This is a genomic window from Candidatus Poribacteria bacterium (assembly GCA_026706025.1).
Taxonomy (GTDB): domain Bacteria; phylum Poribacteria; class WGA-4E; order WGA-4E; family WGA-3G; genus WGA-3G.
The window spans coordinates 1-57,671 of sequence record JAPOZO010000056.1 but is presented as its reverse complement, the minus strand read 5'-3'; the positions used below and the strand labels follow the sequence as shown (position 1 = coordinate 57,671).

Sequence of the window (57,671 nt, the reverse complement as noted above, 5' to 3'; positions counted from 1 at the left end):
AACCGCTCCTACCGATACTCCAAGAAACTTGCTAATCTCTTCGTATGTCATTCCCCCGAAGTAATAAAGTGTGATGACGGTCCGATCGCTCTCTTTTAATTTCGCGAGGAGTTTCTTGACGACTTCGCGTTGTGTTTCCACCGTCATTCGCTCGTTTTCTTCGATGACATATCCAGAATACGTCGCTTTTTCTAACTGCGCGCTGTTTGTCTCTTCCAACGATTGTGTCCACAGACGTTTCTTACGGAGCCACGTGTTGCAATGGTTCGCCGTTATCACATACAGCCAACTCGCAAAGGATTGTGGTTCTTTCAGCGTAGAGAGTCGCTGATACGCTTTTAGGAACGTCTCTTGTGTGATATCCTCGGCGATGTGGAAATCTCCGATCTTCCGCCACGCAAGCGCGTGCACCGGCTTTTGGTATTTTCTCACAAGCACAGAGAACGCAGTATCATCGCCTTCAAGCACGCGTTGGATAAGTTGAACATCATCGTTTTTCATCGGATACCTCTGGATAGGGAATGTTCAGTATTTCACATCAACACATAGTGACGCTATTTGAGATGAAAAAGTCACAGAATTCTCAAAAAAAATTGGAGTGAGTTTATGATAAGAGGGTTGAGATTCTAATTTCTTGACAACGAGAGGTAAGGAGGGTTTGTCGTCAGACACTTCAAGCTGAGATTTCCTTGGAAACCGATGCCAATGCGATTTCTAAAAAAGTAACTGCCTGTTGCCGAGAAACAGAAGGGAAACCTTCGAGAAAATAGTCAAGGCTCTCGCCGGCTTTGAGATGATCAATGAGACTTTTGATGGGCACACGTGTGCCTGCAAATACAGGCACGCCGCCGTGAATATCTGGGTCTTGGGTTATGATTTGTTCTCTGGTCATCTTTAAGTTGCTCGTTGTCAGGGGTCGCGGTTTCCAGAACACTGATGTAGATGCCTCTATTTTACCACAAATTCCGGTGACAGTCAATTTTTTATTTTGTTGAATTATGCGATTTTAGGTTGTTCCTACGGAGGATATACTTCAACCCAAAAAGAGAAGGCGAGGCACAGTTGCCTCGCCAAACAAATCATCGTGCTTCTCGGATTCAGCGGTATTCCACTATTCTCTGGAAATGCTAATGCCGTTTTGTTTCATGAGATCGTGAAATTCACCGCCTGACTTGAATGCCGAGTCATCATTGGTGAGTCGATTGTAACGATGACACAAATCAAAGATAGTCCTCATGAGTGTCCTTGATTCCTCATGGACTTGATCCCTTAGCAGAGAAAGATCCGGGTCTTTGGCGTAAAATTCGGCGAGTTCCTCAACCAATTTGAACATGTCAAGACGGAGATTCAGCGTTCGAGGAATTTCTTGACGTAAAAATGCGACTTTTTCCGCTTTTGGCGCATCCGGTTCTGGCTTTAAACCCAAAACAGGTGTATCGGAGGGTAGGTCTAAACGGAGTAACGCAGCAACATCCGTGTTTAACCGACATTGCTTCGTGTGGACTACAGTTTTTAAAATGACTTGATCCTTGCCTTGCGGATCCGGATCTGTCAGTGGGGTATAGTACCGTTCAATTTTCTGAGGGAACCAGACATCTGGCAGGTATTCGTGATGCTCTATTTTCCGTGTTTCTATATAGATATCACCGACTTTGAAGTGCTCCGATACCGGTTTCTTAGCGATAAATGCTCTTTCCAACTGAACCAGCCGGAAACCTTTGTCGTGAGAAATCCAGAGTTTAAGGGACTGCTTAGGTAAATTCAGTCGGATCACAGAAGTTTCTTCGCCGTTCAGCAATTCGCTGCCGAGCAGTTTACTTTCATGCTTTTCAAGGAGTTGCCAGAGTTGCCAGAGGGGTTCGGTGAGATAGGCACTTCCACCTTCGCTGGGATAAGTGAGCCAATATCTCGGATCGAGGTCAGAAAGAATATTCCGCTGATACCAAACCCCATATTCGAGATGATGGAGGTCATAGACCTTGAGGGTCGTCTCTGCTTCCCATAAGATAAAATAGGATTTACCTGTCTGGTTCTCAATAAGCGTGTAACTATCCGGCTGTTCACTCGCGGCGATGCGTACATCGTCAGCAAGTTTAATGCCTTGTTGCGTGAGCGCCTGTCGAATTGTCTTGATGACCGTACGCTCTGCGTCAGGTGTAACCTCAAGGCTAAAGAGCAGTTTTCTGTATTTATAGATTTCCCACTGCTGTTCTCCGTCGTAAATTTTCACGAGCGGCAACAGCGTTTTTATCAGGGGCACATCCTTATCTAACGTCGGAAAATCCCTTTTTTGTTCCACCCGGATTTTCTTGCCCTCAAATGTCAATGCATATTGCGTTTTCGCGATCCCTGAATCCCTATGGTGCTCAATGACGAAGTCACCACTTGCTGAGACGATAGCACTATCATAGTGCTTCATCTTAGTGATGACCATTTGTAAATCATGTGGCGCGGGATCATAGACTTGCTCATCAGATTCATATTGCGTCAGAATATCCGGTTTAGGTTTAGGGTTTAGCACATTCTCTACGAAACTCGGTTGACCTTCTCCGTAATCGAAAATAGGTGTATCAGGCGGTAAACGCAGACTGAGGAACGCTGTAACATCGGTGTTTATCCGACACTGCTTCGTGAGAAGGACATTTTTGTAAAGGAAATCTGCTTCATCTTGTTGCTCCGGTGATGCCTTTGGAACAGTAATCGACTCAATTCTCTTAGGAAACCAGACATCCGGTAGATATTCGTGATGTTCAATTTTTCGGGTCGAAATATAGGTTACACCTGCTTTGTAGGAACTCCATTCCGTCGGATTCTCCACGGCAAACGCTCGTTCTGACTTAACCAGTCGAAAACCTTTGTCATGAGAAATCCAGAGTTTATAGGACTCAGCAGGCATTTTAAAATCTTCCGTGGACCAAGCAGGGATATTTAGACGAATTACGGATGTCTTTTCACCGTTCAGGACCTCACTCCCAATAATTTCACTCTCATGTTTCTCAAGCAAGTGCCAAAGCGGTTCGGATAGGTAGGAATTGTTTGAACCGAGGCTTGGGAAGGTGAGCCAAAATCTCGGATCATAGTTAGAAGGCACCAACCACTGAGGGCGAACACTATATTCGAGATGATAATCATAAACCAACAGCGTCGTCTCTCCCTCCAACCAGAAAGAGTAGATTGTCCCCGTCTCCTTCTCAACAAGTGTGAAACTCTCTGGCTCGTCGCCATCAACGATGCGGACATCCTCTGCGAGGTCAATACCGTTATGCTTGAATGCCTGCCGAATCGGTTCAAGCTCAGTTTTCTCCGTGTTGGGTGGAATTTCAAATTCAAAGATCATCCTTTTATTTTTTGCGCCCTCCCAGGAGCGTTCTCCATCCCAATACCCTATGATCGGCCATCCCTCTTCCTGCTCCATTTGGACTTTTTCACCATCAAACATCAGCGTATATTCATTTTTTCCAATTCCTGAATCTTGATGACGTTCCATAACGAAATCGCCGGTTACGGAGGTGACAGCATTATCGTAGTACTTCATCTTGGTGATAATTGTTTCCAAGTCAAGCGAAGCAGCGTCATCAACTTGGTTACCAATGCCATTGTTCTTATCTTGGGCGTTGGCATTTCCGAGTTGCGTCCGGCTATCTGGCTCGGCTTCGAGGTTTAGCACCACGGGTGCATCAATCAACTCAACCTTCATCTCTGACGCAGCGTCGAAACTGTAGGGCTTTTGGAAACGCGATAAGGATTGATGGTTTGCGATACCCAGCATCAAAAGGACGACTGCTAATGCAGAGACACCTATTGCCCACGGTATAAATGGCTTACCGCCAGATGGCGCAGTGGGTTTCAGACGCGCGATCTCGCGCATGATATTTTCTGCGAAATTTGGTGTGATTTGGAAATTCTCTAAAGCCTCTCGAATCATAGGTTCCTCCCTCTTTAAACGTTGCTGGGCGCGGCGCAAACGGCTCCTCACCGTATTTGCCGATACGCCTAAGAACGCGCCGATCTCCGAACTGGACATCTCACCGAAGTAATGCAGCGTGATGACCGTGCGTTCACTCTCTTGGAGTTTGGCGAGCAATTTTTTGACGACTTCGCGTTGTGCTTCTGCCGTTACGCGTTCGTTTTCCGCAACGACATATCCAGAATACGTCGTTTCTTGTAGTCGTGTATCATCAACCGGTTCTGTCCATAAACGCTTTTTACGCAGCCATGTACTACAGTTGTTTGCAGCAATCACATAGAGCCAACTCGCAAAACTCTGCGGTTTCTTTAGCCTTGCCAATTCCTGATACGCCTTTAGGAATGTATCCTGCGTAATTTCTTCGGCGATGTGGAAATCACCAATCTTCCGCCACACAAGCGCGTGAATCGGTTTTTGATATTTCTTCACAAGCTCCGTAAAGGCAGCATCGTCACCATTGAGAACGCGGTGGATAAGATCAACATCCGTGGTTTTCATGTATTCCCTCCGATCGTGCTATAGTGACGCTTTTTACGGGGCAAACTGGTGCATAATTCTGCAAAAGATAGGAGTGGTTCGTGTAGAAAGGGTTAAGATTCCGTTCTGATGATAACGAGGGATAAGGAGAACCTGTAGTCGTTGGATTTGTTTCTACTTCTTTCTCTTAGCAGAATTATAGCATAAATCTATCTAAAAGGATACAGATTCGGGGACAGCAAATCTTCAGGGGAGATTTGATTGGCGGTAAGTTCAGTAGACTCCGTCTGTGTAGAAATCTGAATACCGTCTGGGAATGACAGCAAATGCGGAGATTTAACGTGAGAGGTGCGAGGTTAATTAGACGTTTGAGTGGACCAAGGATAAGGAGGCAAGCACCTGCAATCCGCAGATGATTACCTCCTCCGCAACCTGTTTACCATTATTCGCTTTCGGATGAATCCACGAGGACTTCATTCCAATCCCACAAGAGAATTGTGCCATCTGCCCCTGTGCTGACGAGTGTTTTACCATCAGGTGAAAATGCCAACATCTTCACTTCTTCTGTATGTCCATTGAGTGTAGTAAGTTTGTTTCCTTTTATCAAATCCCATAACTCAATGTCGCCATATCTAAGTCCAGCAACAAATACAGTACTATCTGGCGAAAACACTAACGTTCTGGCACCACGGTGGTACCTCTCTTTAAGATGAATTTCTTTATTACTTCCCAACAAATAAATACCTTCATCCTTTGCCACAGCAAGCAGCGTACTATTTGGAGAGAACACCAAGGATCTGATAGGTGCTACAGTATTGCTAAAACCATCAAGCTCTATAGAGGAAGTTACCGCAACCCCGGTTTCCGCATTCCACATCTCAACATCTCCCTCCTGAGTGCCAGTAACGAGTTTTTTCCCGTCTGGTGAGAATGCCAAAGCACTCGCGGGCGGAAGAGCGGTATCAACTAAAATCCCTGTTTCTGTATTCCACAAACTAATTTTACCGTGACTACTAAAGGCTACTATTTTTCCATCAGGCGAAAAAGTCAGATTTGAAGGGACTTCAATATCTGTAAGGGTCGCCAATTCGCTCCCCGTGCTGACATCAGTCAAACGAATCAAAGAATCTGGACGCGAACTGGCGAGACCGAAACCTGCCCCGAAGATTATGCTCCCCTCGGCACCAACACTGGCGAGTTTCGTGCCATCCGGCGAAAACGCCAAAGTCCAGAACAAATCTCGATGACCCGCCGTATGAACAATAGACTTATGCGGCGTTTTCAGATTCCAAAAGATAATTTCCCCATTAAATGCCACGCCCACAAGCGTGGAACTACCCTGAAAGAAAGCCGCTGCTCTCATCGATGCCATGTGTCCTGTGATATAGAGCGGTAGCGAAGCTCCTGTTTCTGTATTCCAAAATCGGAGAGTGCCATCCGCCCCTCCGCTTACAAGCATGCTATTATCAGGTGAAAACGTTAGCGCATTAATACTACTGGTATTGCCAGCCAACGTCGCGAGTAGTTCACCCGTGGCAGTATCCCACAACAACACCGTCTTATCGACACTCCCACTGGCAAGCATTTTTCCATCCGGCGAAAACGCTAACACATTTGTCCATCCGGTATGTTTTTGAAGGATAATTCCGTCGTCGGCGTTGGTGAGGTCCCATAAGCGCACCGTCTTATCCTTGCTTCCACTGGCGAGGCGAGTACCATCGGGTGAAAATGCTAACGCTAAGACTCTTTTATCATCCGACATATCCGCTGGCATTGCATGTCCATCGAGCGTCGATAACACTTTACCCGTTTTTGGATCCCACAACTGTATTTTCCCATCATCCCATCCAATCGCAATTTTATCGTATGTGAGTGCGAAGACATCAGGATAAGGTATCCCCGTGCCAAATTTTGCTTCGGTCTTCTTCACAGAGCCCTGCCCACTTTCAACATCTAACCAGACAAGTCTGTCTCCAGTCCAAACTAAACCGACAAGTGTTTGACTGTCTTCAGAAAACTTCAATGCTGATCCGACAAAAGGGCCACCAATGAGCGGGACCTTACGATCTGCGGCCATTTCCCACAACTGGAGTTCCTGCCCGCGAAACATGCCGCCACCATTCGCAAGGAAACGACCATCCGGCGAAAAAGCAAGGGATTGGCACATCCCGGCAAGTAGGGACTTCTCTTCACCTGTTTCTACATCGTACAGCCATATACCGATGTTACTCCCGACAGCAAGTTGTGTGCCATCCGGTGAAAACTGGATCGCGTTAATACCGCCTTTCCCGAAACGCGCTTTCGCCTCTTTCGGTAGTTCCCATTGAGAATAGTCTTTAATTGTTTCATCTGATTCTGCGTCTGCAACCGATGCCGAAACCTCATTAGGCTGTCGATTAGCGGCATTGTTCTTGCTTGGCGTGTTGACATTCCCCAACTGCGTCCGAACATCCGGTTTGGATTCAAGATTTAGTACCACTGGTGCTTCAATGAGTTCCACTGTCATTTCTGAAGTCGCATCGAAACTGTAGGGCTTTTGGAAACGCGACAAGTATCGGTTGCCTACACCCAACATCAAAAATACGACCGCTAACGTAGAAACGCCTATTGCCCACGGCACAAACGGTTTACCACCAGATGGTGCAGCGGGTTTTAGACGCGATACTTCGCGCATGATATTTTCTGTGAGATTCGGTGTAATTTGGAAATGGTCAAGTGCTTCTCTTATCATCGGTTCCTCCTCTTTTAAACGGTGCCGCGCACGCCTCAAACGACTTTTAATAGTACTCGCCGATACGCCCAAAAATCGACTAATCTCTTCAACTTTCATCTCACCAAGGTAGTAGAGTGTCATCACTGTGCGTTCACTCTCTTGTAACTTCGCAAGCAGCTTTTTGACAACTTCGCGCTGTGCTTCAACTGCGGTTCTACTCCGTTCTTCGGTGACGTGTCGGGAATAAGCGTCTTCCTGTATCATCGCTGTCTCTGTGTCCTCCAACGGTTGCGTCTGTATCCGTTTTTTGCGGAGCCACGTGGCGCATAGGTTTGCTGTAATCACATAGAGCCATCCAGAAAATTGGTTCGGATCTTTCAGCGTTGAAAGTCTCTGATACACTTTCAGAAAAGCGTCTTGGGTGATGTCCTCAGCGATGTGGAAATCCCCAATTTTTCGCCAAGCCAATGCGTGAATCGGCTTTTGATATTTATTCACAAGTTCAGCAAAAGCGGCTTCATCACCAGCGAGAACGCGTCGAATAATTGCAACATCTTCGTTTTTCATCAGGCACCTCCAGAAAGCGATAGTTGAATTACTAACCCATCGAATTATAGTGACGCAAGATAGGTGCAAAATGGTTGCTTAATTGAAAAAAAAGAGAAATTTTTGTGGAAAAGAGAGGAAGATAAAGGTAGGAAAGGACGGCATTTGGCACCGCCCGGAGAAAATAAACGCATTCATACTTAGTGCATCAATGTTCTTCTCTTAATATCACCCCATGTGGTGGATACTTTATCTTTCGGTGAAACCGCGAAGATGTCCTGCATTGCCGTCTTGATTTCATCTTGGATCAGGGCGCGTCGCCATAAGCCTACTTCGTCAATCGAACCGTTCCTGAAGGTATATCGCGGATGTCCTACCGCGCATCCAATATGTAACTCTGAGTCATTAGTCCCCATGAATCCAAAGATCTCCACGGTCTCAGAACGGATTATACCATCCAGATAGATTCTCATGGTCCTACCATCGTAAGTCTCGGCGATGTGATGCCAGTTTTTATTTTTCATGGGACCCGTGGTGATGAATTTCCAACTCCCCTGAACGGTCCCCAAGATCATGCCGATTTTTGGGCCCCAGAATGGAATATGCGCTTCAAAGAACCCCATGCTGTAGGACAGCTTCGTATCAATCCGGTCCTGACTGCCTCTATCAAGCCACGATCCCCAAGCGATTTCCCAATCCTCATGATACACCCAAGCCATCATCGTTATCTCGTCTTCGATTTTTAGCAGATCGTCAACAGGAACACGGACGCAATCATCGCCTTCCGGCTCAGCAGCAATATGAATTCCATTCCCATATTTGCCTTTAATAAAATCTACATTTGCGATGACATCGGCATCGAGATTATTGCCGGAAGCGTCAAGAACCTTCTTGTCTCTTACGTTGTCAAAAGTAAGATAGACAACAAGTCCCTCATTCAACCCAGCAGAAACTTGACTCACCGTAAATAGCAGAAAAATTAAAGGAAATAGTATCCGTTTCATTTTCACTCTCCAGACGGAGGCAGATATTGATGAGGAACGATCTCAACAATCTCATCTCCAGAGTTAGCCTTGAAAAAGGCGACAATATCATCAATCATCTCACTCCTGATTTGATGCCCGGTATTTTCATAGGTAACAAACTGTGCTGGAATCTCAAGTGCCTTGTATATTGATTGACTGACCTCCCATCGATCCGGCATCATCTTAGCCCCAATCAGCCTTTTGACTAACTTGGCATCTACTTCATCGTAACCATCTCGAAACGGAATCGTGTCATTGTCATCAAGAGCTCCCATATAGATGTACTGAGAAACCTGCTGATATGCTACTTCGTCAAAATCAATGCCAGTGATTGTTTTTATGTCAGCAATTCCGACTGGGTAACGCATTGTAGCATCGTTCCAGCGATCCGTTGGGAAGGTTGGAATAGCGTTGATTCCACCAGTTGCGACAGCGCGGACAACCGTTGGATGTAAAATCGCAAACCGATTGGTAAACGTTCCAGAAGCCGAAAACCCATTCATGAAAACCTTTTTATTCATTTTCACGTCGTTGTGCCGTAGCAGTCGTTGTGCATGATCTATCATTTTGATGAGTTGCCGGTCAATTCTCCTGAGTCCACCCTCTTTTAGCAGGAGTGTATCCCTATCCAAAGCATGTGTGTAGAGTTGCCATTGGTCCCCGCCGGGCCGCGGAAAAACAGGGACAAGCAATGGGATTTTCAGTTTTCTTGCGATGACAGTCGCATGAGATGCCTCTGTGAATGCTTTCACTTTCCTATCAAGTCTTTTAAAATTGTCGCCATACCCTGTATTGCACGGCTCTACCAGGAGATGGATCGGTTTGTTAGCATCTATCCGGTGTGGAATAAACAGATAATATGGAAAAGCAAAGCCATCTGTAAGGTCCGTTGAGACGCGGCAAAGCAGCTCACTTGAGAGATCAAGTTCTTCAATATTTGTTACAGGAACGGGTGTCATATCCACAAAAGTACGTGTAACTGGTTCTGGACCTTTGGTTGTGAAGAGAAGCGTGTGTTCATCTAACGGATTGCCTGTTATATCTTTGATATTTCCATCAACGCCCAATATGAGCCGGTAAATTTTTGAAGCCGCGAGGTGTTGTTTAAATGAAATAACGAGGGTTGTGTTGCCATCCTCCCACCGGATATCATCAACCGGGACCCCAGCAAACGTCACATCGATACCTCTCATTCTTTCACTGAAAGCAATTCGGATCTCCTTTAGATCCGTCGAAACTTTCTCAGATAAGTTGGGAATAGTCTTCTCCACTTTTGGAGGTGTTGTATCTTGCTGCCTTGAAACGGCACTTGAATTGACAACATAACACGTTTCGATGGCCGCTTTGTCCTGATAACTGCTTTGCCATTTGTAGCTCCATGTGTTGTCAATCTGCAAAGGGAGGTACTCCGTGGCGTTGGCTGGGACCTTGTATTCCAGCAATTCGGCTTCCGTTACAATGCCATTGGTATGTTCAAAGCGCATTTTTACGATTCCAACGCCCTTGGCGAACCACAAATAGCGCGTGCCATTTGCCAATGCACTCTCCAGTTCGGAGTCGGTTTCAACACCTGTGAAAACAGTTTTATGCCTAAGACACTCACGGAAGGTCCCTGCGGAAACTTCTACTTGCTCATAGTTTTCCAAACTTGTTTTCGCTCTTATGTACCATCGACCGAAGCGACCTACTTGCGTCCAAGTATTTCCTATACTTAAGGGGAACTCGAGAAGGACTATCCCCTTGTGGTTAACATAAGAGAACAGCATATACCGCGGCGATGGATCAACGCCACCACTTCTTCCACTCCCTCGACCACTAGTAGAATAAGTTGTGGATGTCAAAGCCTTATCGGTGTTCCTAAGATTGAAAGTTCCTTCTGCCAAATGCCCTCCACCTTCCGCTGTAGTATTGACAATCAAGGTAATATCGCGCTCGGGTTCATCGGCAACAGTTACTTCTTCTGTTTCAACTACCGGTGCAGCTGCAAATAGGACTGGATGATCGTCAGGTTGTTGTCCGGTACCTTCGTTTTTACTAAGCGCATCAGAACTTCCGAATTGTGTCCGAACATCCGGTTTGGATTCAAGGTTTAGCACAATTGGTGCCTCAATAAATTCAACCGTCATCTCAGATGCAGCATCAAAACTATACGGCTTTTGGAAGCGGGATAAGTATTGCGTACCGACACCCAACATCAAGAAGATAACTGCTAACGTAGAAACACCAACTGCCCGCGGAATTAACGGTTTGCTACCAGACGGTGTAGCGGGTTTTAGACGCGAAATCTCACGCATGATATTCTCTGTGAGATTTGGTGTGATTTGGAAGTTTTCTAAAGCCTCTCGTATCATGGGTTCCTCCCTCTTTAAACGTTGCTGCGCCCGGCGCAAACGACTCCGAACCGTATTTGCGGATATTCCTAAAAATTCTCCTATCTCTGCACTCGACATCTCGCCGAAGTAACGTAACGTTACAATTGTGCGTTCACTCTCCTGAAGCTTGGCAAGCAACGCTTTGACGACCTCGCGTTGTGCTTCTACCGCTGTCTGCTCATTTTCCGAAATAACATATCCCGAATAGGTTGCTTTTTCCAACGTTGTACTACTCGTATTTTCCAGCGACTCTGTCCGCAAACGTTTCTTACGCGACCATGCCTTGCAGTGGTTCGTCGCGATCACATAAAGCCAACTCAAAAAACGCTGTGGCTCCTTAAGCATCGCCAATTTCTGGTATGCTTTCAGGAAAGTGTCCTGCGTAATCTCTTCGGCGATGTGGAAATCGCCAATCTTCCGCCACGCCAGCGCGTGCACCGGCTTTTGGTATTTTCTCACAAGCACGGAGAACGCAGTATCATCACCAGCGAGAACGCGTTGAATGAGTTTAGCATCGTCGTTTTTCATCAGTTATCCCATGGGAAAGGAGCATGCATCATTCCGGATTAACACCAGTGACGCGACTTATGGGTCAAACTGGTGCAAAAAAATGAATTTCAGGATTATTGGACGTTTCTTTTCGAGGAGGACCATTAGTATTATATCACATACTAACAGTCTACGTATGTCCTAAGGTGGGAACATGGGAGTATTTAGTCGCAAGTTGTTAGTGGTTAGCAGTCATGGGAAGTGCCATTAATCATCAGCAAAGGAGGCATTAACGGATGGTGTCTATACCTAAGTTAAGGGCGCATACAGGAAAGAGGCGGGATTAGTTGAAGTTTAAGAAAATATTTCGGTAATTCTATATTTCCCCAGGCCCGGTAGGTTCGGTTTTGCGGTGTACTCACCCCGGGGAATGCCCATAAGGCATTCATACCGTTGATTCATGCGATCTGCATTCCTAACCGAACCGGACTTCCTAAAAATTACCGAATTAATATTTTAATCTTCATGAAACCCCGCCAGCGAAGAAGAATTTATGTATCTGTTTTCAATGCGGTTTGTGGGTTTTCACGTCTGCCCATGTTGTGGTGAGTAAGTGGGGTTTCGGTGATACCGGTAGCGTATACGCGGGATCAAACCAGTCGCCACCAAAATTCCGTGAAGTATGTGTCAGCTGGGTCCGAATCCCACTGTTTACATCAAGTTCAAAGATCTGGTTCTCAACATTCGTTCGTTGTGTATAAAGAACTTGTTCACCATTCGGGGATATCTCAGGTGCCCAAACTTCCTCACCGGCTTCATCAACGAGTTGTTGGAGACCAGTGCCATCGCGATTCACAATGAAGATGGTCTGTTTGTCCTTCCATGCGTTGTGCAGTGCTTTTGCATTGTCCAGATCCAGTTCCGGAATGACCGGTAACGGAGCGTTGTTTCCGACAAAGACGAGTTTATCGCCTGTTGCTGACCAGGATGGAGTTCGTTGCCAAGGTAATGCTTTCTTAGGTAAAAGTCGCGCGTACTTTTGTGTGCGGACGTTGGCTAATATAAGCCAGGTGCGCCCGGGTTCAGCCGCACCACAAGCGATTTCTCTGCCATCCGGCGACCATGCTGGATCCGAACCCAACACGAAATATTCGGCATCTTGTTTGCCTAAGGTAGCAATGTAAACACCGCTCGGTCCGTCCTTTCCGTTGAGGTACCAATAAGCAATCTGTTTACCATCGGGTGACCACGTTGGATCTTCTCTACGGGTCTCTGTTTTGGATTTAAAGACGCGTCGGACATTGGTGCCGTCTGAGTTCATGAAATATAAATCTCGCTTACCCCCGCGATCCGAGACAAAAAGAATCTGCTCGCCAGTAGGAGACCAGACGGCACCCAGATCATGTGCGTGATGTCGGGTTAGGTTCACCTTTTCGCTACCATCCGGATTCATGATATAGACTTCGTAGTTGCCATCTCGCGCGGAGGTAAATAGGATTTTCGGCGTTGTCGGGGCTTTTGCGAAAATCGGAGAAACGCTAACATTCAACACCAACAGGATCAATATAGCAAAGATCAACAACTGCATCATTTTCATAGGAGTTTCCCTACTGTTTTTTCACATCTCCCCATGTTGTCGTGAGCAACTCCGGTTGTGGTGAAACGGGCAACGCATACGCCGGATCAAACCAATCCCCGCCAAGATTTCTTCCCGCAACATGTGTCAACTGTGTCTGAATGCCGCTGTTCACATTGATTTTGAAGAGTTGGAAGTGCCCATCAACCTCTTGTGTATAAAGGACCTCATCTCCATTCGGCGATGACGCGGGATACTGCGCGTAGGCACCGGCTTCATCGACGAGTTGTTGGAGATCGGTGCCGTCGCGATTCACAATGTAGATGGTCTCCTTGTTTCTCCATACAGGCGGGAAACGATCTTTCAACGGATCGAAATCTGGTGGCAACGGATGCTTATTCCAAGAAAAGACGAGTTTGTCACGTGTTGCTAACCAAGACGGAAAGTTTTGCCAATCCATTGCTTCCTTGGGTAGCAGGCGTGTCAGTTTTCGTGTGCGGACATCAACAAACGTAACCCGGCGGGCATGTCCAATAGGGACATAGGTGATATAAACGATTTCCGTTCCGTCGGGCGACCATGCCGGAAAAAAGCCTCTCACAACAAGTTCCTCTTTCTGGTCCCCTAAGGTCGCAGTGTAAATAAAAGACGGGCTGCCCAACCCTTCGGCGTATGTATAAGCAATCTGTTTACCATCGGGCGACCACGCCGGTTCGTCTCTATAAGCGTCCTTTTTGAAGACGCGTCGGACATTGTCTCCATCTGGATCCATCAAATATAAATCTCGGATGCCATCACGGTCAGAAACAAAAAGAATCTGCTCACCTGTAGGTGACCAGACGGCATCAACATCCGCGTCTCGATGTTCTGTTAGGTTCACCTGTTCAGAACCGTCTGGGTTCATCATGTAAATCTCCCGATTGCCATCCCGTGAGGATGTAAACAAGATTTTAGGGGTCGCCGGTGCTTTGGCAAAGAGCGGAGAAGCACAAACATTTAGCACTAACAGAATCAATATGACAAAAATTAACAACTGTATCCTTTTCATAGCAGTTCCTTTTATTGTTTTTTCACATCTCCCCACGTAATCGTGAGCAAATGTGGCTGCGGTGAAACGGGCAACGCATACGCCGGATCAAACCAATCCCCACCAAAATTTCGTGAAATGTGCGTCAGCTGCGTCCGAACACCGCTGTTTATATCAAGCTTGAAGATCTGATTCTCAACATTAGTTTGCTGTGTATAAAGAACTTGTTCACCATTTGGCGATATCGCAGGTACCCCAGCCTCTTTACCGGCTTCATCAACGAGTTGTTGGAGACCGGTGCCATCGCGATTCACAATGAAGATGGTCTGTTTGTCCGTCCATGCGTTGTGCAAAGCCCTTGCTTCGTCTATACCCTTTCCCGCGATGACCGGTAAGGGATCTTTGTGGCCAACAAAGACGAGTTTATCGCCTGTTGCCGACCAGGATGGAAAGCGTTGCCAAGGTAATGCTTTCTTGGGTAGCAGTCGTGTGTACTTTCGTGTGCGGACATCGGCTAATATGAGCCAGGCACCTCCGGGATCAGCTGCACCACAAGCGATTTCTCTGCCATCCGGCGACCATGCCGGTGCCGAACCCAACACGAAATATTCCGCATCTTGTTTACCTAAGGTAGCGATGTAAACACCGCTCGGCCCGTCCTTTCCTCTGCGGTACCAGTAGGCAATCCGTTTACCATCGGGTGCCCACGCCGGATCTTCTCTACCGGTCTCTGTTTTGGATTTGAAGACGCGTCGGACATTCGTGCCGTTCAAATTCATCAGATAGAGATCTCGTTTACCCCCGCGATCCGAGACAAAAAGAATCTGTTCGCCTGTTGGGGACCACACAGCATCCTGATCATGTGCGTGATGTCGGGTTAGGTTTACCTTTTCACTACCATCCGGGTTCATGATATAGACTTCATAGTTGCCATCGCGTGCGGAGGTAAACAGTATTTTGGGGGTTGTCGGTGCTTTGGCAAAAAGCGGAAAAGCACAAACATTTAGCACTAACAGAATCAATATGGCAAAAACTAACAACTGTATCGTTTTCATACAAGTTCCTCTACTGTTTTTTGACATCTCCCCATGTCGTTGTTAGCAAGTGCGGTTGCGGAGAAACGGAAAGGAATCCCTCCGGCACCCACTCAATAGAAGGACCGGCCAGCAAGCCTTTTGTCGCTTTAATTGATTTCTCGCGCTCTCCGTTTGCTGTTGTATCTATAATACGGATGACTCCCTTAGCGTAAATCTGATCTACAGGAACTCCGAACCCGACTGGCCTTGTCCCCAAAAAATAGGCAATCCATTTCCCACTCGGTGACCACACAGGTTGAGAGATGATTGTTCCTAAAGCCGACCAGGTGAGTTGGCGCAATTTTTTGCCATTCACGTTAGTGCTGAAAATATTGATTCCGCCTTCAGCATCCCACGCGGTAAAAGCGATCTGTTTACCATCAGGCGACCATGTGCAGCCGCGGGGCGGCACATTCTCTGCGATCTTCTTTGTCTTTCTACCCTCAGCATCCATCACAAAAAGACCGTAAATGAGTTTATCCGGTGCTAACGCATAAGCGATCCATTGGCTGTCTGGCGACCAAGCGGGTCTGCCGCAGTCCCCTCGATTCGTCAATTTCTTCACATTTTCTCCATTGACATCCATTCTGTAGATGCTCATCCACCCCGTACGATCCGAAACGAATGCGATCCATTTCCCGTTGGGGGACCATGCGGGCCATATATCTCTTCTACCATGGAAAGTCAACTGACGGTGTGTATTCGTTTTTATATCCATCACATGAATATCAGGACTTCCAGTTCGGCGCGACCCGTAGGCAAACGAACGTCCATCAGGAGCCCAGGTCAGGTTCCCTGGTTTTCCCGGTGCTGTTATCACTTTTTTGAGTATCTTTCCTTGCGTGTTCATGAGAATGATAGGACACGTTCCATCTTCTCTGGAAATAAAAGAGATGACCTCATCGGAAACCACCTGTCCACTGCTGACGAACAGATTGATACTTAGCAATAACACTACATAAGTTCGGGTACGTTTCATCTTAACAAATTCCTCTTATAATTCAGTATCTACTTGGCGGCATTTTCCGCTTGCTTGAGTCTGCCCCAGAGTGTCGTCTGTTTCTCTACACTTGGCGATACGGAGAGAAACTGTTTTGGTCCCCAACATGTTTCGCCGAGAACGTATTGCGCGTATGTAATTCCTCAAGATTAGTCCTGTTAGTACCTATTCACTGATTGATGCCTTGTGAAATTTCTCATCAAGTGGGATGTGAAATAACCCACGACGTGAGGCAACAACATAAAGTCTGTCGTTATTGATGGCGAGAGAGATAATTTTACCCGGAACATTTGGAGAAACCTGTTCCCACTTGCCACGGCTCCCTAAATGATAGGCACCCGCATTACCAGCACCATAAACCGTGGTACCATCTACAGCGAACATGTCTATAACGGGACTCTGCCCCATTCCATCGGTCAGCACGCGCCAGTGTTCCCCGTTCTGTGAAGCCAAAACACCCGTATCTGTTGCAACATGAACCGTTGATCCCGCAAAAACTATCTCCTTGAAATACGTAAAACGAAGCGGAAGGATTAACGTGATATCTCTCCAACTGTTTCCACCGTCAAATGATTGAAACAACTTACCATCTCGCTTCCCGACGTAGACGGTTTCTCCAGATGCGGCTAACTTGAACCCATAGCCTCGCTGACCCCAAGGGGATTTTTGCGTAAGGTCTATTAATCCAGTATCCGTCCATTCCGGGTCGCCGGGTTTCCACTTGAAAAGCCGCCGGAGGTACTCGACATAGAATGTCTCACCACTGACTGCAAATCCGCCGACCCTTGCAAAGGTAGTCATATTGCGCAATGTTTTCGTCAACTGAGGGTTCTCTTCGAGGTCATCAGGCAAATGGAACTGTTCTGCCGCTGCAAGCGTTTTCCACGACTCGGTGGAAAGCATTTCTTCATCAAAAGCAGGTGTTTTTTCTCTTGGAACGAGGGTATCACCCTCCGCAGATAGACCGAAAATCCGAAAATTTTTCACTTCAGATGCGATGCCATAAAGCTTACCATCTTTAACCGTTAACTTTGAACCATAAGACAACATGAAGTAATCGTCAGTATCAACGGGAATCCTTTTCCACGATTCGCCACCATCGGTTGACTGAACGATGTCTCTGCCGGTATACGCACAGAGTCCGTTGTTGAATGCTACCAAACTCCGAATCCCCGTTCCTATGACACCCGCCATAAATAGATGCCATGAGTCGCCAGCATCCGTTGTGCGATAAACACCGTCTCCGCCAATTGAATAAAAAACCCTTTCATCCGCCGCGACTATTCGTCGGAAATCAAGTGGAGACGGAACAGGGGCAGTGTCCAATTGCGTCCAAGTCCGCCCCGCGTCTGTTGACCGGAATTGTTCAACACCTTGTACGAGGAGCGTCTCACCCGCAACCAAAAGCTTTATACCGGTTAGGACTGTAAAAAAGAGCGGTTTATCCTTAGGCGTTATCTCAGTCCATGATTCCCCCAAGTCTGCTGAGCGAAAAATTCCGCCCTGCACCGAGTTCACATCCACTATTACACCTAATTCCGCTAATTCCGATTTCGTCGATCTCGCCCACATAGACAGATCCGGTCCCATGCCAACATAAAGATTATTCTCAAAGGCTGCTAAGGCATGAATAGCATTGACAGATTCTATCGGCACCTGTTCCCAAATACCTGAGCTGAAACGATAGAAACCGCTGTCTGTGTTAGTAGGAGTCTTGTCTTCAAAGTTCTCAAGAGATTGGGTAGTTTTGGCGGCATCCACCGATAATTCCTGCCAAACACCCGCGTTGAGGCGGTAGAGTCCTTCATCTGTTCCAACAAATACCCTGTTTTCAATCGCAGCAATGCTGTAAATGCGTCTGTTTGTTAATCCTTCACTAAGTAAATTCCACTCGGTGCCGGCATCCGTAGATTGGAAAACGCCTTTATCTCGGAGAGCGAGATACATTGTAATAGGTGTTGGCGAACGGGTGGATTCGGGGGCATCGGTTATTACCAATCCAACAGCACGTCCGCTGGGTCGCGAGCAAAAGACGTGCCACGTCTCGCCATCGTCATTTGAAGCAAAGATTTCATCAATGGAAGCGATATAGAGGGTGTCCCTATATGCTGCCATTGATATGTAGCCCCTATTAATTGATGGATTTGCATTGATGCGCCCCCACGTCGTTTCTCCCGTTGGTAATCTGTAAATACCTGTCTGTGTAGAGGCGTGGAGCGTTCCTTCGGGGGTCGTAAAGATGCCATAGGCGGGTCCCTTTTGAGGTCCAGATACCTGCATCCACTGCGAGGTAGAAAACTTTGCAGCATCCACTCCGACGGTAGCTGCCAGCGGCGTTTCAGAGGTCTGTAAACCATGACTGTTGCTTTTTCCGGGGAACGCAGCTTGTCCAATCTGATTTCGGACATCCGGTTTTGAATCGATATCAAGCGTAACAAGTGTATCAATAATTTCGATAGTCGGTTCAGATTGTGCCTCGAAGCTATACGGTTTCTGAAAGCGCGCAAGGTATTGGTTGCTTGTGCCAAGCAGCACGACGATCAAGACCACGGCTGCACTAAAAGCCGCCCACGGTAGCAACGGTTTGCTAATTGGTGGAGATGTCGTTTCTATCTCTGCGACTTCTCGCATGATATTCTCGCTGAGACGTGCCGAGACCTGTACACCGCCGAGCACCTCCTGAACCAAGCGTTCTTCGTCACGCTGTAGACGTTTTCTTGCCCGCTGGAGCCGACTCGTAATCGTGTGCACCGAGACTCCCAAGAATTTGCCAATCTCCTTGGTCGTCATTTCACTGAGATAGTAAAGTGTCATAACCGTGCGTTCACTATCAGGGAGTTTTTCGAGAAGTTTTTGGACGAGTTCGCGGCGATACTCGGTTGCGTTTATATCCTGATGTTCGGACACATAACGCGTATAAGAGGATTCTTCTATCTCGTTCACAGGTATGGTCTCTAACGATTGTGGGACAGGTTTTTGCTCTCGTAGCCACTTGATGCTGAGTCGATTTGCAATGACATACAGCCATCCGGCGAATAGATTCGGATTCTTGAGCGTCGAAAGTTTTTTATATGCCTGTAGGAAGGTATCTTGTGTAATCTCTTCAGCGTAATGAAAATCACCGATTTTTCGCCAGACGAGCGCGTGGACACTCTTTTGGTACTTTTCGACCAAAGTGTTAAATGCGGTGGTGTCGCCAGACAAGATATCGTCGATTAACTGAGCATCGTTTTCTTGTTTCATGCGGCTATCCTAACGAATGGATTTAATAGCGTTGGTATGCGTTAAAACGTTTAACTGAACAACTCATACAGTATTATATTATAAAAGACGCGATTTTGGGAAGAAAAACGTGCATTGTGCCAAAAAAAATCATGTGCTTACAGAAACGCGTTGTTTTTCCTTGTGGATTGGAATGGCTAACTATCTATGTTGCTTGAGTTTGCCCCAAAGCGTTGTCATTTTTTCTGCGCTTGGTGAAACAGAGAAGAATGGCTCTGGCACCCACGCGGGCGATATATTTGTTGATAGATGTGTTGTGAGTCGAATGGATTCCGCGCGTTCCTCACCTGCAGCATCAACGACATAGAGAAAAGTCTTGTGCTGGACTTCTAAATTATCCGAAACATAAGCGATCCACTTCCCATCTGGAGACCATGCCGGGGCGTACTTCATGAATACACGTCCCCCAGGAACGCGCCCGCCAAGCGTCACACGACGGAGTTTCCCACTCTCTACATCTATAATCGCAATTTTTGGTCCTATCCCAAGTTCCCAAGTGGAAAAGGCAATCTTCTTACTATCAGGAGACCATGCCGCACTGCGTCCCTTCTCCACAGCCGTTGCCAGCCGTCTCGGCTTTCTCCCATCAGCAGATACAATATAGAGGTAAACACGTTTGTGAGGTGGGTCAGGTTGGAGTGTATTGTACGCGATCCATTGTCCATCGGGAGACCAAGCGGGCCCCCAATCGCTCCCACCCTTGGTCAAGTGGCTAAGTTTTTCGCCGTTTATACCCATCTTGTAGATCCGATACTCGCCCCTTCGATCAGAAATAAAAGCGATTTCCGTCCCGTCTGGTGACCATGTCGGGGTCGTGTCATTGGCGGGGAGATCCGTGAGTTGCCAACGTTGTTGGGTGCGCATATCCATGACATAAATATTATAAAAGGCAGCATTTTCATTCGAGGCATAAGCCAAGTAGCGTCCATTCGGAGACCATCTCGCGTGAATCTCATCTGCGGGACCGTCAAGGAGTGCTTGAAGATTACCGCCGTGTCTATCTATCATATAAATATCGTAGTTACCGTTCCTGTTAGTAGAGAAAGAGATATACTCGGAACCTATATCTTGTGCGATAACATCTATTGTCAGTAGGACATGACTCAATAACATCAGCATTACGAATACTGAATACGGACGTTTATTTTCCATTTTAACGATTCCCCTCCAATTTATTATCTTAATGCAGTTCGGATTTAAATTCTATTCCTTTTACCGAGTTATTCAGTTTAAAGAAATTATTGCATTTCACGCCTATTTTTGATACCTGTCGTACATTAAAGACGCGATTTTTTAAGCAGAAACGTGCATAACGGTGAAAAAAAGATGTAAAACTTGAACTTTAGTCAAAATGGAATAAGATTAGTGTTGTATAGATGGGGTTACACTGAGGCGTAGATATCGGGGTTGGTTTTCTAAAAAGATAAGCGTTATCTTGGGGCGGAGTCTACAGAGATTGTTGCGAGAAAGGAGTTAACTTTTCCTTTTCCACTGAATGCATTACCGGTGGCACCTAACTTAAAACGTCCGCCTTTGTCAAAACGGTGCGTGAGCCTCCCCGATTTACCGGGGACGATCCCCGATGCTGCGGTCAGTATAACTTTGGGCATCCCGTCTGTAGCGAGTTCGGTGTCGCTGTCAAACAGGATGAAAGCCCCCGCAGCCTCTGCGCTCCCCATCCAGAGTTCAACAGTGAGGACACCGCCCTCTTTAAACGCTGTCGTATCAATCTCAACAACGGTGTAATCTTGATATTCAGCGTCTGGTGTCCGGAAGACACTCAAAACATCTCGCGAAGGCTCCGCATCGTTGAGTGTAACGATCTGTGTCTGTGCGGTGAGAAATCTTGGCATATATTCGGATTGACTCATGCTTGGGGTAAACCCACTGCCTCTATTAGGTATAGTAGACTTACCGATTTGGGTGCGCACATCCGGTTTCGATGCCAGATTCAGAACAATCGGCGTATCAATGAGTTCTACTGTCATCTCCGATGTGGCATCAAAGTTGTAAGGCTGCTGGAAACGCGTTAGATACGCATTGCTGACACCAAGTGCCAACACCACGAGGGCAAGGGTTGAAGCGGCGATTGCCCACGGAATGAACGGTTTACCACCGGCGGGGACCACGGGTTCAATGCGTGAGATTTCTTGCATGATATTCTCGGTGAGATTCGCCCTGATTTGGAAACCCTCCAGTGCCTCTCGGATCATCGGTTCGGCTTTTTTGAGACGGAGCCGGGCGCGACGGAGCCGACTTTTAATGGTACTCGCCGACACACCTAAAAACCGGCTAATCTCTTCAACCGTCATTTCTCCGAAGTAGTGGAGTGTAACAACGGTACGTTCACTTTCCCGCAGCCGTGCAAGCAATTTATGGGCGATACTGCGCTGTGCTTCTGTCGCAGCCTTTGCCTGCTCTTCGGCAATGTATTGAGAATACGTCATCTTTTCTATCAGCGCGGGGTCGGTTTCCTCCAACGATTGCGTCTGCATCCGTTTCTTTCTAAGCCAGGCGTGGCACTGGCGTGAAGCGATTCTATACAGCCATCCCTCAAACCGATGTGGATCCTTCAGGGTCTCCAGTTTTTTATGGACTTGCAGGAAGGTGTCCTGTGTAACCTCTTCAGCGATGTGGAAATCCCCTATCTTCCGCCATGCAAGCGCGTGGACAGACTTTTGGTATTTTTTTACCAAATTAGCGAAAGCACTTTGGTCGCCTGCAAGGCTTTGTTGGATGAGTTCGACATCATTGTTTGCCATAGATCACCTATAGATAGCAAGCAGTGGTCTTGCTTACCGATCAATTTTCGTTGCTCTTTTCTGGTGTAGGTTTCACAGAAAATTCAGCGAGGAACCCGTTGATTTTGCCTTTCTCACTGAGCCAACTGCCCGTAGCCCCTAACCGAAAAACGTTGCCTTGCTGAAAAGGATACTCGATTGTGCCTTTTGTGCCGGGAGGAACATCCCACGCCGAGGTAAGCGCACCATCAGGTGCCCCTTCTGTCGGAAGCTGAGTATTACCATCATAAAGATCAAACGAACCAGGAGATTCAGCATCACCGACCGAGATGGTAATAGTCAGCACACCTCCATCTTTAAACGCAGTTGTATCAATTTCAACGACGGTATAGTCTTGATAACCCTGTCCGGGTGTCCGGAAAATGCTGAGAACTTCTTGCTCAGGATGCTCACGGGTAAGCACAACGCTCAAACCGTCATTAACAATCGCACCGGACTCGACAGCCGTTCCAAGGAACGTATTCCAATCCATTGATGGCGGTTCCCGGGCAGGTTCAGGCAATCCGGGACGTTTCTCATCTAAGGATTCTTGGAGAAATAAAAGGTAACCTTTTGGTCCGTTGTAGGGAGAAATCCGTTCATTGACAGGGAGTCTGCCCATCACATCAAGATCCGTTGAGATCACTAAAGAATCTGCGGGGGAACGTAACTTCCATCCCTTCATGATTGCCTGTGCTAATGGATGGGTTTGGTCAAACGGTTTGAAGCCTTGCTGGATTCTCGCTGCAATAAAGGCGCGCTTATTGCGGGTACGTCCTAATTCGACATTTGATACCCAAGTATTGATGAAATTTTCGTTCAAGAATTTGATAATACGGTCATCGGAGAGGACACCTGCCCTCAGGCTTTTGCCGCTCCCTCAGCACGACTCGTCAACTAATGGACCATCTATGGAGATCGCATGAATCGGTTTCTGCTGCGCTTCTGCCTGCACCAGTACCTGCTCTGGCGGCACCCAATTAATTCGCTCCGATCTATAGAACTTATGTATCAGTGCGCGTTCGGCTTCCTCTTGGGTGATAGTTTCTGTGAATTTGATGCTCTTCAGCAACTCCTGATTTCCAGCGCGGAGTTCTATTTTCGAGCAAAAACCGGTAGTCGTATGAAAATGGGAGTCGTTTTTATCTTGTTTCCAGTTAACATCGAAATTTATTACGCCTTCAGGAACATACATCTCAAAGAAAGCGACTTTCTCTTTGTTCCGGTCAATGACAAGATGTCCTGTGAACTGCGACGGTGTAAACCACCCATCTTCGAGTTTGAACTCCGCATGGATCCGAAACACAATGTCGGCGTATTGATCGTTGTAAGCGCGCAGGCACGCCCACAAACCGAACGAATCCCCGGCATTGATATGGAGAAAGAAATTAGGATTCGGATGCAGTTGCTTAAACAAGTTTACGATACCTATCATATCTGGTACCCAGAGGTCACCCACCGAAACCGGTTTGTTCGGAAGAAACGCTTGGAAAACCGATGCGGGATGCCGTTTTTCAGGTTCAGCAACTCGCAGATTTGCCAACGCATCCCATTCCACATGGAAATTGGAGCCGGTGTTCTCAATCGGGGCGATGAAACCTGTCACTGAGACTTCTGAAGTATCTGTAAGGTTAAGCGTTATTTTCTTGTTCGCTGCCGAGTGGTTGTCGGCGTTGAGTTGTCCACCCATCACTATTAGAATGAAAAGGGCAACGGTTAGGGCTTTCATTTTCAAAATCTCCTTATGGTTAGCACAAGTTGAAAAAATTGTAGGTATTCACGTGATATTACCGAATGAAATAGTGTGTATGAGAAACTCCATAGATCTGTTATCTTGTACATCTGCGTAGATTATAACATAGACGCTAATCAGCTGAGACGATTTTGTCCAGATTCCAGATGAAAACGGTGCCATCTGAACCTCCACTGACAAGAGCTTTCGCTTTGGCGAGTGCTATTCCCACAAGTGCTTTGTCTTCTAAGAATATCACAGCCCCGATTTCACCTGTGTGTCCTGAGAATGTCTGGATGGATTGCCCAGTTGTAAGATCCCACAACCGAACCGTTTTATCTGAACTCCCACTGGCAAGAAGTTTCGCATCTACTGAAAAGTCTATAGCAGTTATACCGCCTGTATGCCCTGTAAGCGTATGAAGCGGTTTGTTGGTGTCTGCTTTATTCCACAACTCAATTGTCTTGTCCGCGCTTCCAGTGGCGAGGGTTTTTCCATCCGCATAAAGGGTTAGGACGCTAACCGGATCTGCATGTCCACTTACAACACGCCAATGATTACCGCCTCTGAACTCAATAATGCAATCACTCATACTATCTAACGCTCTTGCCTTTGCCACGGGTGCCCCCTTGTATGAACATGCGATTGCTATGAACACAACATTCGTATTTGAAGAAACTCGAGAACTCCAGCGCCCACCATCACGCGCATACCAAGACCGAATTGTGTTGTTTTCGCTACTTGCACTCCAAAACCTTTTACCATCAACAGAGAACGCAACCGTATTCACAGGTGCTGTGTGTTCTTCGCGGGTATTTCTGAGTTTCCCGGTGTCGGCATGCCACAACCGTACCGTCTTGTCCAAACCGCCACTGACGAGACGTTTGCCGTTCGGAGAAAAGGCGACGGCTAACACCGAATCGGTATGTTCGGTAAATACCATCTGTTTTTCATAGGTGCTCGCATCGTAGATATAGATGCTGTTCGCAGCGGCTACAGCGATCCGATTTGTGGATCGAGAATATGCGATGGCGTTTACAGGTCCCTCACCGACATCAATTCGAGCAATTGCACCCATCGGTAAGTCTCCTGCCCATCCGTTTGCGAGAAATACAGCGACGGTCAAAATAGGAATAAAACTTACTAATTTCGTCATTTTCATATTTTTAGTTTCCGTCGTTTTTTACGAACGCAGGTTCTACAGAGATTTTCGCGAGAAATCCGTTGATTTTGCCTTTCTCACTGGCATTGCCGATAGCCCCTAACTTAAAGACTTGACCGCGATCAAAACGGTATTTGATAATTTCCTTTTGATTCGTTGGAATATCCCTTGCAGAAGCGAGGGCATTGTCTGGCATGAGTTTTGTAGTATCTCCAGCAAATAGATCAAATGAACCGGACACTTCGGCTTCCCCGACCCAGACATCAATCGCAAGCACGCCGCCATCTTTAAACGGTGTCGCGTCAATCTCAACGACAGTGTAATTGTGGTAATTGTGAGCGTCGGTATCAGATGCCCGAAAAACGCTAAGGATTTCTTTCTCGGCGTGTTCATCGGTGAGTACAACACTCAAACCGTCATCTTTAATAGCACCCGATTCAACAGCGGTTTCAAGGAGCGTATTCCAATGTGTTGAGGTATCCTCACGAAACCCGGGGAACTTCCCCTCCAAGGCATCTTGAAGAAATAAGAGATACCCTTTTGCACCGTTGTAAGGTGGCGTTCGTTCATTGACCGGCAGTCTACCCATCAGTTCAAGTTTCGGCGAGATCACCAAAGAATCTGCGGGTGAATGTTTCTTCCAGCCTTTCATGATTGCCTGTGCTAATGGGAGCGTCTTGTCAATAAGGTTGAACCCTTGCTGTTGTCTATAGGCTATGCGTTCTGGTTTCTTAGACGTGCGATCTAATTCCGTATTTAATACCCAAGCGTTAATAAAGTTTTCGTTCATGAATTCGATGTTTTTGTCGTCGGAGAGGACACCTGCCCTCAGGCTTTTGCCGCTCCCTCAGCACGACTCATCGGCTAACGGTCCATCTATGGAGATCACATGAATCGGTTTCTGCTGTGCTTGCGCTATCTCCAACACCTGATCGAGTGGCACCCAATTGATTTGTTCGGACTTGTAGAAACGCAATATCAGTGCGCGTTCCGCGGCTGCTTGCGTAATAGATGCTGTGAATTCAACGTTTTCGAGAAGATCTTGCATTCCAGCACGGAGTTCCATTTTCGAGCAAAAACCGGTGCTTGTGACCATAGAGCCTTTATCTCGCTTCCAGTTAACATCAAAGTTTATTACGCCTTTAGGAACATACATCTCAAAGAAAGCGACTTTCTCTTTGTTCCGGTCAATGACAAGATGTCCTGTGAACTGTGACGGTGTAAACCACCCGTCTTTGAGTTTAAATTCTGCATGGATCCGAAACACGATGTCGGCGTATTGATCGTTGTAAGCACGCAGGCATGCCCATAAACCGAAGGAATCGCCGGAATTGATATGGAGAAAGAAATTAGGATTCGGATGCAGTTGCCTGAGCAAGGTAACGACTCTTATCATATCTGGTACCCAGAGGTCACCCACCGAAACCGGTTTGTTCGGAAGAAAAGCTTGGAAAACCGATGCCGGATGTTGTTTTTCGGGTTCAGCAACTCGCAGATTTACCAACGCGTCCCACTGCTTAAAGTTATCAGACAAACTCTCTCCAACCGGGGCGATAAACCCTTTCACTAATATTTCTGATGTATCGTCAAGGTTAAGTGTGATTTTGTTGTTCGCTGCCGAGGGGTTGTCGGCGTTGAGTTGTCCACTTATTACGATTAGAACGAGTAGCGCAACGCTTAAGGTTCTCATTTTCCATCTCCTTGTCGTTTGTACAAGTTATAGTAAAGTCCACAATTAATTGGACCCCCCGCTTGCAAGCGGGAATTTTGTGTTGCTAAAGTGTCCACATATCTTCGAGCTTTACTATAATTGATTTCGTTATGCCGTAGATTCTTCTAAATGTTCAGGTTGAGGGTTGCGAAACTTTCCGAGTCGCCACTCCCTATAGACAAGGAAGCCACCGATCAAACATAAACATCCGTATAGCAAGGATTCTACCAAGGCAACTCCCATTAGGAACTCTGCAGCATTCATATTCCACACGCCGTCGCTGGCTGCCTCACGCGCTATCCATTGTTCCATATAGAAATCAATACCTTGTTCAAAAATCGAATTAAAGATTCCACCGGTAAGAAGTATCGCGCTAATAAGAATCAATCCCTTTGATCTCGTTCGTAAACATATAAACACCAGCAATACTGCAAGACCCAAGTATACCATAAAATTTAGAATGTAAAGAACGTTACTAAGCATTGTCAAAATCTCCTCTATAGTTGTTAGTGTTCATGCAAGAGTAGCTAACAAAATCATTTTTATCAGAAATGTCATAACTCTGTTATTTCGGATGTCTGTGCATGTAGATTATAACATAGACGCTAATCCGTTGAGACGATTTTATTCAGGTCCCAAATAAAAACAGTGCCATCTGAACTTCCAGTGGCAAGTGTTTTGGCTTCAGCAAATCCGATGCCGGCAAGTGTTTTATCTCCTAAGAACGTCACCGCACCGATTTCGCCTGTATGTCCAGTAAGCGTCCGAAGATGCTGTCCGGTGACAACATCCCATAATCGGACCGTCTTATCAAAACTCCCACTTGCAAGGCGTTTACCATTTACTGAGAAGTCCATGGCTGTAATACCCTCGGTATGCCCTGCAAGGATATGAAGCGATTTCTTGGGGTCTGCCATATTCCATAGTTGGATCGTTTTGTCCATACTTCCAGTCGCGAGGGTCTTCTGATCTGCATAGAGGGTTAGTACATTCACTGAATCCGTATGCCCAGATATGATACCTGGATTGTTAACTCCAGAAAGGAAAGCAATACTCGTCCCAAGGTTATCACCACTTTCCAACAAAAACTTAACCAAATCTTTGTGAGCTGATGCCTTATCCAAGGCTCTCGCTGCGGTTTCGCCTCCGGATGGAAATGCTGTTGCAGTGAAAACATCCGCAGGCATGAAACCACCTTTGCTCGCTTTTCCACCGTCAGCCGAAAACCAAGATCGAATTGCCGGGTCTGTGTTGCCACCACTCCAAAACTTTTCACCATTGGCAGAAAAAGCGACAGCATTGATAGGTCCCGTATGTTCCTCGCGGGTCCGCAAAAGTTTACCGGTGTCTGCCTCCCATAAACGCACCGTCTCGTCTGAACCGCCACTCACGAGGCGTTTACCATTTGGGGAGAAGGTAACTGCTAATACCGAATCCGTATGTCCAACAAACACCATCAGTTCCTTATAGGTATTCGCATCATAGATACGGATGTTTTCTGCCGCTGCCACTGCAAGTCGATTTGCGACTCGAGAATATGCGATAGCGTTAACAGATTGCTGTCCAGTATCAATTTGGGCGATAGCACCTACGGGTAAGCCCCCAGCAAACCCATTTGCGAGAAATACAGCAACGGTCAAACTGAGAATAAAACTTATTAATTTCGTCATTTTCATATCCATTTAATTTCCCTCGTTTTTTTCGGACACAGGTTCCACAGAGATCTTTGCGAGAAATCCGTTGATTTTCCCGTTCCCTTTCGCGCTGGCGATAGCCCCTAACTTAAAGATACCACCCCGATCCAAAGGATACTTGATAACTTCTCTCTGATTCGTTGGAATATCCTTTATAGAGGCAAGCGCGTTGTCAGACACGAGTTCTGTCGTGTTACCAACAAACAGGTCAAATGAACCGGCAACCTCAGCATCTCCCACCCAGATATCAATAGTGAGTAAGCCACCATCTTTAAACGCAGTTGTATCAATCTCAACAACAGTGTAATCGGGCTTCCGAAAAACGCTGAGGATCTCCTGCTTAGGATGCTCATTGGTGAGCACAACCTTCAAACCGTCAGCTACAATCGCGCCGGATTCGACAGCATTTTCAAGGAGTGTATCCCAATCTGTTGGTTTCAGTTCCGAGGATTCCTCACCTAAACCGGGGAGTTTTTTATCCAAGGATTCTTGGAGAAATAAAAGATACCCCTCTGCGCCGTTATATGGCGAAATACGTTCATTGACTGGAAGCCTACCCATCAATTCAAATTTTGGTGAGATTACCAAAGAGTCCGCAGGTGAGTGTTGTTTCCACCCTTTCATGATTGCTTGTGCCAAAGCATGCGTCGTGTCAAACGTCTTAGATTCTCGCTCGCGTCTCTTGGCAATCGGATCCTGTAAGCTCGGGACGCGCCCTAATTCAGAATTCGGTATCCATATGTTAATGAAATTCTCATTCAAGAATGCTATAAGTCGGTCATCGGAGAGGACACCTGCCCTCAGGCTTTTGCCGCTCCCTCAGCACGACTCGTCTGCAAGCGGTCCATCTATTGAAAGGGCGTGAACCGGTTTTTGTTGTGTTGGTGCCATCTTCAACGCCTCTTCAAGGGACACCCAGTTAATCTGCTGTGATTTGTAGAAACGCAATATCAGGGCGCGTTCCGCGGCTTCTTGGGTAATAGATTCCGTGAACATGTTGTTTTGCAAAACATCTTGCCTTCCGGCACGGAGTTCTATTTGCGGGCAAAAACCGATGTCAGTAATGCGCCCGCCAAATCTTTTCCAGTTGACATCAAAATTCAAGACCCCTTCAGGAACGTACATCTCGAAAAACACAATTTCCTTTTTGATTCGGTCAACAACAAGATGTCCAGTAAACTGTGACGGTGTAAACCAACCGTTCTCTAAAACGAATTCCGCATGGATGCGAAATACAATGTCAGCGTATTGATCGTTGTAAGCACGCAGGCACGCCCACAAACCGTAAGAATCCCCTGTATTGATGTGCATATTCAGACTTGGATTGGGGTGAAGTTGCTTCAGCAATTCCAACGCTCCTTTTTCCTCGATTTGCCAGAGAGCACCGACCGAAACTGCTTGGTCTGGCAGAAAAGCGTGAAAAACCGATGTCGGATACCGCTTTTCAGGTTCAGCAACCCGTAGGTTTGCCAACTCGTCCCACTCTACATGGTAGTTATATTGTGTGTATTCAATCGGTGCAATAAAGCCTTTTACTAATACCTCTGATGTGCCATCAAGGTTAAGTGTTATTTTGTTATTAGCTGCCGAGTGGTTGTCGGCATTCAGTTGTCCACCTATCATCATTAGAATAATAAGAGCAATGGTTAAGGTTTTCATTTTCAGTCTCCTTAAATGTCGTTCGCGTAGATCCTAATCTTGATATATAGTGACGCGGGCAACAGACAAAACGGTTGCCTAATTTTGTTGGTTTCAGTTTCAGAACACACCATAAGTGTCAATTTAGAAAAAATAACCGTCTTGATCCCCAGGTCCGGTAGGTTCGGTTTTGCGGCGTACTCGCCCAAATGCGATCTGCATTCCCAACCGAACCGGATCCTCCGCGGAACCCTTGATAACTTCAAAACCCTCTTCAGTCCCGTAGGGACGATATGTTTATAGCAGCTGCCCAAAAAGACCTAAGCCCCAGAGGGGCGGCATTTGTAGAGATGCTACTACGAAATAACGAGAAATATCCCTAAATTGACACCTATAGTTTCAGTTTCAGAACACACCTACTTGTTTTTGGTCAGAGCATCCTTTAGAAATGTCAGGTATGTATCGTCAATGACCTCATTCGGTTTTATTAGATCCTCATAAGGTAAATGACTTATCAACTCCAATTGGGGCGATAGTACAAAACTGTTGACAGAACCATCTACGCCCCGCGCGACGGCCGCGTCAAACGTTGTGGAAATCGTGCTTGCGAATCTACTTATGGACTCATCCTTCGTTTCGTTCTGAAGTTCACGCAGATCCCGAATCAGAAGGAATACGTTGACGTAGTGCTTATTGAGCAATTTTACGATTTTTGAATCGGAGAGGACAACTGCCCTCAAAGTTTTACCGCTCGCTCAGCACGATTCGTCGTCAAACACACCCCATGTGAGAACCACATGAATAGGGCGATTCTCCACTTGCGCTTGTGCAACAGCCTCCTTAACGGGGTGCCTCTCAATTTCGGCAGATTTGTAGAAGGCAGCCTTTAATGCCGACTGCGCCACCGCCTCTGTAATAGCAGTCTCCCAGACAATATCACTCTCATCATGCGCGTTTTGTGCGATGAGTTCCATGCGCGGCACGTAAACCATATCCGCACCGCCGAAGGCGTTGAGGTCAACATTGGTATTACGCGGTGGGAGATGAAGCCAAAAATCGCGAATAGTGCCGTTGCTCCGATTAAGTATCAACCGTCCAGTGAATTGTGCGGGTGTAAAATAGGCGCGCGCCTCTTCATCGAGTTGGAATTCAGCATGGATTCTGAAAACAATTTCGGCATAAGTCGGTGAAAGTGCGCGAAGACATGCGAAGGCACCCTCTGACTCCAGACCTACCTTTATCAGAGTTATATGCCGACCAAATATCTCTATGGCACCTTCTCCGCCCGGATTTATGTGCATCTCAGCGGTTGCCCCTGGGTGGAATTGGCGGAGAAACAGAAGGACATCGTTCATATCCAGTTCCCACACGTGTCCAACAGGAGCGGATCCTTTAGGAAAAAAAGCTTTGAAAGCGTCTACGTCATATTCTCGACTGACGTGCGCCGGTACGAGATTCTTAAACAGCGCGACATGCTTCGGTGAATGATCGGGCAAACCGAGCGAAGCATCTGCAATTGGATCCCAATATGCCTGCACCCGCATGGTTTCCTGGGTATCCAATGTTTTTCGCAGATTTATTTTATTTTTGGCACAACTTTGAAGGCTTATGCATAAACCGATAATTGAAGCCACCAAAACTGTAGAAATCAACCAATTTCTTCTCATCTTTTATCTCCTTACAATTAACGTACCTAACGATTGATTCTTTAGGGGATTCTGTTCGCGTTCACGTAGATCTGCGTTTCAATTATAAAGACGCGGGAGATGGACAAAACGGTTGCCTAATTTTGTTAGTTGTCAGTGAAATAGTAATTAGTAATCAGCTGCCAATAGTCGAGATTCTCATCCTTGTCCTCCAGCAATCCATCGAAACAGGAGGAGAAAGATGACGAACTGCTTAGACTTTTTGATCTGGGGACCCTCTTGCCGGGAGTTGTTTATCTGCCATCCGAATCAGCAGATTTGACTTCATACCTCTTTAATTTAAGGATTTTGATGGTGGTTGAATCCTTAGGTTCAAGGATCGGAATAACTTTCAGAAGGATATCCTCCGTTTTCTGGTGAAACTTGACGATTCCGACGTTAGGAGTTACCCACAGCGTCGTAACGGTTTCGCCGGGCGGATTTTCGTCTTGCGGGGGGACTGTTGTTACACCTGTTTCTGTTCGGTATTCAATCTTCAAACAGTCTTCAAAAGTGCCCGCGGGGGTCTCAACTTTTTCCGTCCCTAAGACCTTGCCTGTTTCAACAATAGTGAACTCAACTATGATTTCTTCAGGGTCTTGTGGTGGAAAAGTGGCCATCGTGATTTTGGCTTTTATCTGCGTTGCCTCCCATTTTTCGTTGAAGGCGACAGACGCTGGAAGTGCATAGAACGGGTCCTGTACTTCCGCCTTGATCTGATAGAAAATATTAATATCGGGGCTCATTTGCTTTCCTATTTTGATGAAAGTTTCCATCTCTTTGGTAAAGCGTGCCTTGACTGCTTTCTGTGCCTCCTCTCCGATCAAGAACGTAACCCTCTCTTCGCCAACCTGGTACAAATTCGGGTAGATATGATAATCATAATCTGCCCACTCCTCCAAAGCAGGTTCATAGTTGAAGGCATGATACGTCTCCCCTTCAATTGTTTTTTCTGATACGGCACGGCGTGTTAATTCATTTCCATCCTGATCTTCGTAAACCCAGTAGCTCCCTGGCGCGTGTAAGAAATAGGCATCTTTCCCTTCCTGTGCCGACAGCGTTACACTAAAGCCCAAAATGAGTAATAGGCTAAAAACGACACGAAATCTTTTCAACATGATAGGTTCCTCTCCATTAGTAAAAGTGGTTTGTGATAACTATCCTCAATGAAAGGTTTCGCTATCTCTATATTCTTGATAAGTTGTTGATGATTCGGGGTGTTTCCCTTTCCACACGTTCAGCTTGCGTTATACAGCTGAACGTATGAAGATAAGAAATGCCCCTGAAAGAAACACTCCGAGCAGTAAAATGAGTAGCAGCAGATCCAAGGTCGCAGTGTTAAATGTATCGCTGAAGGCGATCTGATCCTCAAATTTTGGAATCGCCTCACTCGAGAACGGCTTCTGAGACATACCCTCACGGATACCGATAAGATGACGACTTTGTGGGTCTGCACTATCGGTTTCGACGATGAATTGTCGAAATTGTCTTGTGTAATCATGTACGTGTTCTAAATATTGCAAATGCCGGTTAAAGCCAGTACCTGCCATTGATTCAAGGGCGTATTGGACAATCGCTGCCGGTGAAAACCGGGTTACAACTCTTGCCCGCTGTACCTGCGCGATTTGTGCGTCTAAATACTCGCGGTTAAAGCGTTCTCGAACCTCTACATCTCTGTTGACGAGTTCCGCCTTGAGTGCCAATTCTTCCTCACCCTCCGTTTCCCACGCCGCTCTATACTTTTCTGCTTCGGCTCTGGCAGCTTCAGGTGACGTTTCAAAAAGTTTCTGAAGTTCACTTAAGTTTGGAAGGTTAGGGGTCTTTTTTTCTTTGATTGCGTTCAATCGGTCATTATAGTCTGCGTTAATCTGGTCAAGGATTGCTTCTCTTGAAGCACGAAATTGATCAATCGTTTGGACAGGTGGCATCCACTTTGTGGAGAGGGTGCCGAGGGTAGATGGCATAAAAACCACAGCCGCCACCCAAATCAATAAGAGCACAACAAGGCTCATCCGAGGCTCGCGCGTACCAGCGGAAACCATCAGCCCCAACCCGACAAAGATACCCGCATAGCTGGAAGCAATCAACAGGATCAACCCTAAACGTCCCCAGTCGGCTGCGCTCAGTTGTGTCCAACTATCGATCGAAATCACCGCCAGATTCAGCAACACTGCCAAAACAAACGGAATGAGGACGGTTATTAACGTCCCTAAAAATTTACCGATTAACAGAACGGGGCGCGAAATCGGATTCGCAAGACACAATCGCAAGGTCCCTTGTTCTCGCTCCCCAGAAAGCGCATCAAAAGTAAATAGGAGCGGAATGAAGGAAAGCAAATAGGTGATAATAAATACCCAATCTATCTTCGTTGCCTGCGGACGCAGATCTTTTGCGTCTGGGTTCACAGTGCCGTAACTCAACCACCAGTTGCTTTTTAACTTGCCACCTGCACTGCTTTTCGACCAAGACCCCTCGTTGAATATATGTCCCGGCAGATAAGCATTACCGCCGTCGGCGATGAAGGCAAGTGGGGAAGGGCGTTTGTAGAGGTTACCGGGCCCCTTTTCTGCCAGAGAATACAACTCTGTCCGAGATTCCAACTTGTTAAAGGATTTGGTAACGTTCTCAGAATAATTACGGATTTTTTTCGGGTGCGTCCGAAGATGCACCACAGCGTTGGTAATCATTAAGGCGGAAAGCATTACAACCGTTAAAATAAAGCGCAGGCTATTGATGTGGTCAAAGAGTTCACGTTTGATGATATGCCAAATCATTTTTTATGTTCCTTTACCTGATAACCTTTATACTTCAATTTTGATGAAAATCAGAAATGCTACCGTGAACAGAACGAGGTTGATGAGTAGAAGCAGAAACAATTCTGGCAGTGCTCGCGTTGCATTTTCCAAAATATCTACCCGATTAAAGTGAAACTGGGGCAGATCCCACCAGTCTACTGAACCTTTATCGGAGGCGAACCATTGCCGACTCCCAAACGCATCCTTATCGTGAAAATAGTCAATGACCGTAAGCCGGTACCCCTGAACGGTTTGGATAAAATCAAACATACCCTCCAGATCCGTGCCCGCCCACGCAGCAGTTGCGAACGTATACAAACTTGCAGGACTGAGTTTCATCAGGCGTTCATGCCATATTGATTCCCGGAGAGCGGTGCTGTCTAAGGTCTGTTTTCGTGCTAAAGCAATTTGTTCCGCCGAACGGATGTATAAGGCACCCATGGCGGCATGATACTTTTGAACATGTGGCACTAACGGATCTGATTCCGTTCCCAATTTCATATCCATACCATACCGTCTGTTGAGGTGTCCCGCTGACGAGAAACTATTTGACTGCTGGACATCCAGATTAAACTTTCGAGGTTTGCCTTCAAGCGGACTATTGGCTAAGAACCGGCTTTCTTCTCTATCAACCTCTTCCCAAATCTGTTCAATCTGCTGATCTGATGATGATCGTATTGCCCGTGTATCACCAACGGGGGTGATAGCAAACCGACTCCAATTCGGATAGACGAGCACTAAAGTTACCCACAAGAACATACAGAGCATCAGGGATGTAGCAGTGCGGCGCGTTGTGGTAGAAATCAACAGTCCGATCAGATAAAATGCAGACAAGTAGATGGTCGTCGTCAAAACTATCCCACCAATCCGGAGAAAATCTTCTCCATCCAATTGGATTGAACCGACAGTGGATAACAGAATCAGGACCATCAGCAGACTCATCAGCACTGGAAGCAGCAGACAGACCATTGCTCCAATATATTTCGCAAGTAGAATGGTTCCGCGTCTCACAGGGTGAGAAATAACCAGACGCAAGGTGCCGTTTTCCCAATCTCCTGCAATTGCGTCGTAAGCGAAAAGCAGTGCCATCAGGCTCAAAACAACTTGAAAAATAAAGACGAGATCAATCTTTGAAAAGAGGTTGAGAAACGCGTTATCGAGACTTCGCGCCGAGCCATCCGAAATCATCGGGACGAAACCGTGGTAAATGTCAAAAGTGGTGCCAAGCCGCTTATCCAATCCGGCACTAAAAAGACTTAAGGGGTTCGGCGGACGTTCAGTAGACAGTTTTAGCATCGAATAGGTTCTCGCTTCTTGTGCCTTCTCACGATGTGCATTTTCTTGCTGGTTATATTTCGACAACCGACGCTCGTAATCTTCAAGAAGTACGACAGCATTGGCGACAACAAGTAGAAGCGTAATGACAACAGCAGCAAAAAAACGTGCACTCATCAGATGGGCCAGAAGTTCTTGACGGATAAGTGTTCGTAGCATGACATCTCCCTAAAAGTTTGGTGTTTGTCGATTAGAGACACTTCCAAATGAAAAAGAATAGTAGAAACTGCAAAGTTTCGGGTTTATCGGATCCCAATATGCCTGCACCCGCATGGTTTCCTTCGTATCCAATGTTTTTCGCAGATTTATTTTATTTCTGGCACAACTTTGAAGGCTTAGGCATAAGCCGATAATTGAAGCCACCAAAACTGTAGAAATCAACCAATTTCTTTTCATCTTTTATCTCCTTACAATTAACGTACCTAACGATTGATTCTTTAGGGGATTCTGTTCGCATTCACGTAGATCCGCGTTTCAATTATAAAGACGCGGGAGATGGACAAAACGGTTGCCTAATTCTGCAAGTAATTGGAGAAAATGGACAAATTTTGAGAGGTGTCTACATATTTTTCTATTTTATTACTGTTTTTATTTCCGAGTGCCTGTCTTTTTCTCATAGAACTAATTTCACAGTTTTCATAGCAACTCTGAAAATTGATGGATTTTGAAAACGGCTGTAAACCTATACACTGTCTGTGCTATAGGCGATTTTGGCAGGAGGTTGTATGGAAGCTGCTATGAAATTTTACGTGGTTGTTAGAAAAATGGATTGTTGTCTGCTGAAGATCGCGAGCCGAGCTCGCTCCTACAGAGGAGGGTTAATGTTTGAGGGGGCTTCCTGTATCACAGGGATAATATAACTCCGGATGGCTACACCGTCCAAAGTCTCCGTCTCTATCCGAGGCTCGGGGGTTTGCCGATGACCAAACACGATGTAGTATCCATCTGTTACGCCTTCTAACTTGAGATACGCTGCAAGCTGCTTCTTGCCTGACTGATAGCGGCTCTCGCCTCTCCAAATCTTTGTCTCAACGATATATTTTCGCTGATTGTGGGTGATAAGGAGGTCCATTCTGCCGCGCCCGGTTTGCACTTCAATGTGCATCACCCCGCCGACGCGTCTCACAAACTCATCAAGATAGGCGAGCAAGAGGTGTCGTCCGACCGACTCTTGGGGCGTATCTGGAACCTGCAGAATCTTGAACCCCGCCCGCGCGATGAAATCCCGGAAGTTATCAAGTAAAGATGCCATATCAATCCACCCCGCGGGTGTGAGATATTCACGTCCCGCATCGTCCGTGTCTTCAGGGAAATACGCCTGCTCCAGCCCGTTTACGAGTGGTTTGAATACCTGCATAATGCAGTAGAGGTAAATTGGATTGAGAATCTCACACATACCGTCAGTCCCCGCTTTGATAACACCGTAAGTGGCGAGTTCACTGATGATGTCATTGCGTAAGTTGAAGGCTATACCTTCATCACGCGTCATAATTCGCATCAGAAAGTTTTCAAAGCGCGGGTCTTTACGGATATTGGTTGTCAGATGTGTGATATTGACATTACTTTCCTCAAGAAGCTGCGCATGCGCTGTCGTCCAGTGCGCCATTGTAATCGTCGCGGTTTTTGGGATGACCATCTCCTCGGTGAGAATCTGTGCAAATCGGTTGACGAGTACAGGCTGCCCCGCTGTTTGCTTATGAACGGACGCAATCACTTCTGGTGCGAAGGCTTGCCCGACTTCGTCTGTATATTGTCCGAACAATTCTTGCACCTGTTCAAGCGTGAAGCTCGGCAAATGGAATTCATCTTGGATATTGAACGGAGAAATAGATCGGTCGTAGTTGAGTTGTGCGATCCCTTTAACACCAACGATCCCAACACTGTGTGGACATCGGATTTGGTCGGAAAGGTAGATATAGCGAAGCGAACGCAAAAACCCTTTAAGTGCAGCACGAGGGATAGCATCAAACTCGTCAATGGCAAGGACAACCCGCTGCCAATGCGTGCCTTGAGACAGAAACTTCGCAAACTCTTCAAAGAACTCTCTCATTGAAACATGGTCGGTTATCTCTGCGTTTACCAAAAAGCGCGCCAATTCGTCAGAGGGATCCGTCCCGCGTTTTTGAAAAACCCTCTCAATTTCCTTGCAAATCTCCTTATGAAGGGAAGCATAAAAACTGGCTGGATCGTAGTCCTCATACTCCTCAAAATTCAGTTGAATCGGGAAATAGGTTGAATCCTGAATAGCGAGTGCGTCAAGTGCCAAGCGAAAAAAGGTTGTCTTGCCGGTCTGCCGGGGCGCGAACAAGACAATATACCGCCCGTCTTTGATGCGGTCAATGAAATCGGCGGTCTCCTCGGCGCGGGCGACCACATAATGTTTGTCAGGATACACACGCCCCTGGGTTCCAAAACGTCTCATTTTTTCTTTCCCTTGATAGATAGGATGGACGCAATCTTTTTCTTTCCGCTCCGTTTATCTATTTTAGCACAATATCGAATTAACTATCCACTCTAACGTTGAACGGGTACAGAACCATTCAGTTCTCGATTTTTACTTCAATTTTGGACCCCAGGTCCGATAGGTTCCGTTTCCTAACCACACATAAGTTTCAATTTTAGAAAAAATAACGCCTCGGCCCCAGGTCCGGTAGGTTCGGTTTTGCGGTGTACTCACCCCGGGGAATGCCCATAAGGCATTCATACCGTTGATTCATGCGATCTGCATTCCTAACCGAACCGGATTTTACATAGAAACCTTGAAAACTTCAAAAACCTCTCTTTAGTCCTGTAAGGACGGTATGTTTATAGAAAGACGTTGTAAAAAGCGACTCAGCCCTGTAAGGGCGGCATGTATATAACTTTCCCCTTGAATGTTCTCATCAGATATACTATAATTTTAAGAAGTAAAGGCAACGGTGCCCTTGAACATTTAAAACCTATTTTGAGGATAAGGCATGAATAAGAGATCATATAGACGATACCGAAAATCAAGGCGATGGCAGACCAAACGCCGGACGATTTTGAAACGTGCCGGGTATAAATGCCGGAAGTGCGGAAGGAGACATGCAACGCAAGTGCATCACGAAACCTATAAACGTATCGGCAGAGAGCGACTCAGTGACCTGACTGCAGTGTGTGGTGGGTGCCATAAACGGATTCATGGGAAGTAGGGGTGTTCTTTGAGGCTAACAGGAATAACACCCAAAGGAGGGTACTATTATGGAAGAGAGTAGAGAGTTAAGTGATCCTATAGCCCTTTTAATAAGAGCAGAAGGTGCTGGTAGAGGTAGCGGATTTTTTGTCGGGAAAAACCTAATTGCGACGAATATTCATGTTGTCGCAGGGGCGACATCAATTTCCGCAGAACTGGTGGGAACAGAGACCAAATTCGTTGTTGAAGGCAGCACAGCATTTGACCCCAAAAATGATCTCGTCATTCTAAAAATTGCAGGCGAGGGGATACCACTTCCTATCGGTGACAGTGATCTACTCCAGCATGGAGATGCTGTTCAAGTGATAGGCTACCCTCGTGGAAAATACAAGGTTACAGAGGGACCCATACATAGTATTCGCGATAGCGATAAGTGGATTCGGATGAAATGCAAGACTGATGGCGGGAATAGTGGTGCTCCTGTATTAAACGGTAACGGTGAGGTTATTGCGGTTGCAGTCGCCAATGCGGATTATTTTACTTTTGCTGTTCCGGTAACAGCAGTCAAAATGCTGCTCGCCCGGATGCACGAAATAGAACCTTTGATACAATGGCAGAAGAGAGAACAAATACGTGCTTATGTCTGTTTGCGTGAGGGCCAAAATAAACATTCACCTAATCTCTATCCGGAAGCGATAGTTGACTTAGATAAAGCTATCCAACTAAATCCAAATTGTGTCTATTTTTACCAGAGTCGAGGTAACGTAAGGTTTCAGTTGGGAAAATTAAAAACTGATGAAGGTAATTTAGTGGAGGCGCAACAGCACTACCGAGGCACTATTGACGATTATACAAAAGCCATCAAACTGTGTCCAGACTATGTTTCAGTCTACCACAGTCGAGGAGCTGCAAAGTCTATCCTTGGTCAATTTAAGTTTGATGAGGGCAAGGTCAAAGAAGCACAAAATCACTATAGAGACGCTATTGACGATTATACAAAAGGAATTGAATTATGTGCAAATTTGGCTATTGTTTACAACAACCGAGCAGATACAAAGTGGCACTTCGGCAAATCTGAAGATGCAGTGGGAAATATAGAAGCGGCTAAGGATTTATATCAAGCTGCACTAATTGACATTAATACTGCTATTGAATTAGACTCAGATGTCGCATTATTCTACCACACGCGGGGACAGATAAAGGCTGCCCTTGGCGATTATAGCGCGGCAATAGAGAACTATGAGGCAGCCCGCAAAATAGATCCCGATTATACGGATGTATGCGAAGACATAGAGTTAGCGAGAAAGGCTCTTGAACGGGTGAAAAGAGGGCCAACCGAAGATTGAGTGAAGATATTCTATACACATGCCGCCCTTACAGGGCTTGCTTCTATTGATTGCGGGCGTTCTATAAACATGCCGCCCCTCTGGGGCTGAAGTAGTTATCGATGGTCAGCTATCAGAAACTATAGCCTCCTCTGTAGGAGCGAGCTGCGCTAGCGATACCATAATCCTCTTTGGTAGGAGCGAGCTGTGCTCGCGATCTTGTATACCAAACCAATCTTCTGTAGGAGCGAGCTGTGCTCGCGATCCCCTTAATACTTATAGAAATATAAAATGCAACAAACACCTACCCGTGGACACCAACAACTCCGTAAAGGTAGACACCCAATACCCGGCACCTACTATTATCTCACACTCACCACACTTAACAAAAAACCGATCCTCGCAACTTCTAAAACCGCAGACATCATTTTTCAGGCATTTGATTGGCTCGAAACCAATGATCGGCTCAGATGGTTTTGTGTGATTGTGATGCCAGATCATATCCATGCCGTTATCCAACTCGGTAGTAAACAAACATTATCAAGACTCATACAGTCCTTCAAAAGCCACACAGCGAAACAGATTAACGCGTGTTTGGGTCGTAGTGGTTCGATTTGGCAACCTGCTTACCACGATCACGGTATTCGGCGGGATGAATCATTGAATGCTATTATTGAGTATTGTTATCATAACCCGGTGAGAGCAGGATTGGTAAAGGCTGCGCGGGATTATCCATTTTGGCGGTGTAAATTCGAGATGGAATGAGGGAGATCCCGGGTGACCAAAGATCGCGAGCACAGCTCGCTCCTACAGAAGAGGGGTTTGAATTATGGTATGCACCTAAGAAGATCGCGAGCACAGCTCGCTCCTACAGAGGAGGGGTTGGGTTACAATGGTGGCAGCCCGTTAACGATCTCGACGGTTTTGAGGCTGACAGTGATAACGCGGGCGATGAGGTCTACGATATAGCGCGGTTCATTCGCACGGTTGGGGTCGTTGACGATGCCGCTCCGTTTGTCTACCTTGACGCGATACTGATCTACGATCCACTCTAACGCTGAACGTGTGCCTAACCGATAGTCATAGACCTCCAGAGGGATGCCGTCTATCGTGAGGAAATCGTTGTATTTCAACTGCGTCTTGTCTTTGGAGAGTTTCATTTTCTCGACACGCCAATCTATCGGCATATCAGGGGTTTCGATGTATTTGAGTCTGTCGTATTTGGGGACAGATTCGTAATTAACGTGGAGGTCTGCGAGTTGCGCACCGGCGTTGGCAAATCCCCAGAAATCTGCGGCGAAGGGGATATGCGGTAAGTCGCGCTTGAGGTTCATCTCGTATTTCTCACAATATGCAGGATGGTGCAAGAGACCATAGTTATAATGGAAGATGTCCCATTTGGTGATGGTGTCGTCCGCGTAATGGGTCCGGAATTCTGCCAATGCCCAATCGGTGATGTTCTCTTGCCGGTTTGTGCCGTCCTCATCATAGGTATAGAAGGGGAAACATTGGGTTCCGCCATTTGAGGAGTTTGAGAATTTCAACTCAGGGATTCCATTAGCAATATGGCATCTAAAAATATCGTGTCCTATTCCACTTACACAAATCACCAGATTCTCGCTTTCCGTCTCAGGTGTGGGGAAAATGGAAGGAAAGAGGTAGAAACAATTGTTTAGAACGCGATCGAATAACAGGTTAGATTTTGTAAATGGACGGTAAAGGGATGTTCGCACTTTATCTTGGGAATATTCAGCAAGTCTACCGCGTTGCAAATGCTGGCGTAATTCCCGATCCCATTTGATTTTTGTATCATCGTAAACCACGAAATTATTGACATTTTCCCGTTGGTTTTCTCGACGTTTCCATCTATCTACCTCTGTGTTGTAGGTGTCTATCATTCCTTGAATATTCTCAACGAGGGCATTTCGGTTGAAGTTGTAGACCCATGCGTCGCGACCGGTTATAATACCACGACAGTAAGTCTTAAAAATTGCGTCTATTGTGTCAACTTTCGCTGCTTTTGCTTCCTTAGTCCCCATTGGAATGAAAGTATCAAATTCAGCATGGAGTCCTTCGGTAAGCCATGTGTATTGTCTATCAGGTTGAATCACTTCCCACGTGATATTACCTGTGTGTTGCTGTTTAGTCAGAAAGTCAAACTTCTGTTGTTTTTTCCATAGGTCGTCGGTGCGAAAGTAGGAGATACGGGGTCTTTCCGACGAATTCTGTTTGGTTTTGACAAATAGGTTGATGCTCACGCCTACCCGAATTCCGAACACATTTGCATCAGAAACCTTTAATCCCTTCCGCACGTTCCCACCTAAATCCAGAATATAAATAGCGTCAAAATCGTCTGCGAGGTGTTTTCGCATGCCATCAAACGCTATCCCCTCAAGGAATCCGTTATTTGTGACGAAGGTAACAACACCTTCATTGCCAATTCTGTCGGATGCCCACCGAATTGCTTTGACATACGGATCGTAGAGTGAGTTTTTGAGCGTCGCTTTAGAATCTGTAGCATAGGTGTCTGCAATCCGCTTGTCCATCGCCTCGTATTTTCTATTTCTGTTATTGTCACTGTCATTGACCTGCCACGCGTTGTAAGGTGGATTACCGATAACGACGAACATATCTGCTGCTTTCTGTCTCTTGACCCGTTCTGTGTTTTCACGTGTAAAGAGTTCGCCTTGCTCCTGTTCAAGCAATTCAAACGTGTCTGCAAGTGCGATGCCTTCAAAGGGTAGGTACGTCCCTGTGCGTTGGAAGTACTCTTGTTCGATGTTAAGACTGGCGATGTAGTAAGGCAGGAGCATTACCTCGTTGCAATGCAACGCATGCCGATATTTCTCCTCTAACGCTGTGCCTTGGATGTCCTGCATGAGTCGGACGATGAAGTTCCCCGTTCCAACAAATGGATCGATGATATGTACGCCGGTATCCGAGAGCAACCGACCGAACTCGGCTTCGAGAATATGCTCTACACTGTTCACCATGAAATCAACAATCGGTTGTGGTGTGTAGACGATGCCGTGCGTGTCTGCAACATCTTCGGAGAACCCCTGAAAGAATTTCTCGTAGAACGTATTGAGGAAGTGCTGTTTTTGGGTGAAGTCTCGGCAGAGCATCGCGGCTTGCTCAATGGCGACGTAGAACCGGTCTAACGGTTTGAGGAATTCTTCGCGACTGAACGCTTGACGGATGAGTGCGTCAACGACGTTTTCAATCTCACGTGCGATGATATTTCGACGGGTGAAGGCGGAATTATTAAAGACAGTACGGAAGATGCGTTCGGTGAGGATGTGTTGGATGAGCATCTCCTCAACGGCATCTTGTGAGAGGTCCGGGTTAATAGAGGTACGGCAGGTTTCGTAGAAATCGGAGAACGCTTTCTTGAATGCGGTATCGGTTTCGTGGTGTTGTTCAATGAGTTCCTTTAATCTGTTTGCGAGGTCTGGCACGTGTTCTCTGAAATCCGTGACGGCGGTCTGCCAGTTATCCAATGCCGGCGGAACGTAGGCGAACAGATATTGGAGTGCTGCGATTAGGTTTGCCGGTTCAGTGATGTCAATATCGAGGACTTCAGCACCGTTTTGGTAGAGGATGGCGCGCTGTGGTGTTTGGAAGAGGGTGTTGTCGAGTGGGTAGCCTGCGTCCCGTTTCTCTTGTACGGCTTTGGCGAGATTGTCATCTATGTCTTTCGCTTCCCAGTAGCCGAGCGGGAGTCCGTATGCGTCGAGGATTACGCCGTCAATGACGATACGGTTTCCTTTTGGAGCACGCATCGGGTATTGTGGAACGAGCGTAGCGTTTATCTGTTTTGCGCAGGTGTGTAGGAGCGTATCAAACGGTGAACTAACGGCCCCCTCGTGTGTGATGCCTTGTTGTTCGTATTGCTGCAGTGTGGCGTAGTAGTCGCGGATTGCTTTGTGACTGGGTTTAAGATTGAGTTTCGGCATGAGGGTATGATAGCAGGTTTTGGGAGATAGGTCAAGGGTAAATAGGAGATAGCGGGCAGCAGTCAGTAGGAGAGGTTGATGGATATAAACATGCTACGGGGAAACCGGAAAGGGCACCCGAGAATTGGAATGGTTCCGGTTTATGGCGTTTTTTGCTGATACTCGGCGATGATTTTTGCCAATGCTCGCAAGGCATCGTTGACGGATTTTGCATCGGGGAACATTTCGGCTACGTCGTCGTCAAGCCTAATCATGTTTTTGCCTGGCTGATTTAAGTATTACACATTTAAAAAAAGTCAAAATTTCCATAAAATGCCTTACGAAAAATGACAGTAGAAAGGAAAAATTACATCAACTCGACAAAGACTTCGTTTGCAAGGAAAAGCCCGCGAGGCGTAAATCGGAGATGTGTGGCTGTGCGTTCCAACAATCCCAAATCCATCCATTTTTTGAGGATACTCCCAAATGCAGCTTCTATTTCTTCACCGAATCGGTCTTGATAGGTTTCAACGGAGATGCCTTCGCGTTTCCGAAGTGCGAGCATGAGCGTTTCCGCCTTTTCAGCGTCCCCTGTTAGGCGTTCGGTGTCGGCGATGGGTTTGTTGCCTTGCAAGAGTGCTTTGATGTAAGGTGCGATACCCCGAATATTAGAATAACGCACGCCGTTGACGTACCCCGACGCGCCCGCACCGAGTCCGATGCACGGTTGGTTATTCCAATAGACGAGGTTGTGTTTTGCATAATGGTCGGGTCTGGCGAAATTACAGATTTCGTAGTGCGTGTACCCGTGCGCTGTGAGTGTCTCAATCGTGTATTGGAACATATCCGCTTCGGTGTCCTCGGAGGGAAGATGGAGTTCACCGACTTGCCACCATTCGTAGAACGGGGTCGTCTCCTCCATGATGAGATTATAGGCTGAGATGTGATCGGGGTCGAGAGAAATCACTTCGTTTAGAGTATGCTGCCACGCGTCCATCGTCTGGTCAGGGAGTGCGAAGATGAGATCGATGTTGATGTTCTCAAAACCACCTTCGCGGGCGAGGTGATAACTCTGAAGGAATTCGGCGACGGTGTGGATTCTACCTAACTGCTTCAAGGTTTCATCTTGCATCGCTTGTAGCCCGAAGCTGAGTCGGTTCACACCGTTGTCTTGCATGACGCGAAGTTTTTCGGTGTCAACGGTACCGGGATTGCATTCTACGGTGATTTCGGCATCCGGTGTTATTTGGAAATGCTGACGGATGTCGGTAAGCAGTTGCGACAAGGCGTTAGCAGAGAGGATGGAAGGCGTGCCGCCGCCGATGAAAATTGTTTGTAGTAGTTCGGTATCTGGAGCGTATAGTTCCATTTCTGTGCGGAGTGCTGCGAGGTATGCTTTCGCCTGTTCCTTGTGGAAAGTGTACGTATTGAAGGCACAATAGTAGCATTTCGTGGCGCAGAATGGAATATGGATGTAGACAGAAGATGCCATTTTATTTTCTGAATTCCAATCCGATTCGGATGGCTGAACCTGTGTCTGCGTAAGAGAACGCTTCGTTGATGTCGCTGAACTGAAAGGTATCGGAGATGATTTTGTGGAACGGGTACCTGTCGCGTGTGCGCATTAGGAAATCGAGTGCGCGTGGAATGACCCATGGTTCATAGACAATCACGCCGCGAATGGCTTTACTACACCGGACGATGTTACCCGGGTCAATCTCTGTGGGGAATCCGAGGTTGATGTTTCCGATCCAGAGATAGCGCCCGCCCCAACGGAGCATCTCTACACCTTCAGCGAGAACGCGTGGTGAGCCGACGAACTCCGCGACGAGGTCCGCACCGATGCCGCCTGTTTGGTCGAGGACGTATTCGACCCGCGATTTCATGTCAATTTCGTCAACGTTGAGCGTCTCATCTGCCCCGAACTCCTGCGCCAGAACAAGTCGTGCAGGCAACCGATCCAGTACAATAATCTTACCGGCACCCATCTCGCGTGCGACTGCAGTCGCGTAGAGCCCGAGGCCGCCTGCACCTTGGATAACGACGGTGTCACCGAGCGTGATGCCGATCTGGTTCAGTCCGTAGATGACTTCGGACAAGGCGCAGTTGATGGGGGACACCAGCGCGTCTGAGAGCGCGTCGGGGACCTTGAACACCCAGTGTCCCGGTTTCATGTAGTAGTATTCGCCGTAGGCACCGTGGAAGTGTGGTGGCTGCTCGCTGGAGACACCGAGCCAATCTCTGTAGCGGTTCGGACATCCGGGTTTCCCGTTGAGGCACATCCAGCAGTGTTGACACGGCTTGAAATAGGAGTAGGCAATCCGATCGCCTTCAGTAAGCGGTTGCCCCGTGCTATCTGTTGTGATGTTACGTCCCATCGCCTCAATTGTCCCGATCATCTCGTGCCCTAATACTTGGGGGATGCCGCTCTCAATTTTGGGTCCGTGTCCACGCCAGAAATGTAGATCGGAGCCGCAGATATTTGCCATACGGATTCGCACAAGCATATCGTCAGGTGTAACGGATGGAATCGGGTATTCCCGAAATTCCATAGGTGTTTGCGGTTGTGTGAAGATAGCGACTTTTCCGGTTTTCATATCTTTAACTTACCTTGTGGAGGGCTGACGTAGGTTTAGCAAATACGTGCCTTTCAACAATCCGACCCCCATTTCATTACGGGCTACGGGTTTTGGCTATAGAAGAAAGATTTTTCTAATTTACCTTGCGAAGGGCTGACGTGGGTTTAGCAAATACGTGCCTTTCAACAATCCGACCCCCATGATTGATGATGGACTTTTTCCGTAAAAACTAAACAGCAACGACTCGTTAATGATTGTATATTTACGTATAGGCTTCTTAATATTCATCAAAATTGACAACTTTCCAGCGTCCATCAATCTGTTCGGTCTGTATTACAACTTTTCGGGTGTGGGTTGTCGCGCCTCGGATTTCGATAGTGAGTTTGTAGTTGAATAGCACGTGTGTTGTGCTTTCTTCTTGACCGGTTGCTTCGTATTCAATCTTCGGCATTTCCTCAACCTGTTCCCCCGGGACGCGAACTTCACGGACACGCGCGATCTCGTCCTCCAGTTTTTGTGCAGCGAGTCCGTGGCTGAGTTGCAACGCTGCGACTTGGTCGGCACGCTGATAATAGTTATAGATGAAATCTTCACAGACGGCACGCGGGGTATTCCTATTGGAACACGCGAGCATCAAGAAGGTAAAAAGTAAAAGGTATTGTGGTTTCATCTCTTTTTCGCACGAATCATTGCGATGTTGAAGATACGGCGCTCATAGCCGTGCGCGGGACTGTTCACGACTCCGCCTAAAGCCCATAACGCCGAGGAGCTGCCACCGTCGAAGTTGATGGCGTGTTTGATGCCGAGTTCGCTGAAAAATTTCCCCATATCGTAAAGCGTCATCCCCATGCTATACCCGTGCTGTCTGCCGTCAACGGCAATGAGAAAGAGTTTTTCGTCGTTAAACCCTAAGGCACTACGCGGGTGGCGCGAGGCACCGTTACGATGTGCGGATGCGCTGCGGCCTCGGGTTTCTCCAAACCTAACGAGTTCTGGTTCAATCCTACCATCTCGGACAAGCCGTAGATTGCCCCCGACACCTTGTTGAACGTATTGCCACTTTGTTGGGGTAAGCGCGATCTCCAATGTCCCTTTTGTAGATGTTGTAATTTTTTTGGTCCAATTGCGTGCCAAGCGCGATTCTATAGCGATAACGACACCATCAGACGGGATGCGGCTGTTCCCGCGTCGGTTGACCTCGGTAACAATAAACCTGCTTGTGTATTTTCCGGTAATCGGAAGTTCGAGTCGTTTGAGCGTGAACTCGTAGCATCGGCGTGTCAGTGTCCTGTGTCCAAAACGAGGCGTATAGAGGATAATCGGAGCCGATGTGTCACAGATTTGGTTGAGGGCGTCAATCGGAAGTGTATCGCCGTTGCCGTCGTCAATGTGGAGTTGACCGTTGAGCTGTACTCTCTCCAAAAGGAACTCGCCATCAGGGGTGACACCGAAACTCGTTTCGCCCCATGGGGACGGCGGTGAATACCCCCATCTATCGCGTGTTATCGGTATGCTGATGAGTTCACCGTTTTGGATGTGCAGATTAAAAGTCATACCGCCGCGTCCATAGGAGTCCTCTCGGATGCCGAAACTGCCATTAACACCTGCGAGGGGCAGTATCTGCTTTTTCATGAGTCGTCGCGTAGCGTTTGTAATGGTTTCACGTCCCAATATCTGGTTGTTGGCGAGTTCTATATCGAATTGGAGGTTTTCTGTCGTGCGATCCATCTCTGCGATATAGATAGCAGCACCGCCTATCCACCAGTAACGGTGGAGTTGAAATCCTTCTGGCCAACGTTTGCGATCAATCTCATCGCGCCGTATGACAGAATTAGGGAGTGTGTTGCTGTCGCGACTCTTGGCAGCAGTGCTACGAAAAATAGGTTGTTCTAAAGCCCGCAGTGCACCAATTACAAGAATGGAAAGCACGATGAGCGCGCACACCGCAATAAACCGAGTGGGATAAGGTCTGTTTTCTTGTGTCATTTTTTTTTCGTCTTATTATGTTTCTTTTTTGTTCGTTACAGTTTCGTTCTTACGGAACACCGCTCGCTTTTAAGCCGATTCCGGTCAGAATTGACACTACCAGATCGCCAGTGTTTATAATACCTGTTTCCTGAAACTTTTGATATCCTTTGACAACTACAGCCGAAGTCGGTTCGACGTAGATGCCTTTGGCAGAGAGAATTTCCAGTCCTGCTTTTATGTCAGTGTTATCAACGATAGTAAAGGCACCGTTTGTTGTAGCGATAGCATCCAAAATCATCTGTTCTCGGATGGGGCGTTCGGCAGTCGTTCCTTCGGCGAGCGTTTTACCGGTTTGTGCCATTCTGGTGATAGCTGCTGTTTTATTAGCGTAGGCATTGTAAATCGGGCAACAGACATCAGGTTGAACGCCGAGAAGGCGCGGCATGTTTACGATAAGTCCTTGTGCCTGTAGTTCACTGAAACCGATAAAGAGTCCTAAGTAGATGCTCCCGAATCCGACAGGAGAGATAACATGCGTTGGTGCGCGCCACCCAAGCTGCTCCACAATTTCGTAGGCAAGCGTTTTAGTACCTTCCAAGAAGAACGGGTGCCAATTGTGCGAGGCGTAACAGGTGGTCTCGGCTGCGAGTTTCACTGCTTCCGTTGTCGCCATGCGGTTTCCCGGAACCAGTTTTAACTCGGCACCGTAGGCGGCAATTTGTTTGAGTTTCCCTTGTGAGGTAGATTCTGGGCAGTAGATGGTGCACTGGATGCCCGCTCTTGCACTATAAGCGGCTATTGCAGCACCCGCATTGCCCGATGAATCTTCAACGATTTCCTCGACCCCAAGTGCCTTGAGGTGCGTCAGGAGGACGGATGCCCCCCTATCCTTATAGGAACCAGTTGGACAGAGATAGTCCAATTTTACGAAGTGTTCCGGCGTATCCACATCAATCGGGACAAGCGGGGTCATGCCTTCACCGAGCGTAACAACATCTGTATCCACATCAATCGGCAGTGCCTCGCGATACCGCCAGAGTGACATCGCTGCCGGGACCTGTGGGTTGGGACAGATATTTGAATCTGTGGTTAAGTTGAGGGCATTTCCACAATCACATCGGTAGCGTAACGGCGAGACATTATAAGTTTTGCTACATTTGGTGCATTCGTATTGCATTTATTCAAGTTTGTATATTGTGTTTAAGAGGCGAGGTTTCAAATTTCGCCAACGATACACCTGTCAATGTTCGGTTATTTCTATTTTAGAATCAGCATCCGTCTGGTTTGCTGGAAAGAAGGCGTTATCAGTTGGTAGAAGTAAACACCGCTTGCGACAGGTTCACCGAACGCGTTGCGTCCGTCCCAATAGGCGGCGTGCTCTCGACTTTCATAGAAACCTGCCGATTGGTAGCCGAGTGGAAGAGTTCGGATCTGTTTGCCTGTCGCGTCATAGATAGATAAAAACACAGTACCGGCTTCCGCAAGATGATAAGGAATCCATGTTTCAGGATTAAACGGGTTTGGATAGTTCTGAAGCAGACGGTTCTGTTTTGGTGTGCCAATGTCGTCAAGCGTCACGGTCATAACCGCGTTTTCAAGATTGGTGTCGTTCACCGTGAAATTGAATTTTTCTGAGGCGATATTTCCGTTCGTATCGGTGACAATTAATTCCATCGTATCCCCGACTTCTACGACGCTATGGTAGTTAAGATCGGCAGTGGCAGCGGCGAAGTAATTACGGCGCACTCGGGCTTCCATGATGGTGTTGGTCCGATGATTTCGGACTGTGACAAGGTAATCGTTGAACTGTTGGATACCTTCTAAATATCCGCTAACAACGAATGCCCAGGTTTGGGAGGGTATCGTTGTACGCGGTGCTGCAGCGGCTTGCGTCTGATGTGTCCATTCTGTCCCGGTGAAGACGATATCGCGTGCCTCTGGTAGATTGACGATATACCCTTTGGCACCTTCGATGGGAAATCCGTCGTCAGGTGCGTTTAGTGTCCAAGCCAAAAACTTCTGGTTTGCGGCATCAAGCGTAATGACTGTTGTCGCCCCCATCTTGACTGCAAGCGAGCGTGCTGTCATATGGACAGTCGGTTTCAAGGGCACAGACAGCATGTTCAAACCTGCAGAAAGGTGCATGGAGAAGATATTGCCGGAACCCGCTCCGTTTAGTTGTGGGGTTGGTCTACCGACGAATCCCAATCTGCGACCATCTGCTGCGTCATAATAACCGATAATACTTCCATCCTGATTAACATTTCGGACAACAGTGATAACACTGCCTGGGAGCTGCACTTCATAGAGGATACCGCTGGGCAGAAGGATATAGGACCGCAGAATATCATTTGCAGCTTTGGCTCTGAAGCCGATAACACCGAGGTCAGTGATGGTGTTCACAAACAAGAATGCGAGGTCGGGCATTGTTGGGAGATCAATAGTGGTAAAACTGCCGTCGGGGTGACGTATGAACCCGTGAAACATTCCATCGGCATCAATGTAGCTGCCGACGACAGCCCCTGCAGCGTTGACAAAGTCCCCATAGGTGTTAACTGCACCAGGGAATGTAATTGTCAGTTCTCCTGAGAAGGCGTGGGTGACTCCCGCTGCATCAACGATGTTACCACTCAGTGCCCCTGTTTCGTCACTAATACCGTAGATGTGGGTTTCGGCTGCACCGGGGAAATCGTATTGGCGCAGTTCGCCATCTTGCAGGATAACACCGTGGTAAAGTCCATTCATATCTTTGTAGTGCCCAGCAGCGTTCCCGTTATTACCGAGCGCATAGAAATAAGTGCTCTGCGAGCCGGGGAAATCATACGTGCTGAAGACACCGTCTATCAATGTGAAGCCGAGGGTTTTCTCGCCGTCAGGACTCCGGGTGTTCCCTGCATAATCTCCGAAGTCGTTACTTGCAGCCACCTCCAGAAAATCGACACCGGGGACTTCGATGGTCTCAAAGATGTAATCTGCAATCGGTGTTTCGGCTTCGACTTGTGTAACAGTGCCCGCTATGAAGCAAGTGGTTAGGAATATAGACAGAATAAGTGCGATTTTTATGTAATGATGCATAGCTATCCTTTTTTATTGTGTGTTTGGAAACCGTGAGTAAACGGTTTTTGTTGAAATAAGATATTCAAACCGATACCAAAAGGACTTCTCTATGGATATTATAGCACTTTTCTGTGGTATTGACTACTTTTTATTTTTCAGGGATCAGAGCCATTCAATTTTAAGAAATTATTGGATTGGACATCTTTTTTCCAGGATCCGGTGCGAAATCTAGCGAAATCCAGCGAAATCCAGCGAAAATTTCTGGTTTTTTTTAAAAAACATAACGTATATAAAGTATTTTCGCCTGCGAAAAGGACAACATCAAAAACCAAAAACCTACAATTGAATGGCTCTGTTTAAAGGATAAGGAGATTGTCGCTTATAGCGAAGGAGGCAATTCAGCAGGTTGGAATTTACACGTCCGCAGTCCCAAAACAGGTAGGCGCGATTGCAAACCGCACCTACCGGACCTTGGAATCCTAAATTGATGCCCATAGGGAGTGTCACAGTTACACTGATAGCACAACTGTGACACCTATAAGTTCCCCACGGATGGACTCTATTTTATAATGACGAGTCGCCGTGTTTGCTGGAAAGATGGCGTTGTCAACTGGTAAAAGTAGATACCACTGGCAACGCGTTCGCCGAGGGCATTGCGTCCATTCCAATACGCAGCACGTTCGCGACTATTATAGAAGCCTGCGGATTGGAAACCGAGCGGAAGGGTGCGAACCAACTGACCGGTTGTATCATAAATGGAAACCGATACAGCACTATCTTCGGAAAGTTGATAGGGAATCCATGTCTCTGGGTTAAACGGATTCGGGTAGTTCTGCAACAGAAGATTCTGCATCGGTTGACCAATGCTGTCAAACCTGACAGACAAAACGGCGTTCGCAAGGTGCTCAGGTGTCACTTTGAAGGTGAGGGTCTGTGATTCAGCATTTCCACCTGGACCGATGACGCGTAGTTCAACGACGTCTCCAACTTGGACAACGCTCCGTCGCGACAAGTCAGCCGTTGCAGCGGCGAAGTAATCCCCTTCCACCGCGGCAGTTACCGTGCTATTTGTTCTCAGGTTACGGACGATGACTTGATAACCGTCAAACGTGGGTTCACCCGCCAAGCGTCCACTGACAACAAACGCCCATGCTTGCTGCGACGCAGAGGGTGCTGCTGGAACTTGTGTTTCATCTCTCCAAGGTGCCCCGACGAAAGCAAAGTTTCGAGTTTCTGGGACATTGACGATATAGCCTTGTCCACCTTCAATTGCGAAACCGTCATTGGGTGCCTCTGGTGTCCATGCGACGAAACGCTGGTTTGGCACATCAAGCATGATGATGGTTGTCGCACCGGTCATGGCGACAAGGGATTTGGCGTTCATCGGTGTTGGGGGTGCCAATGGCACGGAAAGCATATTCAAACCCTTAGACAGCATGACGGTATAGAAGTTGCCAAAGTGGTTGCTTTCTGTCTCATCAACGGGTCTTGCGATGAACCCGTGTCTGCGTCCGTCCGCTGAGTCATAATGTCCGACGACAGAGCCGTCTTGATTGATATTCCAACCCTCCGTGCTAACGCTGCCGGGAACCTGCAATGGCTTTACCCCAGTCCTGGGTGTACCGACAGATGTGCCCGGGACACTACCCACCAGTTTGAATCGGAAAACGAAAGTCCATGCATCGTTAATACTGCTGAGAAACGCGTATTCAATTTTTTCGGCATTTGGAAAGTCGGTGATGGATGTAAAATTACCATCAGGGGAACGCACATAAGGGAAATAGGCACCTTCAGGATCTACGTAGCTCCCCACGACAACGCCATCTGCGTTGACAAAATCGGCGAATGTTTCGGAAGCTCCGGGAGCCTCAATGATTTCGTCGCCCGTAAAGCCACGGCGAATGCCGGAAATATCTGTAAAATTGCCCGTCAGTGCCCCCGTCGCATCCGAAATACCGTATATCTCCGTTTCGACAGCATTCGGGAAATTGTATTGGCGCAGTTCGCCGTTTTCTAAGATAACGCCATGATATAGACCGTCGCTATCTTGGTAGTGTCCGGCAGCTTGTCCATTATTACCGAGTGCATAGAAATGGGTTTTCTGTGAACCGGGGAAATCATAGGTCATAAAAACGTCATCAATGAGCGTAAAGGCGACTTCCTTTTCGCCATCAGCACTTTTTGTATAACCTGCGTAATCCTCGAAGTCTGAACTCGCCGTCACCGCTAAGAAATCTATACCCGGCACATCAATACTCTCAAAAGTATAAGTGTGAGTGGGCGGTTGCGCGACAAGGGGTGCCTCGTCCGCTATGGGTCTGGCGATAAAGCCGTGTCTGCGTCCATCGGCGGTGTCATAGTAGCCGACGACAGAACCGTCCTGATTGATGTTGTAGCCCTCGGTGCTAACGCTCCCCGGAAACCGCAGTTCCTGTAGTACGCCAAATTTGCCCACATATGTGCGTGGGACATCATCGACAGCTTTGGATCGGGCAACTATCGTGTCCGCGTCACTGATACCGTGGATAAAATAGTATTCCAGTTTTTCTACAGTTGGAAGTTTAATAGATGTAAACTTGCCCTTCAAGGAACGCACATAAGCATGGTATATTCCATCAGTATCTATGTAGCTGCCCACCATACGCCCGCTGGCGTTGACAAAATCAGCGAATGTTTCCGGTGCGCCAGGGAACTCAACGATGATCTCGCCTGAGAAGCCGCGTCGAATACCAGAAGCGTCTATAAAATTACCGGTGAGTGCGCCCGTCGCATCCGAAATACCGTATATCTGTGTTTCAACAGAATCCGGGAAGTTGTATTCCCGCAATTGGCCATTTTCTAAGATGATACCGTGGTAAAGCCCATCGGTATCCTCGTAGTGTCCGGCAGCGTTGCCATTGTTACCGAGCGCAAAGAAATAGGTGTTCTGCGAACCGGGGAAATCGTAGGTCTTCAAAACACCATCAATGAGTGTGAAGGCAATCTCTTTTTCACCATCCGCACTTTTTGTGTAGCCGGCGTACCCCTCAAAGTCGCTACTCGCCGTCACTGCTAAAAAATCTACATCTGGAACGTTGATCGTCTCGAATGTATAGTTGTCACTGACGGATGGACTGCCACCTTGTGCAGCAGCATTCATTAGGAAAAAAGAATTGAAGCATAAGAACAGTGTGAAAGTGAAAAACAGCAAACTATTTTTAATCTGAGTATACAAAATGAAACCTCACTTAAGATATTTTTGATTTAGTAAACAGAGAACATATCGGATACCCTATCCTGCAAGACGGGACTTGCCGTTGAAGTATTGCAAGCTTACGTTCAGCAATACGGTAAAAGCGACGACTGGGTATCTTGGTACATCTACGTGAATTCAACCTAAAAAGCCAAATGTAGATTGGGTTAAGCAGTAAAAACAGGTGAAACCACAATCAATTAATCATATAAATCTATAAAATTATATTATAGAATATATATTAAATAATGCGCTAATACGATTAATTAATTGTACAGATTTTAGACCCATAAGTCAAATTAAATTGAAAAACAGACGAGAGGCAAACCGTTTACTTCATCAGACCAACATAGATTCAAAGATGGTTTTGTCTCTTGTAGGACTTACGCAAATTGAGTTCAAAAGTAATATATTTCACCCAAAAAGTCGATATTTCAGTTATTTAACCCCCTAAATCCCCCTTATCAGGGGGACTTTAAAAGGAAATGCGTAAGTCCTATCTTGATCCGCCTTCTTGATTTCCTTGGATATCTAAGTTTCTAAGGATCAGCGGGTTGTGGCTTATAGCAAGGGAGGGATTTGGCGGGTTGGAATTTATACGTCCACAGACCAAAAAAGGTAGGTGCGGTTTCAAACCGCGCCTACCTTAAACAAAAATCTTTTTTAGGCTTAAAGGGGTGTCATAGTTGCACCGATGGCATAACTGTGACACCTGTAAGTTACCGATTGACGCTACTTTACAATGACGAGCCGCCGTGTTTGTTGGAAAACTGGCGTTGTCAACTGATAAAAATAGATACCACTCGCAACGCGTTCGCCGAGGGCGTTGCGCCCATCCCAATACGCAGCACGTTCGCGACTATTATAGAACCCTGCGGATTGGAAACCGAGCGGAAGGGTGCGAACCAACTGACCGGTTGTATCATAAATAGATACCGATACAGTGCTGTCTTCGGAGAGTTGATACGGAATCCACGTCTCTGGATTAAACGGATTCGGATAGTTCTGCAACAAGAGATTCTGCGTCGGTTTACCAATGTTGTCAAACTTGACAGATAAGACGGCGTTTGATAGGTGCTCAGGGGTCACTTTAAAACTCAGCGTCTGTGATTCAAAGTTTCCATCGGGACCGATGACGCGGACTTCAACTACGTCTCCGACTTGGACGACGCTCCGCCGCGTCAAGTCGGCAGTCGCAGCGGCGAAGTAATCGCCTTGTATCGGGGCGGTAATCGCGTTGTTTGTTCTCAGATTACGGACGATGACGTTGTAGCCGTCAAACGCAAGTTTGCCTTTCAAATGTCCGCTGACAACGAATGCCCAGGCTTCTTGAGCAACCCCCCTGTCCCCCCTTATCAAGGGGGTAATGGCAGGTGCTGCAGGAGCCACAGTTTGATCTGTCCAGGGTGCGCCGACGAAAGCAAAGTTGCGAGTCTGTGGAACATTAACGATATAGCCTTGTCCACCTTCGATTGGGAAACCATCGTCGGGGGCGTTTGGTGTCCAAGCGATGAACCGCTGAGTTGCGGCATCAAGGGTGATGATGGTTGTCGCTCCTGTGAGCGAGATAAGACTCTTAGCCGTCATGGGTGTCCAGGGTGCCAGTGGCACAGAAAGCATGTTCAACCCTTTCGATAACTTGACGGTGTAGGCATTGCTGAAAGCATCGCTCTCTTCCTCGGTACCGAGTCTGGCAATAAATCCGTGTCTGCGCCCATCAGGGGAGTCATAGTGCCCAACGACAGAAGCGTCCTGATTGATATTGTAGCCTTCCGTTCTAACGCTGCCTGGAACTTTCAATTCATGGAGCCCCCCAAGGAATGTGCCGACATAAGTGCGGGTGACTTCACCTACCACTTTGCCTCGGGAAACGGAAATCTTTGTATCGGTGAAACCGTGCACAAAAAAGAATTCATAAGTTTCTTGGGTTGGAGGGGTGAAAGATACATATCTACCATCTGGAGCGCGTAGGTATGGCGTATATGTACCCTCGTCATCTACGTAACTGCCGAACATCCCCCCTAACGCATTGATAAAATCGGCATAAGTTTCCACTGCCCCCGGATACTCAACGATGATGTCCCCTGTGAATCCGCGACGCACGCCGGAAGCATCTGTCCAATTACCCGTCAGATTCCCCGTCGCATCACTGATACCCCATATCTCCGTTTCAACGGAGCCCGGAAAATCGTATTGGCGTAACTCGCCATCTTGTAGGATGATACCGCGGTGACGCCCCTCGCTATCCTCGTAGTGCCCGGCAGCACGCCCATCATTACCGAGGGCATAGAAATAAGTGTTCTGTGAACCCGGAAAATCATACGTCTTAAAAACACCAT

The 57,671-nt window shown here is 47.0% G+C and carries 40 protein-coding genes (1 of these 40 running past the window's edge); 3 read left to right on the top strand and 37 right to left on the bottom strand.

Annotated elements, in window-relative coordinates; translation table 11 throughout:
* The 28 genes from OXH00_12910 to OXH00_12775 all read right to left on the bottom strand — a co-directional run.
* Positions 1-501: the beginning of a sigma-70 family RNA polymerase sigma factor gene (locus OXH00_12910; GenBank protein MCY3741915.1), read on the bottom strand. Its footprint begins 1,473 nt before the window's first position; 501 of the gene's 1,974 nt are visible here — the first part of the coding sequence; its start codon is at positions 499-501; its stop codon lies beyond the left edge, outside the window.
* 172 nt (positions 502-673) lie between these two features.
* Positions 674-892, bottom strand: a complete 219-nt coding sequence (locus OXH00_12905) for a DUF433 domain-containing protein (protein MCY3741914.1) — start codon at positions 890-892, stop codon at positions 674-676.
* 219 nt (positions 893-1,111) lie between these two features.
* Positions 1,112-4,465 (bottom strand): RNA polymerase sigma factor, encoded by a 3,354-nt coding sequence (locus OXH00_12900; GenBank protein ID MCY3741913.1) that lies wholly within the window; start codon positions 4,463-4,465, stop codon positions 1,112-1,114.
* Positions 4,466-4,886: 421 nt separating this feature from the next.
* A complete protein-coding gene (locus OXH00_12895; protein MCY3741912.1) occupies positions 4,887-7,724 on the bottom strand; it encodes a sigma-70 family RNA polymerase sigma factor in 2,838 nt (945 codons plus the stop codon).
* Positions 7,725-7,903: 179 nt separating this feature from the next.
* Positions 7,904-8,707 (bottom strand): LamG domain-containing protein, encoded by an 804-nt coding sequence (locus OXH00_12890; protein ID MCY3741911.1) that lies wholly within the window; start codon positions 8,705-8,707, stop codon positions 7,904-7,906.
* 2 nt (positions 8,708-8,709) lie between these two features.
* Entirely contained in the window at positions 8,710-11,628 is a 2,919-nt protein-coding gene (locus OXH00_12885; protein ID MCY3741910.1) for a sigma-70 family RNA polymerase sigma factor, read from the bottom strand.
* A gap of 526 nt (positions 11,629-12,154) precedes the next feature.
* On the bottom strand, positions 12,155-13,186 hold the full coding sequence (locus tag OXH00_12880; protein MCY3741909.1) for a hypothetical protein: 1,032 nt from the start codon (positions 13,184-13,186) through the stop codon (positions 12,155-12,157).
* A gap of 10 nt (positions 13,187-13,196) precedes the next feature.
* On the bottom strand, positions 13,197-14,213 hold the full coding sequence (locus OXH00_12875) for a hypothetical protein (GenBank protein MCY3741908.1): 1,017 nt from the start codon (positions 14,211-14,213) through the stop codon (positions 13,197-13,199).
* A gap of 11 nt (positions 14,214-14,224) precedes the next feature.
* A complete protein-coding gene (locus OXH00_12870; GenBank protein ID MCY3741907.1) occupies positions 14,225-15,247 on the bottom strand; it encodes a hypothetical protein in 1,023 nt (340 codons plus the stop codon).
* 10 nt (positions 15,248-15,257) lie between these two features.
* Positions 15,258-16,247 carry a hypothetical protein gene (locus tag OXH00_12865; GenBank protein ID MCY3741906.1) on the bottom strand — a complete coding sequence of 330 codons (990 nt, stop codon included), beginning with the start codon at positions 16,245-16,247 and terminating at the stop codon, positions 15,258-15,260.
* A gap of 186 nt (positions 16,248-16,433) precedes the next feature.
* Positions 16,434-19,511, bottom strand: coding sequence for a sigma-70 family RNA polymerase sigma factor (locus OXH00_12860; GenBank protein MCY3741905.1), 3,078 nt, complete (start codon positions 19,509-19,511; stop codon positions 16,434-16,436).
* A 180-nt stretch (positions 19,512-19,691) separates the two neighbouring features.
* Positions 19,692-20,702: a hypothetical protein gene (locus OXH00_12855; protein ID MCY3741904.1), complete on the bottom strand. Its 1,011-nt coding sequence runs from the start codon at positions 20,700-20,702 to the stop codon at positions 19,692-19,694.
* A gap of 278 nt (positions 20,703-20,980) precedes the next feature.
* Positions 20,981-22,312 (bottom strand): RNA polymerase sigma factor, encoded by a 1,332-nt coding sequence (locus tag OXH00_12850; protein MCY3741903.1) that lies wholly within the window; start codon positions 22,310-22,312, stop codon positions 20,981-20,983.
* A gap of 40 nt (positions 22,313-22,352) precedes the next feature.
* Positions 22,353-23,153 (bottom strand): hypothetical protein, encoded by an 801-nt coding sequence (locus OXH00_12845; GenBank protein MCY3741902.1) that lies wholly within the window; start codon positions 23,151-23,153, stop codon positions 22,353-22,355.
* A 57-nt stretch (positions 23,154-23,210) separates the two neighbouring features.
* The gene (locus tag OXH00_12840; protein MCY3741901.1) at positions 23,211-24,059 is read right to left on the bottom strand and encodes a hypothetical protein; all 849 of its coding nucleotides are present in this window, start codon (positions 24,057-24,059) and stop codon (positions 23,211-23,213) included.
* 136 nt (positions 24,060-24,195) lie between these two features.
* Complete coding sequence (locus tag OXH00_12835; GenBank protein MCY3741900.1) at positions 24,196-25,224, bottom strand: WD40 repeat domain-containing protein; 1,029 nt, start codon at positions 25,222-25,224, stop codon at positions 24,196-24,198.
* Positions 25,225-25,228: 4 nt separating this feature from the next.
* On the bottom strand, positions 25,229-26,014 hold the full coding sequence (locus OXH00_12830; protein ID MCY3741899.1) for a hypothetical protein: 786 nt from the start codon (positions 26,012-26,014) through the stop codon (positions 25,229-25,231).
* Between the two features lie 57 nt (positions 26,015-26,071).
* Positions 26,072-26,914 carry a hypothetical protein gene (locus OXH00_12825; protein ID MCY3741898.1) on the bottom strand — a complete coding sequence of 281 codons (843 nt, stop codon included), beginning with the start codon at positions 26,912-26,914 and terminating at the stop codon, positions 26,072-26,074.
* A gap of 129 nt (positions 26,915-27,043) precedes the next feature.
* Positions 27,044-27,322, bottom strand: a complete 279-nt coding sequence (locus OXH00_12820; protein ID MCY3741897.1) for a hypothetical protein — start codon at positions 27,320-27,322, stop codon at positions 27,044-27,046.
* A gap of 218 nt (positions 27,323-27,540) precedes the next feature.
* Positions 27,541-28,605, bottom strand: coding sequence for a WD40 repeat domain-containing protein (locus OXH00_12815; GenBank protein MCY3741896.1), 1,065 nt, complete (start codon positions 28,603-28,605; stop codon positions 27,541-27,543).
* A 12-nt stretch (positions 28,606-28,617) separates the two neighbouring features.
* The gene (locus tag OXH00_12810; protein ID MCY3741895.1) at positions 28,618-29,391 is read right to left on the bottom strand and encodes a hypothetical protein; all 774 of its coding nucleotides are present in this window, start codon (positions 29,389-29,391) and stop codon (positions 28,618-28,620) included.
* 57 nt (positions 29,392-29,448) lie between these two features.
* Positions 29,449-30,288: a hypothetical protein gene (locus OXH00_12805; GenBank protein ID MCY3741894.1), complete on the bottom strand. Its 840-nt coding sequence runs from the start codon at positions 30,286-30,288 to the stop codon at positions 29,449-29,451.
* A 395-nt stretch (positions 30,289-30,683) separates the two neighbouring features.
* A complete protein-coding gene (locus tag OXH00_12800) occupies positions 30,684-31,007 on the bottom strand; it encodes a hypothetical protein (protein ID MCY3741893.1) in 324 nt (107 codons plus the stop codon).
* Positions 31,008-31,022: 15 nt separating this feature from the next.
* On the bottom strand, positions 31,023-31,934 hold the full coding sequence (locus tag OXH00_12795) for a hypothetical protein (protein ID MCY3741892.1): 912 nt from the start codon (positions 31,932-31,934) through the stop codon (positions 31,023-31,025).
* Between the two features lie 272 nt (positions 31,935-32,206).
* Positions 32,207-33,070 carry a hypothetical protein gene (locus tag OXH00_12790; GenBank protein MCY3741891.1) on the bottom strand — a complete coding sequence of 288 codons (864 nt, stop codon included), beginning with the start codon at positions 33,068-33,070 and terminating at the stop codon, positions 32,207-32,209.
* Positions 33,071-33,199: 129 nt separating this feature from the next.
* Positions 33,200-34,726: an ABC transporter permease subunit gene (locus OXH00_12785; GenBank protein ID MCY3741890.1), complete on the bottom strand. Its 1,527-nt coding sequence runs from the start codon at positions 34,724-34,726 to the stop codon at positions 33,200-33,202.
* Between the two features lie 27 nt (positions 34,727-34,753).
* Positions 34,754-36,241 (bottom strand): ABC transporter permease subunit, encoded by a 1,488-nt coding sequence (locus tag OXH00_12780; protein ID MCY3741889.1) that lies wholly within the window; start codon positions 36,239-36,241, stop codon positions 34,754-34,756.
* Positions 36,242-36,887: 646 nt separating this feature from the next.
* Entirely contained in the window at positions 36,888-38,504 is a 1,617-nt protein-coding gene (locus tag OXH00_12775; GenBank protein ID MCY3741888.1) for an AAA-like domain-containing protein, read from the bottom strand.
* Positions 38,505-39,039: 535 nt separating this feature from the next.
* Between OXH00_12775 and OXH00_12770 the strand changes: the two genes are divergently transcribed.
* From OXH00_12770 to OXH00_12760, 3 genes are all read left to right on the top strand, one after another.
* Positions 39,040-39,255 carry a hypothetical protein gene (locus OXH00_12770; protein ID MCY3741887.1) on the top strand — a complete coding sequence of 72 codons (216 nt, stop codon included), beginning with the start codon at positions 39,040-39,042 and terminating at the stop codon, positions 39,253-39,255.
* A gap of 49 nt (positions 39,256-39,304) precedes the next feature.
* Positions 39,305-40,582 (top strand): trypsin-like peptidase domain-containing protein, encoded by a 1,278-nt coding sequence (locus tag OXH00_12765; GenBank protein ID MCY3741886.1) that lies wholly within the window; start codon positions 39,305-39,307, stop codon positions 40,580-40,582.
* A gap of 270 nt (positions 40,583-40,852) precedes the next feature.
* A complete protein-coding gene (locus OXH00_12760; GenBank protein MCY3741885.1) occupies positions 40,853-41,326 on the top strand; it encodes a transposase in 474 nt (157 codons plus the stop codon).
* A gap of 122 nt (positions 41,327-41,448) precedes the next feature.
* On the opposite strand, the gene OXH00_12755 is transcribed toward OXH00_12760, so the two are convergent.
* From OXH00_12755 to OXH00_12715, 9 genes are all read right to left on the bottom strand, one after another.
* The gene (locus tag OXH00_12755) at positions 41,449-44,517 is read right to left on the bottom strand and encodes an N-6 DNA methylase (GenBank protein ID MCY3741884.1); all 3,069 of its coding nucleotides are present in this window, start codon (positions 44,515-44,517) and stop codon (positions 41,449-41,451) included.
* 346 nt (positions 44,518-44,863) lie between these two features.
* Positions 44,864-45,988 (bottom strand): radical SAM family heme chaperone HemW, encoded by a 1,125-nt coding sequence (gene hemW / locus OXH00_12750; GenBank protein MCY3741883.1) that lies wholly within the window; start codon positions 45,986-45,988, stop codon positions 44,864-44,866.
* 1 nt (position 45,989) lies between these two features.
* Positions 45,990-47,093 carry a zinc-binding dehydrogenase gene (locus OXH00_12745; protein ID MCY3741882.1) on the bottom strand — a complete coding sequence of 368 codons (1,104 nt, stop codon included), beginning with the start codon at positions 47,091-47,093 and terminating at the stop codon, positions 45,990-45,992.
* Positions 47,094-47,352: 259 nt separating this feature from the next.
* Entirely contained in the window at positions 47,353-47,745 is a 393-nt protein-coding gene (locus OXH00_12740; protein MCY3741881.1) for a hypothetical protein, read from the bottom strand.
* The gene (locus OXH00_12735; GenBank protein MCY3741880.1) at positions 47,742-49,061 is read right to left on the bottom strand and encodes a phosphodiester glycosidase family protein; all 1,320 of its coding nucleotides are present in this window, start codon (positions 49,059-49,061) and stop codon (positions 47,742-47,744) included. The genes OXH00_12740 and OXH00_12735 overlap by 4 nt, the downstream gene beginning before the upstream one ends.
* A 49-nt stretch (positions 49,062-49,110) precedes the next feature.
* A complete protein-coding gene (locus tag OXH00_12730) occupies positions 49,111-50,220 on the bottom strand; it encodes a threonine synthase (GenBank protein ID MCY3741879.1) in 1,110 nt (369 codons plus the stop codon).
* An 80-nt stretch (positions 50,221-50,300) separates the two neighbouring features.
* On the bottom strand, positions 50,301-52,118 hold the full coding sequence (locus OXH00_12725; protein MCY3741878.1) for a T9SS type A sorting domain-containing protein: 1,818 nt from the start codon (positions 52,116-52,118) through the stop codon (positions 50,301-50,303).
* A 541-nt stretch (positions 52,119-52,659) separates the two neighbouring features.
* Positions 52,660-55,314 carry a T9SS type A sorting domain-containing protein gene (locus tag OXH00_12720; protein ID MCY3741877.1) on the bottom strand — a complete coding sequence of 885 codons (2,655 nt, stop codon included), beginning with the start codon at positions 55,312-55,314 and terminating at the stop codon, positions 52,660-52,662.
* A gap of 750 nt (positions 55,315-56,064) precedes the next feature.
* The coding region (locus tag OXH00_12715; protein MCY3741876.1) for a T9SS type A sorting domain-containing protein at positions 56,065-57,671 on the bottom strand (1,607 nt) is incomplete at its 5' end.

What these genes read in the sequence shown, in the direction of transcription:
- OXH00_12905 (MCY3741914.1), bottom strand. Translation starts at nt 892, where the DNA reads ATGACCAGAGAACAAATCATAACCCAAGACCCAGATATTCACGGCGGC.
- OXH00_12900 (MCY3741913.1), bottom strand. Translation starts at nt 4,465, where the DNA reads ATGAAAACCACGGATGTTGATCTTATCCACCGCGTTCTCAATGGTGAC.
- OXH00_12895 (MCY3741912.1), bottom strand. Translation starts at nt 7,724, where the DNA reads ATGAAAAACGAAGATGTTGCAATTATTCGACGCGTTCTCGCTGGTGAT.
- OXH00_12890 (MCY3741911.1), bottom strand. Translation starts at nt 8,707, where the DNA reads ATGAAACGGATACTATTTCCTTTAATTTTTCTGCTATTTACGGTGAGT.
- OXH00_12885 (MCY3741910.1), bottom strand. Translation starts at nt 11,628, where the DNA reads ATGAAAAACGACGATGCTAAACTCATTCAACGCGTTCTCGCTGGTGAT.
- OXH00_12880 (MCY3741909.1), bottom strand. Translation starts at nt 13,186, where the DNA reads ATGAAAATGATGCAGTTGTTGATCTTTGCTATATTGATCCTGTTGGTG.
- OXH00_12875 (MCY3741908.1), bottom strand. Translation starts at nt 14,213, where the DNA reads ATGAAAAGGATACAGTTGTTAATTTTTGTCATATTGATTCTGTTAGTG.
- OXH00_12870 (MCY3741907.1), bottom strand. Translation starts at nt 15,247, where the DNA reads ATGAAAACGATACAGTTGTTAGTTTTTGCCATATTGATTCTGTTAGTG.
- OXH00_12865 (MCY3741906.1), bottom strand. Translation starts at nt 16,247, where the DNA reads ATGAAACGTACCCGAACTTATGTAGTGTTATTGCTAAGTATCAATCTG.
- OXH00_12860 (MCY3741905.1), bottom strand. Translation starts at nt 19,511, where the DNA reads ATGAAACAAGAAAACGATGCTCAGTTAATCGACGATATCTTGTCTGGC.
- OXH00_12855 (MCY3741904.1), bottom strand. Translation starts at nt 20,702, where the DNA reads ATGGAAAATAAACGTCCGTATTCAGTATTCGTAATGCTGATGTTATTG.
- OXH00_12850 (MCY3741903.1), bottom strand. Translation starts at nt 22,312, where the DNA reads ATGGCAAACAATGATGTCGAACTCATCCAACAAAGCCTTGCAGGCGAC.
- OXH00_12840 (MCY3741901.1), bottom strand. Translation starts at nt 24,059, where the DNA reads ATGAAAGCCCTAACCGTTGCCCTTTTCATTCTAATAGTGATGGGTGGA.
- OXH00_12835 (MCY3741900.1), bottom strand. Translation starts at nt 25,224, where the DNA reads ATGAAAATGACGAAATTAGTAAGTTTTATTCCTATTTTGACCGTCGCT.
- OXH00_12830 (MCY3741899.1), bottom strand. Translation starts at nt 26,014, where the DNA reads ATGAACGAAAACTTTATTAACGCTTGGGTATTAAATACGGAATTAGAT.
- OXH00_12825 (MCY3741898.1), bottom strand. Translation starts at nt 26,914, where the DNA reads ATGAGAACCTTAAGCGTTGCGCTACTCGTTCTAATCGTAATAAGTGGA.
- OXH00_12815 (MCY3741896.1), bottom strand. Translation starts at nt 28,605, where the DNA reads ATGACGAAATTAATAAGTTTTATTCTCAGTTTGACCGTTGCTGTATTT.
- OXH00_12805 (MCY3741894.1), bottom strand. Translation starts at nt 30,288, where the DNA reads ATGAAAACCTTAACCATTGCTCTTATTATTCTAATGATGATAGGTGGA.
- OXH00_12795 (MCY3741892.1), bottom strand. Translation starts at nt 31,934, where the DNA reads ATGAGAAGAAATTGGTTGATTTCTACAGTTTTGGTGGCTTCAATTATC.
- OXH00_12790 (MCY3741891.1), bottom strand. Translation starts at nt 33,070, where the DNA reads ATGTTGAAAAGATTTCGTGTCGTTTTTAGCCTATTACTCATTTTGGGC.
- OXH00_12785 (MCY3741890.1), bottom strand. Translation starts at nt 34,726, where the DNA reads ATGATTTGGCATATCATCAAACGTGAACTCTTTGACCACATCAATAGC.
- OXH00_12780 (MCY3741889.1), bottom strand. Translation starts at nt 36,241, where the DNA reads ATGCTACGAACACTTATCCGTCAAGAACTTCTGGCCCATCTGATGAGT.
- OXH00_12775 (MCY3741888.1), bottom strand. Translation starts at nt 38,504, where the DNA reads ATGAGACGTTTTGGAACCCAGGGGCGTGTGTATCCTGACAAACATTAT.
- OXH00_12770 (MCY3741887.1), top strand. Translation starts at nt 39,040, where the DNA reads ATGAATAAGAGATCATATAGACGATACCGAAAATCAAGGCGATGGCAG.
- OXH00_12765 (MCY3741886.1), top strand. Translation starts at nt 39,305, where the DNA reads ATGGAAGAGAGTAGAGAGTTAAGTGATCCTATAGCCCTTTTAATAAGA.
- OXH00_12760 (MCY3741885.1), top strand. Translation starts at nt 40,853, where the DNA reads ATGCAACAAACACCTACCCGTGGACACCAACAACTCCGTAAAGGTAGA.
- OXH00_12755 (MCY3741884.1), bottom strand. Translation starts at nt 44,517, where the DNA reads ATGCCGAAACTCAATCTTAAACCCAGTCACAAAGCAATCCGCGACTAC.
- hemW (MCY3741883.1), bottom strand. Translation starts at nt 45,988, where the DNA reads ATGGCATCTTCTGTCTACATCCATATTCCATTCTGCGCCACGAAATGC.
- OXH00_12745 (MCY3741882.1), bottom strand. Translation starts at nt 47,093, where the DNA reads ATGAAAACCGGAAAAGTCGCTATCTTCACACAACCGCAAACACCTATG.
- OXH00_12740 (MCY3741881.1), bottom strand. Translation starts at nt 47,745, where the DNA reads ATGAAACCACAATACCTTTTACTTTTTACCTTCTTGATGCTCGCGTGT.
- OXH00_12735 (MCY3741880.1), bottom strand. Translation starts at nt 49,061, where the DNA reads ATGACACAAGAAAACAGACCTTATCCCACTCGGTTTATTGCGGTGTGC.
- OXH00_12730 (MCY3741879.1), bottom strand. Translation starts at nt 50,220, where the DNA reads ATGCAATACGAATGCACCAAATGTAGCAAAACTTATAATGTCTCGCCG.
- OXH00_12725 (MCY3741878.1), bottom strand. Translation starts at nt 52,118, where the DNA reads ATGCATCATTACATAAAAATCGCACTTATTCTGTCTATATTCCTAACC.